This window comes from Paenibacillus sp. AGC31, assembly GCF_057334655.1.
In genome coordinates this window covers 1-57,671 of record NZ_JBHFJH010000050.1, presented here as the reverse complement: position 1 = coordinate 57,671, position 57,671 = coordinate 1, and the positions used below count along the sequence as shown (strand labels likewise).

Genomic DNA, 57,671 nt, shown 5'->3' with positions numbered 1-57,671 from the left:
CCATCATCACCTTGTTACGACATCTCCTTTGGGCACATCAAATAAAATATCGGTTCCTTGTTCCAGCCTAGTAATGGTTACACCTTGTCCGTAAATAAGTTTGACCCGGCGATGCACATTATATAGCCCGATCTGGTTACCAGGCATACGGTCGTGGTAGACACGTTCAATAATATCTGCACTGATGCCTGCTCCTGTATCACTGACACTGATTCGTACAAACTCCGGATAATCCTGTACCCGAATTCGAACAGTCCCGGGTCCTTTCACCTTGAGAATGCCATGAATAATTGCATTTTCGACGAGCGGTTGGATAACAAGACTCGGAATATGCACCACGACCTCATCAATCTCATAGATCACATTCAGTCGGCTGCCGAAGCGGGCTTTCTCAATCTCTACATAATTGCGGACCTGCTCCAGTTCCTTATGAATATCAATTAACTCATCCGACAGCTCCAGATTGTAACGCATGTACCCGGATAGATTCACAATCAACTCGCGCGCTCGATCCGGTTTGGTTCGGATGGACGATGCAATCGCATTTAGCGCATTAAATAGAAAATGAGGATGTATGGTCGTCTGCAATGCACGCAGCTCTGCTTTGTTGGCAGCAGTCTTGATCTCTTCTACCCGCGATACCTCCATCTGGGTCGAGATGATCTGCGATAGACCTACAGCCATCGTTTGTAATGGATACGTAATTTTGTACGCTTTGCGATAATAGATTTTGAGCGCACCTGTAATGTCTCCTCGTTCTTTGAGCGGAATGATTAACAGCGAGTGGATATCGGGTGTTTTTTCATCAATGACATCATTACTGATCGTAATCTCCCCGCTGGATATCGTCTTCTTGGTCATCTCACTAATAATTTCATTACCGATATGATATCGTTCCTCACCAAATCCTACATAAGCCAGTACATTCCGGGTATCCGTAATTGCAACCGCATCAGCCTGAATATCCTCCTGAATAATCCGGCAGATCTTGCGCAGAGAATCCTCATCAATCGAACGGAAATACGGCAAGGTTTTGTTTGCAATCTCCAGCGCGAGCTTCGCCTGACGAGCTGCAATCATTTCCTTTTCCCCTTCAACACTCTGCACCAAGAGCACAATAAGCCCAATGTTGACTTCACCCAGAATCATAGGCAGCGCAATCTGCGAGACAATATCGGCACCCAATGGATCGGGATAGGAAAATAGCAGGATTAATAACATCGTCAGCGCTTCACAGATCATTCCAGCACCAATACCGATGATCCATCGCTTAGGCTTGGGCGTGTACTTATGTATATATCCAGAAACCAGACCTGCCAGGATACTTGTGATTAGACACGGTATAGCTGTGACTCCATCCATATCGATCAAATACCGATGCACCCCGGAGACAATCCCCGTAATAATACCCACAGGCGCTCCGAACAAAATACCACCCGATAACACGGCGATGATCCGTACGTTTACCAATGAACCTTCAACATTAATGCCCGTATATGTCCCGAAAATGGCAAAAGCACAGAATAACAAGGTAACCGCAATAGACTCCTGCCACCTTAATTTCCCTTTTTGCAGAATCTGCCTAAACCTTGGCACCCTCGACAGAAAGAATAAAAATATAATCAACAGCGCCGCCCGTTCAAATAAACCCAGCAGCATCGTAAACATCTCCAATCGTACTTCCTCCACATCTATCTGAAAATAAAATGCATACCGACATAGCCACGCCTTTTTGACGTAAAATCCAGGACATTAATCCATAAGGCTCGTATGCAACAGTTTACCGCTCCACCTGAAGGAAAGCAAAGTCCATCCTGTGAAAATACATCAACTATATTGCACCATTCACACCATAGTTCATCCCTTAACTTCTATGAAAATGTCCGAGTTCAGAAAAACCTATGTTATAATTAGTTGTCATGTTATTCCAATTATTAATGAATTTAATCACAGAAAGGTGTTCATGCATGCTTGCCATTCTACTCCTGGGTTCACTTCTACTTTTTAGCCTAATATGGCTTACCCTGTATGTTGTCTCCAGACGATCCAATAACCCTGATCGCTCAACAAGACTTGTCCTGCAAATTATTTTATTTATCTCAATCCTGACTTTAATTGTACAGGACTACATCCTGAAAGAAGATCCTTATAACAGCACTATAATTGTAGTTCTACTCATAACTTTAATATTCATCAGCTCTTTCCAAGATAAAAGTAAAAGTGCAGCGGATGAAAATACATAAACACTATTTAAAGTCCAACTAAAACGATCTTCATCCCTACCTCCACCAAAAAAAGGGTGTTCCATTAGTCAGATGACTTAATGGAACACCCTTCTTTACATTACCACACCAACTTGAGTGTAATTTGGCTTTTCTAAAGTACTTTCGTTTACACAACAACGGAGAGGGCAGAACCAATCTGAAGAAGCGAAGCGTGCGCCTTTATCCCCGGATTTTACCCTTTAGAAAAGGGAATCAAAAAAATCCGGGGATAACAGCGATCGAAAGATGGTACTGCACTCGTAGTGCCCCCGTGTAAACAAAGCTCTTTAACCCACCCAACATTACACCAAATCCCTACCTAAACATCCCCCACAGCTTAATCAAATGAAACGTATTGTTCGGATCAATCTTCTGCGCGAGCACAAACGCAACAAACTGTTCCTCCTGCGCCGGAGAGAAGTTCTCATTCATAATGACAGCGGAAGACTTGACCAACCTTCTGACCTTGGCCTTATCTTGCAGATCAGACTTGGTTACGCCATCAATCAACTTTTTGATACGCTCTTTGACAGCGGGATTTTTCATCTTTAATTTGATCCGCTCCACCAGCTGCGGACTAATTCCATATTGTTGATAACCCAAAACGTATAGCACCTCCCAAAAGAATGAACTCACTTCTTATTCATATGTCGGGAGGGCTTGTACACTTGTCTTTTTTTACAAAGGTAATATGAAAAACTCGCTATTATGGCATACATTAGTCAATTAGATCACCCTTGAATACTTGCTGTTGCTGTAGGAAATCACGCAGAGGTGCATAGTCCATAGAGGTCCAGAAGGTCGCATCCTCAATTAAGTGGGTCACGTCATCTCTGGCTTGTTCGAGCACAGCAAAATCGGCAACCATATCGGCAAGACGGAACTCAGGCAATCCGCTTTGTTTGGTACCAAAGAAATCACCCGGACCCCGGAGATCGAGGTCACGCCGGGATACCTCGAATCCATCCTCCGTTTCCGTCATAACCTTCATACGTTCCTGTCCGACCTCCGTCTTGGGATCAGCAATGAGTACACAATAGGAAGCATGCGCACCACGACCGACCCGACCACGAAGCTGATGCAGCTGGGAGAGACCGAAGCGGTCCGCGTCCATAATGACCATCAACGTGGCATTTGGCACATCGACCCCGACCTCGACAACGGTGGTGGAGACAAGCAACTGAATATCATTGCTGTAGAAGTCTCGCATCATCTCTTCTTTTTCCGCGGCTGTCATCCGTCCATGCAGCAGACCTACACGATATTTTGGAAAGTTCTGCTGCATCTGCACATGCAGATCAATGGCATTCTGCACATCCAACTTCTCCGACTCTTCAATGAGCGGACAGATTAGATAGGCCTGCCGGCCCTGATCCACTTCTCTGGAGATAAAACCGAGCACCCGCTCCATCATATCGTGTTTAACCCAATACGTGGAGATGGGAATCCGTCCTTTCGGACGTTCCGAGATCGTGGATACCTCAATATCCCCAAAAGCCGTAATCGCAAGTGTCCGTGGAATAGGCGTTGCCGTCATTGTTAACACATCCGGATTATATCCTTTGCGTCGTAAAACGCTGCGCTGATTCACCCCGAAGCGATGCTGCTCGTCCGTCACCACAAGACCCAGATCACGGAAGAAAACATCTTCCTGAATCAGGGCGTGTGTACCCACCACGATATCAATCATGCCCATTTGCAACGAGGCGATCAGATCTTTACGTTTACGTCCATTTACACTGCCCGTTAACAGCCCTACAGTTACCCCAAACGGTTCAAACAGCTTTTGCAGTGAGCGCATATGCTGTTCCGCCAGAATCTCCGTAGGCACCATCAGAGCCCCTTGGAACCCAGATCGAACAGTCGTGTATAGCGCAATTGCCGCAATAACCGTTTTACCCGATCCCACATCACCCTGCAATAAACGATTCATCGCATAGGGCGAACGCATATCATGCAGAATTTCAAGCTCCACCTTTTTCTGTGCATCTGTTAATTCAAAAGGTAAACTTCGTACAAACTCACGAATCGTCGTATTGTCCGTGGTATGCACTACACCATCCATGCGATTTCGGTTCAACGCACGATACGCCTGCATTTTCAACTGGAACAGAAACAGCTCTTCATACACCATCCGCTGTCTGGCCTGTTGACCTTCCCGGTTGTCCTGTGGACGATGAATTCCAGCAATCGCTTGTTTACGAGGCATCAAGCTGTATTTCTTCATCAAGGACTGAGGCAGAATCTCAGGAATCATATCTCCGAATTGGATTAATCCCTGATTGATCGTTTTCCTCATCCATTGTTGCGTCAGCTTGCCGGTTACCGAGTATACAGGTTGCAGTGTACCTGAACGCCCATCCCCTTTATCGGGGAACTCCGAGTCAGTCACGGTCATCTGCATACGTTTTTGTTCCCATTTTCCCGTAATCACAATCTCCCGATTGGGCGTAAGCTGCTCTTTGAGGAAATGGCGATTGAACCACGTTGCTGTAATCATCCACTCTTCCGTCATGATCTTACAGGTCAGACGGGACTTTTTACCGTATCGTTGTAATACAGGAATACCCATCACCTGTCCCTGGACCGTAATCTTGTCCCCATCCTTCACTTCACTAAGGGAACGCAGACGATAATCCTCGTAACGGAACGGATAATATTCAAGCAGGTCTTTAACAGTAGAGATGCCAAAGGCGTGAAGCTCTCCCTCTTTGAGAGCACTCACGCCGTTAATTTGCTTAACTGATATTTCTTCCAATTTCATGTCTAATCCCTCATTCCGGAACAGGCCACATAAAGATCGCAATGACACCAGGTCCAACATGACTGCCTATTACGGCTCCAATATTGGTATAGATCACTTCATTCAGTGTAAAATGACCCCGCAGCTGTTCTGCACAAGCGATCGCTGATCCCGGGTCAGCGGTATGACCTACCGCCAGGTTAACCCGTTTGCCTGCAAGATCCTTCTGGAACAGCTCAATAATGCGTGCCATTGCTTTTTTATGACCTCTGACTTTCTCAACTGCGTAGATAACGCCTTCTTCATCAATAGACAGGATCGGCTTAATGTTAAGCAACGTTCCCAAAATGGCTGAAGCTTTGCCAATCCGACCGCCTTTTTGCAGATACTCAAGGGTATCCACGAGAAAGAACAATTGGCGAGATTGTTGCATCCCTTCAATGGCAGTAGTGATTTCGACTGCTGACTTGCCCTGTTCGGCAAGTTCAGCAGCCTGTACTACCATTAGACCGTATCCATACGATGCTGACTTCGAATCCAGCACGGTGATGTCACCCTCACGCTCCAGCAAAGACTTGCCAAGCATGGCCGATTGGTAGGTACCACTCATGCCGGATGACAGGTGGATCGATACAATCGGGCGTTCCGGGTTCTCATCAAGCAATGCTTGGTACACATTCATGAAGTCAGTTGGAGATGGCTGTGAAGTTGTAGGCAACACAGATACCTTCTTCAATTTTTCGTAGAACTGTTCAGAAGTCAGATCAACGCCATCTGCATAGGTCTCTTCACCGAAAAGAACACGCAGCGGAACAATGTGAATTCCGTATTTGCGAATGAGTTCTTCGGGAATATCTGCCGTACTGTCTGTTACTATCGCAACCTTGTGGCTCATGACTCTCCTCCTCTTCGCTAGAGTGCTATTAGGACTCTACGGAGAACAAATAATAATATACAGGCTGTCCTCCAAGATGTACCTCTACCTCAGCATCAGGATACTGTTCTTCAAGCCATGCAGCGAGGGCAGCAGTAACCTCAGGGTCCGCTTCTTCCCCTTCAAGGATCGTCACCACTTCATCTCCACTCTCCATCATCTGTTTGAGCAGACCTTCACATGCTTGAAGCATGGTTTCATCCGTCGCTACAATTTTGGAGTTATGAATACCGATATAGTGCCCCACCTTAATATCTAATTCATCATATTGCGTATCACGAACCGCATGAGTCACTTGACCGGACTGTACCCGGCTAATGGCCTCCAACATTTGATCACGGTTTGTTTCCGCAGACTCATCTTCCTGGAAAGCAAAGGCAGCAGCCATCCCCTGTGGAATGGTTTTGCTTGGAATAACCGTAACCCGGCGCTCATCTTCAAGCAGTTCACGAGCCTGCTCCGCAGCCAGTACAATATTCGAGTTATTCGGGAGTATAAACACCTGCTCCGCAGAAATGGAACGAACGGCTTTTACAAAATCCTCAGTACTCGGATTCATCGTCTGTCCACCGGACAGAACGACATCAACGCCAAGACTTTGGAAGATCTCTGCTATACCGTCACCGGAGGATACCGCAATAAAACCATACGGTGCCATCTCATCTGCAGGAAGCACAGCCTCTTCCATACTGCGCGCCGCCTCAGGTGGAATCTCTGCAAACAATTCAGGTGATGGAGCGATGTCCATGCCTGCTGTGAGGAGATCCCGATGCTGTTCACGCATATTAAGAATATGAATCTGTGTAATCTCCCCATAATGCAGCGCCAGGTTTAATACATCGCCTGGTGTCTTGGAATGGACATGAACTTTAATGACTTCATCATCGGCAATAATAATGATCGAATCTCCATTAACTGACAACGCTTTCCGGAATGCTTCGTCATCAAATGCCACTCCTGCGTTCTCTCCAAGCTCACGGTTAATGAAAAATTCCATATCATAAAGGAACTCAATATCTTCCGTTTCCAATCTCGCCTGAGCAGACAATGGCATCTCTGGTGCAATCACCTGCTGCTGTGCAGGCTTCTTGATATCCACTTCTGTCGGTGCAGCCGGTTTCAAAGCAAATGCTGCCAAGGATGGGGTTACTTCTTTGTTCAACGAAGTATGATTCCCTCCGTCACTTTGCAGCAATACTTCCATAAAGCCCTCGTAGATATATACAAGCCCCTGACCACCTGAATCCACAACACCAACCTGTTTCAGTACAGGCAGTAATTCCGGAGTCATTGCCAGTGCTTCTTTTGCTTTTAACAAAACTTCATTCATTAATTCAGTAATATCATTCGTCCGTCTTGCGTAGTAGTTGGCATGTTTCGCCGCTTCCTTGGCTACGGTAAGAATGGTCCCTTCAACGGGCTTTACGACTGCTTTGTAAGCTGCGTCAACACCGTTCTGCAGGGCTGCTGCAAATTGGAGCGTATTCAGTTCCTCATAGGGAGCAGCTGAACGACTAAAACCACGGAACAATTGCGACAGAATAACACCTGAATTCCCCCGTGCGCCCATAAGCAGGCCTTTCGATAGAATACCGGCAGCTTCGCCGATGGAGGCAGAACTTTTTCTTTTAATCTCTGCGACTCCTGCACTCATTGTCAAATTCATGTTCGTTCCCGTGTCACCATCCGGCACAGGGAAAACATTCAGGGAATTGACGTGCTCTGCATGCTGTCCAAGTTGTTCCGCTCCGGCAAGTACCATTGCGGTGAAATCTGTTCCATTTAAAGAACGTATACTCAAGTGAGAATTCCCCTTCCTAGCTTGATACACGAACACCTTGCACCAAGATGTGTCTGGTCTGTTCATGCGCTAACGCGGACTGCGTTATTCTTCGTCCATACCTTGTCCGGCACAGGCATACAATACAACATGTCAGCCGGATTAACGGTCTGGGCGGCCGGACTACCAATATCCTGCACTCTCTGCACCCCTAACTTCGGGGCATACGGATATGCACCGGTATCAAGAGCCGGCATGAATGCCGCATGGAGACTGGTGCCAATGATGGAATGCCGCAGCTCACAGCGTTGCCAAAAAGCAGACCACCGACCTCTAAGTACGGTTTATTCTCCGACTTCCTCGCGGCAACAGCCTGTTCACCACTGTATTATGGACTACTCAACATTGTACTATATTAGACAGGAGAAATAAATAAAGTTTTTGGATCAGTTGACGAAGCTTTTTTAATTATGATATTATATTCAAGTATTGTTTTATGCAGGTTAAGTAATGGAAATGATCCGGTTCATGCCGGCTTAAACAACGCCATTAGCTACTGAAACCTGATCTTTATGATCAGGAAGAACAATTTAGCCCTTATGGAATGACTTTTCGTTTCTGAAGGCAACTGGTTATTTTAGGATAGGAGGTGTAATCTATGTCTCGCAAATGTTATGTGACAGGTAAGAAACCGGGCACCGGTAACCACGTATCCCACGCTAACAACCGTAACCGTCGTACTTGGGGCGTAAACGTTCAGAAGGTCCGCATTCTCGTTGACGGCAAACCAAAACGTGTATACGTAAGCACCCGTGCACTGAAAGCCGGTAAAGTGACTCGCGTATAATCACGCAAAGCTACTATAAATCGGGTAAGCAAAAAGCACCTTGTTCCTTGCAGGTGCTTTTTTGGTATTCAAAAAAAGGATTCTTGAATACGCTCATTAACATGTGAATGGCCGCCGCATGGCGCTTCGCAGGTACGAATTCCAGATAAGCCTGAGCCAAAGCGGCGGTATTCCCTGTTACCTTATCAATCGGATCAGTTCTTTTGAAACGTATTAAGTATCGCCTTTACAAACCCTCCCAAAAACTTCGGCAGTTTGAATGTGTAAAATTTCATAATTCACCCTCCCCATCATGCTCATGCGTCCGCCGTATCCTATGCTTCAGGCCTTCTTCACCTCAAACACGACAAAAAAGGCTACATGAGAAACCTGCTCATGTAACCATATTTATGCGGAACCTTCGATCCCTATTCCACAATGACAAGCCCGAAGATCAGTTCATTTACGTTTGGGAAGGAATATATTGATAGACAGCGATCATGAAAACACTCAGTACATAATACAGTATGCTGAATATGACAAAAGTAACCCGATGTCCGGTACGATCAAATTTGCGGAAATACATAATAACAACGCCTACCCCGATTAATGACGTAATGGCATTAAACGGGGATTGAATAACCGCAAACAAAGCAAGCACAAGTCCCGTCACGAGACTCGCAGCCATCGTCCACAGTGTCTCCTTGAAGGTCATAGATCAGCCTCCGTAGCTACGGCGAATTTCAGTAATCGCTGCAGCGCGATCCTCACGTCCAAATACGGCACTCCCGGCAACGAGCACATCTGCTCCAGCCTCCACTACAAGTGGAGCTGTATCGGCTGCAATCCCGCCATCTACTTCGATATGTACATCATGGCGTCCCTTTTCGTTCAACCAGGTACGAATCTGCTTGATTTTGTTCATGGTACCCGAGATAAATGCCTGTCCGCCAAAGCCAGGATTGACCGTCATAACAAGAACCATGTCCACATCATCCAGAACTTCGAGAATGGCAGACGCTGGCGTTCCTGGATTAAGGGCAACTCCTGCCTTCACTCCTTGCTCCTTAATGAGATGAATAACGCGGTGCAAATGCACACAAGCCTCAGCATGAACAGTAATTACCGCTGCACCCGCTTTGGCAAATTCCTCAACATAACGCTCCGGATTCTCAATCATCAAATGCACATCGAGCAGCAAGCTTGTATGTGGAGCAATTGCCTTCACAATAGCAGGTCCAAGTGTAATATTAGGGACGAAATGACCGTCCATAACGTCAACATGAATCCAGTCTCCTCCTGCAGCTTGGGCTTCTGCAACTTCCGCACCAAGGCGGGCAAAATCAGCTGATAATATCGATGGGGCAATTTTAATCATGTTAATACCTCCGCTTCTTATCTTTCATTTCGGTCAGGAACAGCACATAGTGCTGATATCGGCTTTCGGAGATCAGACCTTCCTCTTTGGCCGCAAGCACACGACAGCCTGGTTCATGTGTATGGGTACAACCTCGGAATTTGCACTGATCTGCAAACTGGGCGAATTCCCGGAAACAAGTGGAGAGTTCCTCCACACCGATCTCCAGAAAGTCCAGTTGGCTGAATCCTGGCGTATCCGCAACAAATCCACCATTATCCAACGGAATAAGCTCCACGTGCCTGGTGGTGTGTTTCCCTCGCCCCAGACGCATGCTGATTGCATTTGTCTCCAGCGTCAGGCCCGGCATCAATGCATTTAACATCGAAGACTTGCCTACACCGGATTGTCCGGAGAATACGCTGATCTTACCAGCCAGACGATCTCTGAGCAATTCACTTCCTTCACCGGTACGTGAACTTGTGGAAATCACTTCATAACCAACCTGTTCATACAATGCTTTCACTTCAGCAACAGTGTCTTTGGATGGATCAGCCAAATCCAGTTTGGTCAAAACAATGAGTGCATCCAGCCCCGCCTGCTCGATGTGAACAAGGAACTTGTCCAACAGGTTCAGGTTCATATCCGGTTCCTTCACAGAGAACACGAGAACAGCCAAACTTACATTCGCTACAGGAGGACGGATAAGTTCCGTCTCACGCTTCCGAATTTCATCAACCGTTCCTTCTCCGTTCTCAGTCAACATGTAGCTGACGCGATCACCTACAAGCGGTGACGTTCCCCGCTTTCTGAAGATACCTCTGGCTCGACATTGAACGGCGGAACCTTCAACCGAAGGAACCCCGTTGTCTTCCACTGGCATGACATAATAGTAACCGCTTAGCGCTTTAACGATGATACCTTCTGGCATAGCTCCGTCGCCCTCCTTTAGATGGTGGTACATTTACTCCAGACGCCAGCATAAGCCGCCCTTATGGACGGCTTGATGCGTTAATGACTTCCTTTTTCTTCTCTTTTTCCTTGCCGTGCCCCTTACCATTATTCATGGCAGAAGTGTCCTCATCTACACTGTCACCTTCACCGTCTGCCGGTGTGGACTCAGGTTCACCTTCCTGATTGGGATCAACACTTCCCTCATCAACGCTACCTTCACCTGGATCAGGCTCATTTTCTGGCGGCGTCTCGGTGCTTTGTTCCGGGTCAATGGAAGGTACGTTTACTGTTCCGTTTTTGGCTTCACTGTAGGAGACAAGATACGTATCCAGGAACTGTCCATCACGATATACGGACACAGCCCCATTTTCATTTGGAGCGAGCACAAGTGGAATGGTCAAGGTCTGGGTTGAGTTCACGGTGCGTGTTCCCCATTCCTGATTCTTGCCACGTGCGTCTTCATATGTGATACGGATTTTACTGTTTTTGCCCTCTTCTTTGGGTGATACATTAATATCAAAAGGATATTGCAGCGCTTCAGGTGGATACCCTGTACTAATAAAGATCGTAATCTTATCACCAGGATTCACCTCTGTGCCCGCTTCCACAGGCCATTGCTGCGTCACTTTGCCCTTTTCCATCGTATAACTTGGTTCTTCCTGCACCTGAGCAAGTTCCAGTCCAGCAGATTTAAGCTTTTCTTCAGCTTCACTGCGGGTAAGATTTTTCAGATCAGGCATTTTGACCGTTTCAGTGCCTTTACTTACGGTTAACTCAATCTGAACCGCCTCTGGATCGAATTCCTCATTAACGCCAGGTGTCTGGGAAATAACAGTACCTGAAGCCACATCATTGGAGAACTCATCTTTCCGCTGAATCTGATCTTCCTTAATACCAAGCTTAGTCAATTTCTTGACAGCCTCGTCATAAGTCTCTTGTTTGACATCAATCATCTTCACCAGTTCTTTTTTTGCACCAACACTGATCTGGACCTCGGAGCCTTCTTTGACAACATCGCCTTCTTTTCTGCTCTGTTCATAGACGATACCGGGTTCGACGCCTTCCTGGTACAGACGGATGACCTCATCACTTACGACGAGTCCTTTCTCCTCAAGCATTTCCCGAGCCTTTTCTTCTGTCTGGGTGATCACGTTAGGGACGGTTACTTCAGGTACAACCAGCATACCTTTGACATACCATACAACGCCCACCATGGCGATTAGAATAAGAACGGTTAATGAAATGAGTAGAGCTGGCTTCTTCCAGCTCTTGGATTTTGCCTTACCCTTGCCAGTTTCTTCATCAGACTCCATCACAGGCACTGCACCCGTCGATGTAACTCCACGAGGTTCAGGCTTGATCGCTGGCATAACGCGAGTCTGGTCTATATCGTCCTCATCCGGAAAATCAATCTTCGTTTCATTACGTCTCTCCGGCATCAGGCAAGTTTCCAGATCGGTCTGCATTTCTTTGGCCGACTGATAACGTTCCTGCGGATTTTTACGCATGGATTTTAAGATGACATTTTCCACACTTTGCGGAATCAATGGATTGAATTTGCGTGGTTCATCGAACTCTTCCTGCAAATGCTTCAATGCCACACTGATTGGACTTTCACCCAGAAACGGAAGTTGCCCGGTAAGCATTTGGTAAAGTACGATCCCAAGAGAATATAAGTCCGATTTTTCACCAGTAACGATGCCTTTGGCATGCTCTGGTGAGAAGTAATGTACAGAACCAACTACGGAACCGGTCTGCGTAATCGTTGTAGATGTAACCGCACGGGCAATCCCGAAATCTGTTACTTTCACACGGCCATTCCGGCCAATTAATATATTGTGGGGTTTGATATCCCGATGAATGATTTGATTATGATGTGCATGATCAAGAGCATCTGCAATCTGGGAAGCGATTCGCACCGATTCGTCCACCTGCAGAGGGGCGCGTTCTTTAATAATTTCATTCAAGTTTTTGCCTTCCACGTACTCCATGACAATATAATGAACGTCATCTTCCTGCCCCACGTCATAAATGCTAACTACATTCGGATGAGACAGCGATGCTGCCGACTGTGCTTCCCTGCGGAAACGGCGAATAAACTCTTCGTCATGCACAAACTGTTGTCTAAGGACTTTGATCGCTACATTCCGGTTCAAGAGAAGATCCTGGGCTTTGTACACAAGAGCCATGCCGCCACCGCCGACACGCTCAATCACTTCATAGCGTCCGCCTAGTTGGTGCCCAATCATGACTCACACCCCGTTTCCGTATCCACGGAACCTTCCCTCTGCAACTCGAACAAAGCAAGCGTGATGTTGTCGTCTCCCCCAGCAAGTAAAGCCAACTGAAGCAGTCGGTCTGCACGATCTTCCAATGCCAGTTCCAGATTGCCGGCAACCTGAATAATCTGCTCATTGCTGACCAGGTTACTGAGACCATCACTGCACAGGAGAAGAACTTCGCCTTCCTCCAGCTTGACGGTATCCAGATCTACCTTCACCTCGGCATCTGTTCCAAGCGCACGAGTTAGTACGTTGCGACGTGGATGATGGGACACATCCTCTTTGCTAATCTGACCATTTTTGAACAATTCATTCACCAGTGTATGGTCCTCGGTTAGCTGGATCACAGCTTTGTTCGCAATTTTGTAGGCTCTGCTATCACCGATGTGTCCAATAACACCTTCCGTATCGTTCAATAAAGCCGCAACTACCGTTGTTCCCATGTTGTGATACTTGTCATCTGTTGATGCCGTGCGGAAGATAACTTCGTTGGCATGCAAAATAGCATCGCTGAGAGCCGCAGACAGAGACGCATGTGACAGACCTGGTTCCAGTGTTCCCAGATCTTTCACCAACGTCTCTACTGCCAAGCGGCTTGCCGTATCCCCTGCAAGATGTCCACCCATGCCATCGGCAACAATACCCAGAATATATCCTGTATCGAGATTACGAATCCAGGCTGAATCTTCATTCACCGAACGCACTCGTCCGATATGGCTCACATGAACTGTTTTGATCAAAACGTTCTCACCTCAACTCCATATGCTTTGCACGAAGCTGACCGCAAGCGGCAGCAATATCATGTCCCTGTTCACGACGAATGGTTACATTAACACCCTGTTCCGAGAGTATCTTCTGAAAATTGAAAATGTCGCTTCTCGATGTTCTTACGTATTTGCGTTCAGGTACATGGTTAACCGGAATCAGATTCACGTGGCACAACATGTTCTTAAGCACACTTGCCAGTTCAGCTGCATGCTCTGGCTGGTCGTTTACCCCACCAATAAGTGCATACTCGAACGTAATTCTCCGACCTGTTTTGGCCAGATAATAACGAAGGGACTCCATCACGTCTTCAAAAGGAAAACGACGGTTAACCGGCATCAATTTCGAACGAAGTGCATCATTTGGTGCATGGATCGAAATGGCGAGGTTAATCTGTGTATCTTCATCCGCAAACTTGTAGATGTTCGGAACGATTCCACTCGTGGATACCGTGATGTGACGCTGACCGATGTTCAGCCCTTTTTCATGAATCATAATGCGCAGGAATGTCATCGTAGCTTCATAGTTTTCGAAAGGTTCACCCGAACCCATGATTACAATACTGCTGACACGCTCGTTGCGTTCATCCAGAATTTTCTGAGCCTGCACAACCTGGGCAACAATCTCCCCAGCCGTAAGGTTACGCTTGAGACCACCCAATGTGGATGCACAGAACGTACAGCCAATACGACAACCAACCTGTGTGGTTACACAGATGCTGTTCCCGTAGTTATGCTTCATGATTACCGTCTCAATGGCATGATCATCATGAAGACCAAAGAGGAATTTAACCGTTCCATCTTTGGATTCAAACTTGGTAATTTCCTTAAGCGTTACGAATTCAAATTGCTCTGTCAGTTTTTCACGTAATGGCTTGGACAGATTGGTCATTTCACTGAAATCATTCACGCGTTTTACATAAATCCAGTCAAAGATTTGGCCACCGCGAAACGCCGGCTCCCCATTCTCCACAGCCCATTGCTGCAGTTGTTCCAGAGAATAATCATATATAAAAGGTTTCATTTTGTTGTCAACACCTATTCCTTCTTTTCTTTTCGTTGGCTTCATTCTTTTCGTTCCATTCGTCCTATTCTATCACAAAGACCACGTTACATCCATGTATACCCTTGATATCTGTACTTCATGCATTATAACACCTCAATGCCACCATCGCACCCTGTCATCACTTTTCTCTGACAATTATATCGAAGTCCCATCACAAAGAAATCCGCCGAAGTTCCCCTCGGCGGTCATGCTTCCGTGCTCTATTAAACTGTTATTCCGCTGTTTTTGTCAACCGTGCGATGAAAAACCCGTCGCTGTGAGCGTATTGTGGCAAAATCTGAACGCCTCCGTTCACAACCTTAAAGTTCGCTGTCTCCGATTCAGACCAGACGGATGCTTCTGCTGGACTATATTCCGGATGTCGATTCAAGAAGTCTGCAACCATATCCTCATTCTCAGCAGGCTCAATGGTACACGTGCTATACACCAGAATACCACCTGGTTTTAACAACGGCGCAACCTGATCAAGCAATTCACGTTGCAAGCCTGCGATATCTTCGATATCTTTTACGGTTTTGGTCCATTTCACATCAGGCTTGCGGCGAATAACACCCAGACCTGAACATGGTGCATCCAGCAAAATGCGGTCAAACGACGCTTCCGGGTACCGTTCATTCAGATCTAGCGCATCTCCAGTTACAGCATCGATGCAACTCAGACCGAGACGCTCCGCCTGATCCAGGATCAGCTGGCGCTTGTGAGCATGTACATCATTCGCGACAATACGACCGCGATCCTGCATTTTCTCAGCCATGTGAGCTGTTTTACCACCTGGAGCTGCGCAGCAATCCAATACAAGTTGGTCTACTTCTGGCGCAACCGCTTCAGCGACGAGCATGGAACTTTCGTCCTGTACAGAGAACAACCCGTCCCGATACCAGGACGTTAGAGCCATGTTTCCACCACTACGTACAAGAATTCCATCGGGACTCAGCTGAGAAGCTTCAACGACTGCACCTGTACTGGTCATCTCATGCATCAGTTTCTCCCGTGTGGTCATTGTTGTGTTGACCCGGACACTCACCGCTGGCGGCTCATTATTCGCACGACAGATCGCTTCTGCCGTCTCCTCGCCGTACTGGGCAATCCAGCGTTCAACCATCCATAACGGGTGGGAATGCTCCAGTGAAATACGTTCGGCAACGGGTAGATGTTCTGGAATACGAAGTTCATCCCGATTACGGATCATATTGCGAAGTACACCATTCACCATGCCCGAGATTCCCTGATGGCCCAGTTTCTTCGCCAGATTAACCGCTTCGCTCACCACGGCATGCTCCGGAATACGATCAAGGTATATCATCTGATATACACTGATTCGCAGCAGGCTACGAACCCATGGTTGCAGTTTGGCTACTCCTTTGGCGACGTAACGTTCCAGAAAATAATCAAGTGTATTCAATCTGGCAATTGTTCCATACACCAGTTCGGTAGCTAGTCCAGCATCTGCGGGGCTTAGATCCGCCTCTTTCAGACGACGGTTCAACTCCAGATTACTGTATGCTCCATCTTGCTCAACTGCACTCAGAACCTTGACTGCCAATGTACGAGCAGATGTTTTGGGTTGCTGGGAGCGCGATGCACCACCCGATTTACCCGAATTCGGACGACGGTTTCCTTCACGTCCGGATGAATTTCCAGTAGGTTTCTGGCCTTTTCCTGACGAACGACCTGGTATGTTACCACTCATCGCAGCACCGTTCCAGGTTTCAGTGTACCACCGCGAGCAAAGTCAGCGGCCTGCATCACCTTTTTACCTGCCGGCTGCACTTCAGTCAACCACAGAGACCCATTGCCTGTGCGGACTTCAATCCCTGCCTTGTTCAATTGCAGCACCGTTCCCGGCTCTGCTTGTCCAGCATCCGAAGAAGTTGCCAGATCCACCTGATCGGGGTTAGCCGTTGCCCAGACTTTGAAGACCTGATCATCCCACATCGTAAATGCACCGGAGAACGGCACAAGACCACGAATCTGATTGAACAGTTCACGTGAAGTACGACTCCAGTCCATTTTCTCGTCATCCCGAGTCAGATTGCGAGCATATGAAGCCTCGGCATCATCCTGAGGGACCGCCGTTGTCTCGCCTGCAATCAATCGTGGCATTTCTGCCTGAAGCAGTTTGGAACCAGCCTCACTTAATTTATCGAACATCGATCCTGATGTATCTTCATCCGTAATTGGCAGTTCCACACGCGAGATCATATCTCCGGTGTCCAGGCCTTCAGCCATATACATCAATGTGACTCCTGTCACGGATTCCCCGTTAATAATGGAACGTTGAATCGGTGCTCCTCCCCGATATTTCGGTAAAAGAGAGCCGTGCACGTTCACACAGCCGCGAACAGGCATATCGAGCACAGCTTTGGGCAGAATCTGTCCAAAGGCCGCGGTCACGATCAGATCCGGCTTCCATTCAGCCAAGCGGGCTACGGCTTCCGGATCACGCAATTTAACAGGTTGAAACACCGGCAGACCGTGGCGTTCTGCCGCGGCCTTAACCGGTGTTGGCGTAAGTACTTTTTTGCGTCCTTGTGGTTTATCAGGCTGAGTCACCACACCCACCACATTGTATCCCTCTGCCATCAGCATATCGAGAGAAGGAACTGCAAATTCAGGTGTTCCCATAAAAACAATATTCAAATCGATCACTCCTTAATTACGACGCGGTCCCGTTTGATCGGCTGCAATTTCGTACACTTTCTCGGCGACATCCGTAAAGAGTACACCATCCAGATGATCAATCTCATGCTGGAATGCACGGGACAGCAAGCCACTACCCGTAATAATCAGCTCTTTGCCTTCACGATCCAGACCTTTAACCGTAACGGTCTCGAAACGGCGAACATCACCATTAATTCCAGGGATACTCAGACAACCTTCCGGTCCAAATTGTTCTCCCTCACTTGCAATGATCTCCGGGTTAATCATCTTGATCAGCCCTTGCTCATCACCTGCGTCGATAACAATCAGACGTTTCAGAATACCAACCTGTGGCGCAGCAAGACCTACACCTTCTGCATCGTACATGGTATCAGCCATATCATCCAGCAATTTTTGTACATTTGGTGTAATTTTGGTTACTTCTTTGGCTCTCTTGTGGAGCACCTCATCTGGTTCTTGCACGATAATGCGAATAGACATGTTGTAAGCACCTTCCTAATCCTCATCATAATTTCAGGACGATATCTGTATTTTGGGGTATTCAATTTAATCTATGTTTATACCGCTTGTTTACATCCGCATTGCTGCAAAATGCTTACATTAACATTTGCGGGTCTACATCCAGACTAATGAGCAATTTTTGCGCCTGAACATCATCGTCCATGCGCCGGGCCGTAGCCAGAGCAAGTCCTATGGCGTCTACATCCCCCCGCCATTTTATCATACATTGGAATCTGTATCTATTCTTGATCCGAGGAATCGGAGACGCTACCGGCCCCAGCACATCAAAGGCATCATTGCTGAATCGATCCAGACTGCCGAGCCATCCGGCCGCATTAGCCTTCTCTTTCAGTATTCGCGTGTAATTCTCGGCAAGACGAATCAATACCGGAAGCTGCTCATGCGAAAAGGTCACCAGAATCAGGCGACAGTATGGCGGATATTGCAAATTGCGACGGTGCAGCAATTCCTCACGTACAAACGACACGTAGTCATGCTGACTCGCATGACCAATGGAGTAGTGCTCCGGCGTATAGGACTGAACAAACACTTCACCAGGCAATTGGTGCCGACCCGCTCGGCCAGCTACCTGTGTTAGTAACTGAAACGTTTTTTCCGCAGCACGGAAATCAGGTAAATTCAACGCTGAATCCGCTGTTATCACACCAACCAGGGTTACATCCGGGAAATCAAGTCCCTTTGCCACCATCTGGGTGCCCAGCAATACATCCGCCTTTTTCTCACGAAACTGTTTCAACAGCTTCTCGTGCGCCCCTTTTTCCGTTGTTGTATCCACATCCATCCGAATGACCCGAATACCCGGAAAGAGCTTGGCAAGCTCTTCCTCGACTCGCTGTGTACCTGTACCAAAGTATCGAATATGCTCGCTTCCACAATCCGGACACACTTCCGGAGCCGCTTCCGCATACCCGCAGTAATGACAACGGAGATTATTTGAGCGCTGATGGTACGTTAATGAAATATCACATTCAGGACAACCTGCCACATATCCACAGCTTCGGCACATAACAAAGGTCGAATATCCACGGCGATTCAGCAGAAGCACCGTCTGTTCACCACGTTCCAAGCGTTCCTCCAACCCTTTGTGCAAAGCCCTGCTGAACATGGAGCGGTTGCCATCCTTCAACTCTTCACGCATGTCAACGATTCGCACTTCAGGCAACTTGTTACCCAGCGCCCGTGTTGGCATCTCCAGCAAGAGTGGTGCAAAATCATCATTACTTTGCGAGCGTGCTGCATAATAACTTTCCAGCGAAGGTGTGGCTGAACCCAGAACAACCACGGCCTGATGCTGCTGTGCTCTTTTTACCGCTACATCACGAGCATGATATTTCGGAGTTTCCTCCTGTTTGTAGGAAGTCTCGTGTTCTTCATCCATAATGATCAACCCAAGCCGACTGAAAGGAGCAAATACAGCTGAACGCGCCCCAATTGCAACCTTCACCTGACCCTCACGAATCTTGCGCCATTCATCATAACGTTCACCACCAGACAGACGACTGTGCATAACAGCAACTTGGTCTCCAAATCGCCCTTTAAAACGTTCTACCATCTGTGGTGTGAGTGCAATCTCGGGCACCAGTACGATAGCCTGCCGATCCTGTTCGATGCATTGTTGAATGGTTTGAAGATAGACTTCCGTCTTGCCACTTCCCGTAACACCATGTAGCAAAAATACCCCATGGCGTTGTTCCTGCAATCGGCCATTGATATTGTCGTAGACAAGTTTTTGCTCATCGGTCAGAACCAGCGGTTCAGTCGCTTTGAACGTCCTGCCCTGATAAGGGTCACGGAAGACCTCAACGTCCTCGGTGACGATCAGTCCCTTTTCCTCAAGACCTTTAATCGTTGCGGCCGATACCTGTAGTGTAGATAACACTTCTTTCATCGGCATGGGTAGCAGTTCTTTCATTTCCAGCAAAAAAGCCAGAATCTCCTTCTGCCGCTGTGCTTTCGCCGGGAATGAAGCAAGTGCTTCCTGAGCAGCAGCAATATCTACAGCCAGATCAACGGACTTCATCGTTTTTTTATTTAACTTGTCCTTGATGGCCTGACTTTCCAGCAGCACGCCACCAAGCAATAATTTTTTAATTAGTGCAGCATGATTGGGATACTTTCGACTCAGTTGTTGCAGCGGTACCTGACCCCGACTTTTGACAAAACGGATGATATCCTGCTGTACTTTCTCGGTCGTAGACTCTTCTCCCCATACAAATAACACCTCATCATCCGGTTGTGCACCCGCCATCTGTCCATCAAGTGCATCTCCCAGCGAGATGTATCGCTCTGCTTTCCCTTTCAATGCCGTCGGCACCATGACCTGTAATGACAAAATCCGGTTACTGGCGTAACGTCCACTCATCCATTCGGCCAACTCAACCAAATCCTTTGACAACGGGGGAACAATGTCCAGCAACTCCTGAATCTGCTTAAGCTTGAATGATTCCTCACCGGTACGCGGCACAAGATCAATCACGAATCCCTGCACCGTCCGATGACCAAAAGGTACACCCACCCGGCTGCCAATCTCGATCCATTCCCTCATCGATTCAGGTACCAGGTAATCAAACGGCCGGTCTGTTTCCTTCACGGGAACATCGACTATGACCTTGGCAATCTCCATATCCTAATTCCTCCCGGCAATGCGCTCCGCCGCAATCCGGAGCAACCGATGAGCCACATCGTCCTTGGCCATCACTGGAAGCTCCTCCACCAAACCTTCCCGGTCATAGATATGTACCGCGTTGGTGTCTGTTCCAAATCCTGCACCCGTGCGGGTTACATCATTGGCTACGATCAGATCACAGTTTTTCCGTTCCAATTTTTCACGTGCATACATCTCAACCGACTGAGTCTCCGCAGCAAAACCAATCAAAAACTGATGGGTCTTCTGTTTGCCCAGCGTTTCAAGAATATCTATATTTTTAACAAGTTCGAGCGACAATGTGTCGCCTTTCTTCTTGATCTTCTCCGTATAAACTTCCTTTGGACGATAATCGGCAACTGCAGCCGCCTTAACCACGATATCAGCATCGTCCCACTCGCGTGTTACGGCTTCATACATATCCTGTGCAGACTGTACAGGGATCAACTCAACGTTCTCCGGTGGCTTGGCTTGGGTATTGCCCATAACCAATTTCACATCTGCCCCCAGATCACGCGCAGCTGCAGCTATGGCAAATCCCATTTTGCCAGATGAATCATTCGTAATGTATCGTACTGGGTCAATGCGCTCAATCGTACCGCCAGCCGTAACAACAACCTTCTTGCCTTTTAACAATGAAGCTTGTCCCTGCCCACTAATGTCTGCAGAATCGCGCTGTTCGAAGAAACGTTCCACCACATCCACAATGCTCTCCGGTTCTTCCAGACGTCCCTTGCCCACATATCCACACGCAAGCAGACCTTCACCCGGTTCAATCATCATGGCTCCCCGTTCAACAAGCAGGTTCATATTATGCTTTACAGCTGGATGATCATACATATGTACATTCATCGCTGGAGCAATCATGACAGGGGCTGTCGTCGCAAGAAGAGTTGTTGAGAGCATGTCGTCTGCCATGCCATGTGCCATCTTGGCAATCACATTCGCAGTAGCCGGGGCAACCAGAACAAGATCCGCCAGATCGGCCAGATGAATATGAGATACGACTGCGGGTTCACGTTCATCAAATGTATCGGTATATACGGTGTTTCGGGTCAACGTTTGCAGCGTCAATTCGGTAATAAACTGTGTAGCGGAAGCTGTCATGATCACATGAACATCCGCTCCCTTTTGCACCAGTCTGCTGCATAATGTTGCCGCTTTGTAAGCGGCTATGCCGCCAGTCACACCAAGCACGATTTTTTTACCGTTCAACATGTTTATTTCCCCCGATATTTATACGACGTCTAAAGAAGATTCCGTTAAAATATGCTTATTCGTAAAAAAATAACAACCTCGCGGTTGTCAATTAATCCGGCTTACGCCGTATGCAGTTGAAGAGTAGCCGCAAGCGGCTTACTCTTCTTCTTCGTCCTGTCCTTTGATGACAACGAGCAGGTCTCCATAGATTTCTTCCAGTGCAACGCCAACTTGTTTATGCGATCTCGCACCTCTTAAATCCGTTTTTTCACCTTCACGTAGCTGTCTAGCCCGGCGGGAAGCAGCAACAACAAGGGAATACTTGCTGTCGACTTTGTTCATCATTTCATCAATAGAAGGATACAGCATATTAACAAACACCTCTTCGCATTAGTATAATCGCAAGTTGCCGCCTGACAGAACTGATGTGGCATGTCTTCACACCCGGGCATTCCGAGAAGGAGTGCTTCAGTATATGATATGACAACTGCCCCACTTATATCGCATTCTGCAGCGGCAAAAGGGATTATTTATTGATCTTACAATGTTCGGCGATTATGATGCTTTCTATTCTCTTGCACGCCAAATCAATTTCATCATTAACAACAGCGTAATCATACTGCTCCAGCAGACTGATCTCATCAACCGCCACGGACATCCGGTGATCAATGGTCGCTTGGCTTTCGGTACCACGACCCTGAATGCGATCTTTCAGCTCGTCCAATGAAGGAGGAAGCAGGAAAACAAAGATGCCTTCTGGGAATTTCTCTTTCACTTTTAACGCGCCTTGAACCTCAATCTCCAGAATGATGTCGCGGCCTTCGTTAATCGTTTTCTCCACAAAATCACGCGGTGTTCCGTAATAATTACCAACATACTCCGCATGTTCCAACAATTGATCTTCAGCAATCATGTTCAGGAACTCTTCATGACTTCTGAAGAAATAGTTCACACCATGTTCTTCACCAAGACGAGGCTGACGGGTTGTTGCCGATACGGAATAGATCAATTCCGGCACCCGTTTGCGCAAAGCGCTGCATACAGTACCCTTCCCGACCCCAGATGGGCCGGACAACACTACCAGTAATCCCTTAGACATATTACACTCCATTTTATTCGTCGTTATCATCATCTTTCGAAGAAAGACGATGGGCGACCGTCTCAGGCTGAACTGCAGACAAAATGACATGATCGCTATCCGTAATAATTACGGCACGAGTACGTCTTCCGTACGTTGCATCAATCAGCATGTGACGATCTCTTGCCTCTTGTATAATTCTCTTGATCGGCGCCGATTCCGGACTCACGATGGATATAATCCGGTTCGCCGATACGATGTTACCGAATCCAATGTTAATGAGTTTGATTGCCATAATCAGGTTCTTCCCCCTATACATGCGACTCTTTTGCCGAAATGTGGCCGTTCATTCGATATTCGCAGCTTGCTCACGAATCTTCTCCAGCTCCGCCTTCATCTCGACAACACGATTCACCAGAGCCAAATGGTTGGCTTTTGATCCAATCGTATTGACTTCCCGATTCATCTCTTGAATTAGAAAGTCCAACTTACGACCTACGGGCTCATCACTCTTCAGCAGTTCCCTGCTCTGTCCAAAGTGACTCTGTAGACGCGTAAGCTCCTCTTCTATGTTAGAACGATCGGCAAACATTGCAATTTCCATACCCAATTTATGCTCATCAAAAGGGAAAGAGCCTTCTTCCTGCATTTCCGTAAGCCTTTGTCTTAGCTTGTTGCGATAATCACTTACCACAGTCGGTGCAAGATCAAGCATTTCGGTATGCAGTGACTCCAGACGGGTAATCCGCCGTTCCAGATCACTGGCCAGATGAAGACCCTCGCGAGCGCGCATCTGTTCAAGGCTGGACAGAGCCTCTTTCAATCCTTCCTGCAGAACTCGCTCCCATTCGTCCTTCTGCTCTTCGGGAATGGAACTTGTCCCATCCGAATGAACCATGACGTCCGGCAGCCCAAGCATATCCACAATACTTGGTTTGCCCTGCAATCCATATTGGGTCTCCAGTTGCTCTGCAGCCTGCAGATAGGCCCTGACCGTCTGTTCATTCAGAACAGCGGGAAGAGCCTGGTCTTCCTCTTTTTCTTTCATTACATAAACATCAATCCGCCCGCGTTTCAAACGACTCTGTACGATCTTCCTCAAACCGTCTTCATAATACGTCCACTCTCTTGGCAGACGCATCATCACTTCGCAATAACGATGATTAACAGATTTGATCTCTAATTGTACCTTATAGCCGCCAAAATGAAAGGCGGATTGACCGTATCCGGTCATACTGAATGACATCGGCATCACATCCGTTTTACTATTGTAATTGATTATTAGGGTTGAAACAAGTAGGACATTGATGCTCCGACTTCTCCCATACGTATTGAGTCAGTTCGGCCGTCATGCCATAGAACATAAACGGTGTCATAAGATAGATGCCTTTGAAATGCGCTGTTGCTACGTCCAGCAATTCCTTGGCAATTTTCACCCCCATCGCACGGCCTTCTTCGCCTTCCAGTCCGGCCATACGGGAACGCACTTCATCCGAAAGCTGAATTCCGGGAACCTCGTTGTGCAGATACTCTGCATTCCGTCCACTCGCCAGCGGCATCACACCTACAAAAATGGGCACATCCAGATGTTTGGTCGCTTCGTGCATTGCTACAATCAACTCAGGATCATAGATCGGTTGTGTCATGATGTAATCTGCGCCAGAGGCAATTTTCTTCTCCAGACGTTGTACAGCTTTCTCCAAATATTTCACATTGGGATTAAATGCTGCTCCGATGACAAAACCCGCTTTTTGCTTCAGCGGTTTACCTGAGAAAGCCACTCCATCGTTCAACTGTTTGATCATGCGTATGATTTCAAAAGAAGTCAGATCGTATACCGAGCTTGAACCCGGCAGATCACCAAATCTTGCAGGATCTCCTGTTACAGCTAATACATGATTAATGCCCAGAGCATCAAAACCCATCATGTGGGACTGTGTTCCAATCAGATTCCGGTCACGGCAGGCAATGTGCACAAGTGGACGAAGGCCCGTGCGATCCTGAACGAGGTGACCCAGCGCCATGTTGCTCATCCGTGTAACTGCGAGTGAATTATCGGCCAGTGTCAGGGCATCGGCTCCTGCTGCTTTTAATGTCTCGGCACCTTTCATGAACTTGGCAATGTCCAAGTCACGCGGCGGGTCAAGTTCAACAATAACGGTGTGACGCTGCTTGACCAGATCAACGATCGTAGGCTGTCCGCCACGTCCGGAACGCTCATCCACATGTTCATGCAATACAATACGCGGTTTGGATTCTGACGGATCAGGCTCCAAAATAGGCGAAGGCACATAGTCAGCAAGCGCCTCCTTCATAGCGGTAATATGATCAGGTGTCGTACCACAGCAACCGCCGATAATACGAGCGCCCAGTTCAGCAAATTGCACTGCCGTCTGACCAAAGTACTCCGGAGTCGCACCATAACGGAACTGACCATCTACATAATCTGCTGCACCCGCGTTCGGGTAGACGGACATTGGAATACCAATACGTCCGGAGACGGTTTCCATGGCACGCATAATCCCGTTTGGACCTGAGCGACAGTTAAAACCAATGACGTCCGCACCCTGCTCCCGCATGATCCGGAAGGCTTCAGGCATTGTATATCCGTCCAGTGTATGCCCTACATCCTCTACCGCGAACTGTCCAATCACCGGCAGATCACTCAGCTTGCGCGCTTGCAAAAGGGCAATATCCATCTCCTCGATATCATAGAAGGTTTCAAGCAAAATGCCATCCACGCCTTCATCAAGCAGTGCAGAGATCTGTTGTTGATAAAAGCGTTTCAGTTCACTCGTTGACACGTTTGTCCGCTTGCCACCTCGAATGGAACCAACTGCACCAAGCACATAACCGGTATCCCCAGCTACCTCTTTGGCAATGCGAACGCCGGCACGGTTCACGTCCTCCACCTTGGACTCCAGACCGAACTTGGACAACTTATCGTAATTGGCAGAATACGTATTTGTTTCAAATATATCTGTACCTGCATCCCGATAACGGCGATGTACATCCGCCACCACTTCAGGTGAAATCAAGTTTAATTCTTCATATGAAATCCCTACCGGGAACCCCATTTGGTACAGAAATGTTCCCATGGCCCCATCTCCAACGAGAACCCGTTCCTGCATAACTTTGCGCAAATCCGCCTTCATCCCTTTTCCCCCCGCCTAGCTGTGATCATTTTCATACTAATGTAACACAAAAAACGCTAAAAAACGAAGAAAAACACAGGTTTTTGATGAGTATCCAGCTCATATGGACTTTCTTGCCATACAGCCCCCAATATGTCTCTGTACAGGAGACACGTCCTTTCCTTTTTGACAAAAAAAGAGGCCCGCAGGCCTCTTTGGTTAAACCTTCCACTTTTTATGAAGTGATTCCCTTAAAAACAACTTCAGCAGGTCCAGTCATGTACACATGATTGTCAGCTTCATTCCACTCAATGTGGAGATCCCCACCCTTGAGGCTGATGACGGCTGTACGATCTGTATGTCCATTCAGGACAGAGGATACCAGTGTCGCACAAGCTCCGGTTCCACAAGCAAGTGTTGGACCCGCTCCGCGTTCCCATACACGCATGTCCACATATCCACGGTCACGGACTGTGGCGAATTCCACATTGATTTTTTTCGGGAACATCGGATGTACTTCAAGAAGTGGGCCCCAAGTTGTGAGGTCAAAATTCACAGCGTCATCGACATAGATAACCGCATGCGGGTTACCCATGGATACGGCAGTGAATTTGAACGCATGTCCATTTGCTTCAATGTAGTGATCAACCACTGGGTTGGCATCCACCGTTGTAGGCACTTGAAGACCGTTCAGGATCGGCTCACCCATGTCGACACGTACCGTTTCCACTTTACCATCACGAATGTTGAGACTCACAGGTTGTACCCCTGCACCAATCGTTTCAATGGTGATCTGCTCCTGGTTCACGTGACCGTGATCGTATACATATTTGGATACACAGCGAATGGCATTACCGCACTGCTCTGCTTCCGAACCGTCCGAATTCATGATACGCATCTGAAAGTCCGCCTTCTCCGAAGGCAGTATATAAACCAGGCCGTCCGCACCGATGCCAAAGAAACGGTTGCACCATTTCACAGCCAATTCTGCTGCATCTGCCGGAAGCTCCTTTTCACCAAATACAACGATAAAATCGTTACCAAGTCCATGCATTTTCGTAAATTCCATAATCTTGCCCACTCCTTTTGGCAGTCTGCTGCCAAAGCTATATTCTTGCTCTTCTACAGGATTACCATAGAAATTCATATTCAACATTTACACAAAAAAAGCTATCCTGCAAAAATGCCAAAGCTTCCGCTTTGAATCATTTTGAGGATAGCATAACGAAATAGGTCAGGAAAAGGTATTGATTTTATGCCGAAAACTTTGTACTTTTCGGTACGAAGCGGCCAGAACCACCCATACGGCGGCGGTTACGACGACCACCCCACACGCTGCCTGCGCCCATAAGGAACGTTGGAATGCCCGCAGCAACGATACAGATCGCCCATTCACGCAATCCCAAAGGTACGGTTTTGAAGATCGGCTGCAGCGGCTCAACGTACATGACAATTAACATCAGTACAACCGATGAAATAACGGCAAGAACCAGATATTTGTTCTGTAGTGGATTGCGGTGGAAGATGGACCGTGAACTACGGCAATCAAAAACATGGATAAGTTGCGCCAAAACGAGTGTAGCAAAAGCTACAGACTGTGCCTTGATGAGTTGACCCGGATTATCCGGTGCAGCCTGTAAGGTAAGCCAGAACGCTCCGAGTGTGCATAATCCAATCAACACACCCCTGCTGACGATTTTCCAACCCAGTCTGCGGGCAAAAATGTTTTCCTTGGCTCCACGGGGTTTGTGTTCCATCAAATCTTTCTCCGGCTGGTCTACCCCGAGCGCCATTGCAGGCAAACCATCTGTTACGAGGTTAACCCACAGAATCTGAATAGGTACGAGTGGTAGCGGCAGGCCCATCATCATTGCAAAGAACATTGTCAATATTTCGCCCACGTTCGATGCCAGCAAATAACGGATAAACTTGCGAATGTTCTCATAAATATTACGGCCTTCTTCAATGGCAGCCACAATGGTTGAGAAGTTATCATCACTCAGAATGAGCGCCGAAGCTTCCTTCGTGACATCTGTACCCGTAATACCCATCGCGATCCCGATGTCTGCTGCTTTAATGGCTGGAGCATCATTGACTCCATCACCCGTCATCGCGACGACATGCCCTTTGCGCTGCAACGATTTTACGATGCGAAGCTTGTGTTCAGGACTTACCCTTGAGAACACATATATGCCCTCTACCTGTTTATCCAGTTGCTCGTCTGTCATGCCTGCCAGCTGCTGACCACTTAACGAGGCACCTCCACGTGGAAGAATCCCGAGTTGATGAGCAATGGCTTCTGCCGTTGTTCCATGATCACCTGTGATCATGACGGTACGAATACCCGCTTTGCGGCATGTGGCAATCGCATCTCTCACTTCACGACGCGGTGGATCAATCATACCTGCAAGTCCTACGAAGACAAGTTGACTTTCGGCAGCGTGTTCGTCAGCCACTTTTTCTTCCGGCCGTACTTCACGATAGGCCATTCCGAGGACACGCAGTGCCGCTCCAGCCATGCTCTCGTTGGCTGCCATGACTTTCTGTCGCAGTGTTCCAGTGAAAGGCACGACCTTTCCTTCCCACAAAATATAACTGCAGTGTCCGATCAACACATCCGGTGCACCTTTAGTGTAGATCATTCGGCCTCCCTGATGATGAACCAGGACCGACATGCGTTTTCGCTCCGAATCAAACGGGAATTCCTGCTGGCGGGCATACAACTCTTTGAGTCCGGCAGGAGTAAGCCCCATTTTGGAGGCCAGTGTGACGAGTGCCCCTTCCGTCGGATCACCTTTCAGCTCCCAGAGTACATTATCTCGTTGAACGGTTTCTTCTTGAAGATCACCCTTTTTCGTGTTTTTCTTGCTGTCCTTTTTGTTATCCTTGCCCTTTTTCTTGCTCCCCACCTCGCTTGCAACACTTTCCACAATACTCGCATTGTTGCAAAGCGCACTAATCTGAAGCATTCTGCGCAGGGACTGGTCACTCTTCAGTTCCACCATGCGACCGTTCTCCAGCATCTGTCCTTCAGGTGTGTAACCATCCCCGGTAACCTTGATGTTACGTCCCTCCAGCCACACATCCGTTACTGTCATCTTGTTCTGGGTGAGCGTACCTGTCTTATCCGAACAGATTACAGATGCACAGCCCAGAGTTTCGACGGAAGGCAGTTTGCGTACAATGGCCTTACGTTTGATCATACGCTGTACGCCTAGTGCGAGTGCAATGGTTACAATGGCCGGCAGACCCTCCGGTATGGCAGCCACCGCGAGGCTGACCCCAGCCAGAAACATGCCAACGGCTGGTTGTCCGTGCAATATCCCTGCGACGACAACCATTATGGTTAATCCCAATGCAACAAAAATCAGAATTTTGCCCAATTGCTCCAGCCTGTGCTGCAAAGGTGTTTCTTGCTCCTCCGTATTTTGGATCAGATCGGCGATTTTGCCCATCTCCGTCTCCATCCCTGTACGAATGACCACACCTTTGGCTGTGCCACGAGTGACCATGGTACCCATAAAACCAATATTCTTCTGATCACCCAGCGGAACGTCCTCGTCCGCAATCGGCAAGCAATGTTTGCTTACAGGAACAGATTCCCCGGTAAGTGCCGACTCCTCGACATCCAGACTGTTCGTTTGCAGCCAGCGCACATCGGCGGGTATACGATCCCCACTCTCCACCATGACAATATCCCCCGGGACAAGCTGTTTGGCGGCAAGGTGTACTTCCTGGCCTGAACGAAGCACTTTGGCAAGAGGTGCAGACAACTGTTTCAATGCACGAAGAGATCGTTCAGCCCTGAATTCCTGTACAAACCCCAGAATTGCATTCAGTACGATAATAGCCACAATCGTTACTGCATCCAGATACTCACCCAGTAATCCGGATACCAACGTTGCTCCCATCAACACCAGCACCATAAAATCCTTGAACTGATTCAAGAGCAATGTAATTGGAGAAATGCGTTTCCCCTCGCTCAGTTCATTCGAACCGACCACTTTCCTCTTCTCTGCTACAGCTTCATCCGTCAATCCTTCCTGCGGGCTGACGCCAAGAGTGTTACGAAGCTCTTCATCACTAAGTTGATGCCACTTGGTATGTTCCATGCTTCAAGTTTCCCTCCCAGTCTGTATTTCATCTGCAAAATAAGCTCACATGACTCACCGGCGCGCTGGTCGACAGGCTGTACACTATGCCGGACAAACTACCTGCTCTATATGTATTCGGACAGGTCTGTGATTAGCACCCGGAAGGTGAATCCTTTCCCTGATGGACAGAATAGGCTAAAATAAAAGTCTGCGATGTTCTGCGCAGTACCAATTCAAGCGTTCAACAGGCAAGCAACGAAGAATCTGTAGCCAGTCCTTGTTTTTTTACATACCTGGTTGCACGGTTTCAGTTATATAGATGAAGCATTTGGCATGATAAATGCAGATGCTCGATAGAGAGAGGAAGTGGAAAAAATGGCATTGGACGGCATTGTAACACGGGCCATTGTTCATGAACTGCAAGGCTGCATTGGTGGACGTATCAGCAAGATCCATCAGCCGAATGGCCATGACGTAGTTCTCACCCTGCGTGCTCAGCGCGGAAATAGTAAATTGCTTGTTTCGGCAAGCCCGACATATCCCCGTGTGCATTATACGGAAAAGACATTCCTTAACCCTACGGAAGCACCCATGTTCTGCATGTTGCTCCGTAAGCACTGTGAAGGTGCAATCATTGAGGAGATCCGTCAGATTGGCATGGAGCGTATTATCCACATCAATGTGCGCCAGCGCGACGAACTGGGAGATGTTTCGGTTAAACGGATCATCATTGAATTGATGGGGCGTCACAGTAACATTATTTTGCTTGATCCCGTTACAGAAACGATTCTGGATGGCATTCATCATGTGACTCCTTCCATCAGCAGCTACCGGGTAATCATGCCCGGATTCGCGTATACCGCCCCACCCGAGCAACATAAAAGTAATCCGCTCGAAGTGAGTCGTACAGCATTCGAGGACAGCTATCATGCGGCTGAGGAAGAGGCATCACGCTGGCTTGTGAATTCCTTTAGCGGTCTTAGCCCGTTAATTGCGGGAGAGATTGCTGCTCGTGGGATTGCTGCTGAAGGCATCGTGAGCACTCCAGATGTGGTTGAGGGTGAGAGCCGAGTTGAGTCTGGTGCACTCTGGGACGCTTTTGAAGCCGTGATGGGACCTGTCAGAGATCATGTCTACACGCCTGTAACCGGAATGAACGCCAAAGGCAAAATGATTTTCTCGGCCGTTCATCTTCAGAGCATTCAGGACTTGGAGAAAACCTATGACACGATGAGCAAGTGCATGGAAGATTATTACGGAGACAAGGCTGAACGGGACACGGTTAAACAGAGAGTAAGTGATCTGCTCCGTTTTCTACAGAATGAGCGAAGCAAGAACATCAAAAAGCTGGATAACCTGAACAAGGATCTGCTCGAAGCCGACGATGCGGACAAGTTCAGACTATGGGGTGAGTTGCTGTTCGCCTCCCTGCATCAGGTCCACAAAGGGGACAAGAGCGTGGAGCTTGTGAACTTCTATGATGAAGACCAAGCCAACATTACCATTCAACTTGATCCGCTGCTTACACCGTCTGACAACGCACAACGTTATTTCAAGCGTTATAACAAATACAAGAACAGTCTGGCTGTCATTCATGAGCAGCTTGGCAAAACCAAAGACGAGATTGACTATCTCGATAACCTGTTGCAGCAGCTGTCCATTGCATCGATGAACGATATTGAGGAAATACGCGATGAGCTTGTGCAACAGGGATACCTTCGTGACCGTAACAAGAAGGGTAAAAAGAAGAAGAAAAGCGACCGTCCGACCGTACACCAATTCACCTCCTCCGAGGGGATTGATATTCTTGTGGGCAAAAACAACCTGCAAAATGAGTATGTGACCAACCGTCTCGCTTCTTCCAACGACACTTGGCTGCATACCAAAGACATTCCAGGTTCACATGTGGTCATTCGCAGTACTGACTTTGGTGAAGCTACATTGGAAGAAGCGGCACAGCTTGCTGCGTATTTCAGCCAAGCCAAGGAATCAAGCAGTGTGCCTGTGGATTACACGTTTATCCGTCATGTACGCAAACCAAGTGGTGCGAAGCCGGGTTTTGTCATCTATGATCACCAGAAGACCTTGTTTGTCACGCCAAATGATGAATTGATCAAGAGTCTGCCATCCACCATTAAAAATGGATAGTATATATAAGTTGAACTAAAGATTATTTACACTGACACTACGATGACAGAACAACCTTCCAATCGCTGTAATCCTCCGTTATCGTGTAAATGATTAGTTCAACTTATATAGATGTAAAAGTAACAAAGACAGAATCCCCTGACCATTAACGGTTCAGGGGATTTTTGCGGTTGCAGTACTTGTTTGAATGATATGTGAAGCTCAGCTTATTTAGCTTTCTTTTTGAATGTTAATTCATTTATATGTATAATAATTCAATTGATGAATAAAATTTGTCGTTAAAGGAAGTGTATCATGACCATACATATTCGAGAAACTCAACCTGATGATCTGAAACCCCTGATGGCATTAATGCATGACTATGTAGTGGGATTCTACAACAACCCCTGGCCTGGTGATCAATCCATCCAGCTTTTGATCAACAACCTGCTTAATCAGCAGATCGGTGCGCAATTCGTGGCAGAAGAAGACGGGAAGCTTATCGGATTTTCCACCCTGTTCTTTACCTACAGCACGATGAAAGCAGAGCGTGTTGCCATTATGAATGACCTATTCGTTACGGAAACATTCAGAGAAGGCGAAGCAGAAGCCAAATTATTTGCACACTGTCAGCAATATACGCGTGATCATGGATGTGCATATATGTCTTGGATCACAGCAGTGACCAATGGGCGAGCACAGCAATTATTCGAACGTCTCGGGGCTACACGTGGCGATTGGGTAAACTATTCGATCACGTAGACTTTTTTTAACAAAAAAAGGACATGAATACATGTAGGTTCAGCCCTATCATGCTTGCATGTCCTTTACTCCTTCGATCTTAAATGTATCCAGTAATACAGAATTTATTATAGTCAGATAAAGCGTTGCAACGTCTCGCTTACTCTCCCTTTTGCTGTGAAGCAGCTGCCTTCAGCCTTTCCAACACATCAACCGTTACGGTCTTGCTACCAAGATCCCCGTGGAAAACAACACCTTGCCGTTTACCATGATAATCAGATCCACCTGTTTCAATGAGTTCGTATTCCTTGGCCAGCTCACCATACCTGCGTTCCTCTTCCGGGCCATGGTCCGAATGAAACACCTCAATGCCATCTGGACGAGAGTCTTCGATGATACGTCGCACCAATTCATCATCATTATATAGACCCGGATGGGCAATTACAGCGGCTCCACCTGCGGCTCTGATCCACTTGCACGCATCCTCTGGTGCAACGCGGGGTACAGATACAAAACCTGGCTTGCCTTCAGCAAGATACTGATCAAATGCATCCCGCATGTCGACCGCATATCCCTTCTTCACCAGCACATCGGCCATATGAGGTCTGCCAATACTCTCATCCGGCTCTAACGAGCGTCCCAGCTCATCCAGTACCTCCTGCCAGCTTATATCAAGCCCGAGTTCTTGGAGCTTTGCGATAATCAGATGATTCCGCTCATCTCGCGCTTCTCGTAATCCGCGCAACCGTTGCAGGAACTGCTCATCCTCTGTATTCACATAATACCCGAGCACATGAATATCTTTCCCACCAGCCCGAGTGCTAATCTCCACTCCGGCAACAACATCAATATCGTACTCTTTTCCCGCTTGTTGCGCTTCCGCTACACCGGCTACTGTATCATGGTCTGTTAGGGCAACCGCAGATAGCCCTTTTTGTTTGGCAAGCTTCACATTATCAGCAGGTGGCTGCATTCCATCTGAAGCCTGACTATGCGTATGAAGATCACAGCGTCCTTGGCGTTGATCCATGTACAACAGCTCCTTTGTGTAAGTCATTTGGATTAAATCTCATCTATCATTGAGTTTCCGGCTATTATGCCTTCCCTGTCTTGTGTACCGACTTAGGCTGCTCCTGCTGGCGCAGATAATTCAGGAAAGCGACTGCTGACAGGGGCAACAAGGACGATTTTAGATGGATGGCATAGAACTGCCTTTTGAATTCTAGTCCGCGGATATCCACAATATGAACAAGTCCCAGAGCCAGTTCATGCTGCACCGAAGAAGGAGATAACATCGTAATGCCTACCCCTGCCTCCACGGCCGATTTTACCGCTCCTGTACTGCCAAGTTCCATCACCACATTCATATCCTGTGGATCAATCTTTTTCTTTTGCAATTGGTCTTCCATCACCTGACGAGTACCCGAGCCCTTCTCACGCAACACAAAAGGATAATTCATTACATCCTCAATATTTACTTTGCTGCGCTTAGCCAAATCATGCCCGGCAGGTACAATCAGTTTCAGCTCGTCCTGCATGACAGGCTCTACAATCATGTCCGGGTGGTTCACTGGCGCTTCAATCAGACCAAAATTAAGCTGGTGCTTCAATATATCATCCATAATTTGCGTTGTATTCATCACTTTCATGACGATGGAAATATCCGGATATTGAAGTGCAAATGGTCCGAGCATGCGTGGAAGCACATATTCCCCGATCGTTAAACTGGCTCCCAACTGGAGTCGGCCCTGTAACATCTGGGTAAACGCCGACATCGCTTCGTCCGTCTGTCTGACCAGCTCTACACTCCGTTTCGCATGAGGTAATAACGTCCGGCCCGCCTCGGATAATTCTATTTTTTTGGTGGAACGATGCAGTAACTTGGTGCCAAAATAGTCTTCCAATGATTGAATCTGCATCGTTACTGCCGGTTGAGTCATATGTAATGCTTGTGCAGCAGCCGAGAAACTCCCCTTCTCTGCTACCGTATAAAAAATATGCAATTGGTGAAAATTCATATCTTCGCCCCTCTTCGATTACACTCTCTACATTGTAGCCGATTTCCCGCTTGGCAACAAAAAAAGCATGCAGCTTGTCTGCATGCGATAATACTTGAATCTATGAGTTCAACATATTGAATCTACTCCAACTTACTTATGCTTACGGCTATTTTTGACCAGCGTCATTCTTCTTGAATGTCTTAACCATGAATAATATGACTTCAGGTCCCTTAATTCAATGGTCTCCGACATACGTCCCAGAAACGTAACTACAATCATTTTGTGCAGCGGGTTGCCCGCAATATCATATTCTCCTTCAAGTTCGGAAAATTCGGCGACCACCACCAGATCCTCATCAATCAGGTAGACGTCCTGTTCATTACGGTAGTATGGTGTTATTCGGTCCTGCTTCAGACACTCCCATAACCACGCCGCAATATGGTCATCATCACTACGTGCAGGCTCAATACGGTCTGCATACCGCATCTTGGCATGATGGGTAATGACGATGTCGGCCACTTTCTTGTCTCCAAGAGCCACGAAAAACGGCTCGTAGGTGCTCCAACGTTGCATCACCTTATCACGCATGGGAATCACTCTCCACCAGATAGGACTTTCTATCTATTTATTACCAAATATATTACAACATTAGTCCCGCAACCTCAAGGCGTAAGTTTAACTTTTTTTCACAATAGCCAATTTGTGTATAATTCAAGAAAAGAGCGACCCCAAAGGGTCCCTCCAGTTTCTCGTCTATATTCCGTAAAAGCTCGTTTTGTCCATCGTTTTGCTGGCATACTCGGTTTTGATCTCATTACGATACGAGCGTTCGATCTTGCGCACATAGGAAAGTCGCTTCACATTTTTCATCGTATCATCAGCCCGTTCTGCATTAACATACATGACTACATAATGCATACGGCGGGAGATATAATGCACGGTGCCATATTTTTCGAGATTACGGGCAGCCTTCAAATCACTGACCCAAATAATGAATCCTGTCCTTTCCGCAAACATCATCGTTCCCCGCCCTTCTATAATGATTACTTAACTGCAACCACACTTGCCGCCACTACCGCAGCCGCCCTTCGGATTCGGATCATTGCTCGGTACCTTAATGGTCGTTGACACTGCAAATGCAATGGTCTCTGACATCTGGAATAACATATCATCCAGGGACTTCTCTGCCTGTTTGAAGCGGATTACCGCCTCGAAATTTTCCAACTCCTGTTCCAGAGCCTTCACCTGGTCTTTTGCTGCATGATAATCCGGGTGAAAATGACCGAAACGCTGTGTTTCTTCAAACAATTCCTTCTTGGCATTCAGCTTCCGAATCCCCATCTGAATCTCAGGGGTAGTCTCGACTTGCTGCTTCCAATATAAATAATCCGATACTTCGGCAGATTGGTTAATCATGTCGCCCAGTTCATATGCGCCCGTTAACACTTGGGCCATATCGACCGTGTTCATTTCCGCTACGCTCATGAAATATTCATCCTATCTATATATAAAGTTCTACTTAACGTAGACTACCTCATCATAGCATATCCATGAATAGTTAAGAAGAGTTTTTCCTGCAATTAGAAATACGGGGAACTCGAAAATTCGCCTTTCAACCTGATATTCACGTGAAATAGTCAGGTTATGACATCATCTGGCAGGATAAGACGCATTGTATCCCACTCTGACGGGGAGAATGTACGCCATTCCGTCTCTGATGTATTTTCACTTGAATCCAGCATACACCAACCGCTTAAAGTCCATTGTTCATGACCCTCTACCTGATGTGGAATGAGGTATTGCGTACGATTTTCCTGTTGTATACCCAGCTTGGTCTGCCACTCAATGGCTTTGGCAGCAATCTGTCGTGCGGTTGAACTATGATATCGACGCCACTCCCTGTACCAGGTCTCCGGTATCTCCTCAAATCCCAACAGAGAGAACTTCTTCTCAATGACAGAATGATCACGCTCCAACCCATGCAGAGAAGCAGGAACATCAACCAGACCTTGATTATCGGGTGTGTAGAAAGAAGAATATACACCGCTCAACATATCTTTTTCTGATAATTTCGGATCATCTGTGGGGCCTGTACTTGCCTCCATGACCTTCATACTCCGATTTACAGTCAACGGTGCAGCATCCGTCTCCTTTCCCCAATCTGCTAACGCAATACGTACATTCTCCGGTATACCTGTCAGAGCATATTGATCCAGAAACTCTATCACTTCATGTAATTCATACCCTCTGGTTAAGGCCGAAATGAATCGTTCTCTTGTCATACGGTAGATGGACATTCGATCACGTGTCACCCGTTCTGCGTATTGCTCAAGCATCCAGATCACATCAGGCCCTGCTTCCGGCGGCACCAACATTTCAAAATCAGGCTGCATGTAAAATCCAGACGGCTCCGTCTCACTTACCATCTCTTGTTCCCGATTTAACAGGCTCTGCGGTTCGATCAGCCAGCGGAATGCCAGCTCTCCCGACTGATCTTCTCCTACTTCACCATAACCCCAGCCAGCCAGTGCGCAGAGCCAGCCCCTGACTCGTGGTTTCAATTCCGAATTCTCTATATGGCACCATATGTTTTTTTCTGGAGCAAGCACTGCCAATTGATAACGGAAATGCTGCAACGCGGGTTCAGCTTCACCGTATCTTTCCATACACGCTTGATATATTTCCCGATGCATCTGTCTCCACGAAAGCTTCAACCATTTTTGTAATCGATGATCTACAATTTGAATTTGGCCACCTGACTTCTGAACGAGATTCAGACTGAGCAGTAGATCAAGAAGGATTGCTACGTGGGTCGGATACAAATCCGAATGTTCATATCGGATACCCAGACCTTCAAAGTCTGTCGAAGATAATACCGTGATCACACTTAATTTTTGAACACTTTTTTTATGTATAGTGCCTTTACCTGTCAAAGGAAGTCCTTCTCTTTCGATCCACGCGATCAGATGAAGCAGCTCTGCAGCAATATCCGGCTTTCCTTCCTGTAATACATAAGCATGCTGTGCCATCTGTTTAACGGTTATGCCCACTTTTTGTGCGTAAGCAAGCGTCAATGTGTCCATCAACGAAGCAGGAATATAGAATAGTCGCTCTCCCCAACTCTTATATACAGATTCAATCCATCTTTGCTGCCTAAGGTTGACGAATGAAGATTTGGCTTCTGCGACACTTAGTCCTTCGATGGCCCACTGTTCTCGGGGCAGGAGGGAGGAAAAAGGCTGACCGGCATTTTTGTGAAAAATTGCACCAAGCACTTTTTGCTCCACCAAAGTAAGCTTTGACCATGAATCAAGGTTCAGTACCACAGGCTCATCTATTGGTTGAAATGAAGACATCTCCCAATCCCTCCTCTTTTCGCGAGTATAAATGAACTATTCGTTCTCATGCACGATGGCATATTCATATCCCTGCTCCACCAAGAACATCTGACGATTTAATGCAAACTCCTGTTCCTTACTGTCCTCTGATACCAGTGCATAGAAATATGCTTTGTTTTCTCCAGCTTTTGGTCTCAGAATTCTCCCCAAACGCTGTGCCTCTTCCTGTCTTGACCCGAAACTTCCGGATATCTCAAGTGCAACAGCAGCATCGGGCAGATCCACAGCAAAATTGGCAACTTTGGATACAACAATCGTTTTAATCTCCCCTCGTCGAAAAGCGGCAAACCATTTGATTCGCTCTTGCTGTGACATGGTTCCCGAGATCAGAGGTGCTTCAATTTCCCGGGCAATCAACTCTAACTGATCCAGATATTGTCCAATCACTAGTGCAGGCAAATCCCGATGACGTTCCAACAGACGCTTGACTACACGTACTTTCGCCGGATTCTCGGCAGCCAATCGAAATTGGTGCTTAACCTCAGCTTGCAGATAATTCGATCTTAGTTCCGGGGAAAACGGGATACGTATCTCCTGACATTGTACATCAGCGATCCACCCTTGCTGCTCCAGTTGTTTCCACGGCATATCATAGAGCTTCGGACCAATCAGCGAGAAAACATCTTGTTCACAGCCATCCTCTCTAACCAATGTAGCCGTTAATCCCAGTCTTCGCGTAGCTTGAATATCCGCAGTTGCACGAAACACTGGTGCTGGCAGCAAATGTACTTCATCATATATGATCAGCCCCCATTGCCGCTCACTGAGCAGTTTAATGTGGGTAAAATCAGCATCCTTTGATTTCCGGTGTGTAAGAATCTGATATGTAGCTACAGTCACAGGTTTTACCTGTTTTTTCTGACCTGAATACTCACCAATCTGTTCGCTGGTAATCGTGGTTTTGTCTTGAATTTCCTGAATCCACTGTCGCACAGACGTTGTATTGGACGTCAAAATAAGGCATTCACATTGAAGCCGCTCCAGCACAGCCATGCCAATGACCGTTTTGCCTGCCCCGCAAGGAAGTACGAGTAAACCACTTCCTCCCATGCCCTCACTGCCTTCGAATGCATCCACAGCCTCTCTCTGGTAAGAACGTAGCGCAAATCGCTCAGAGTGGTCCCCTGGATCATTGGTTCGCCATTGGAATGAAAGCTTGGTTCCCTCCCGATACCCCACGTAATCAAGTACGGGGTAACCTAACCTTGTTAATTCCCTTTTTAATAACCCTCGCTGTTCTCCTGGGAGCAGAAGTTCATGAGCGTCCTTGCGTTCCATGCGAAAGGCAGCTATCGTTTTCAATCCACTTAATTCATCCAGCAACCGCTCATCCTCACTGTAAAGACGCATTCTTGTGTGATCTGCTTCGGAATGCAGCTTTAATTTGCCATACTGATCCATGATTCTCCGAACATCCTGTATGAGTGCAGCAGGCACGTTCCAGCGGGATACCAGCTCCAGACTTGCGATGACCTGATCTGCATTCCATCCCAGCGCAGCCGCATTCCAGAGCGATAACGGAGTGATTCGGTAAGTATGGAACGCTGCCGGTGTCTTAACCAGTTCTGAATACATCCCAATCTGCTCTCTTGCTCTTTCGAATCCGGGGTGTCCAACCTCCAGCAAAACCGTAAAATCCCGTTGAACGATACAAGCATCTGTCCTTACCTTATGTTCTGTTCCTTCCATTTGGAGCCTTCCTCCTATCACAAAAAAAGTCCAGTTCCGGCAGCTTCCGAAAATGAACCTCTATAATTGCGAGTTCAAAAAGTCTGGTTTTCAGTACCGAGAAGATGGACTTTTTGAACAACATCTATAAAAATCCACAAAAAAACATCCTGCCCATACCTCGGTATGAACAGGATGCCCAACTGGCTATAAAGTCATTCTGCTGTGTAACCCTTAGCCATGGCGATAAATAATCTCACGGCTGTCTGCATCGCGTCTTCATCAAAATCAAACATCGGATGATGATGCGGATAGATCGCATTTTTATCCGGGTTGCCTGCTCCAACAAACATAAAGCACCCTGGAACCTTCTGCAGATAATACGCAAAATCTTCCGCTGGCATCAGCATTGGGGAAGCTTGCACTCGTTCTGCTCCAAATAATTCTGTAGCTTCTCTGAAGAAACGTGCTGTCTCCTGTTCATCGTTCACCACAGGCGGATATCCCATAATATATTTCACTTGCGTCTCTGCCCCATAAGCTGCCCCTGTCTGGGCTACCATGGTAAGCACGCGCTCTTTCATCCCGTTTCGGGTCTCTTCATCAAACGTTCTTACCGTACCGCTCATTTTGCATTGCTCTGCAATTACATTCTGAGCCGAGCCCGCCTGCATTGTACCAATGGTCAGCACCGCGGGTTGCAATGGATCAACCGAACGACTGACAACGGTCTGAAGCTGCATCACAAGCGCAGAACCCGCGATAAGACTATCTATCGTGGATTGTGGCATCCCGCCATGTCCACCTTTGCCTTTGATCTCAATGTAAAAATCGTCCGCCGCCGCCATCATCGGTCCTGCCTTACTGGCAACAACACCTACAGGCAGCGGGGTCCACAGATGAATGCCATATATGACATCCACGCCTTCAAGCGCACCATCCGCAATGACCTGAACTGCACCGCCCGGCAGCAGTTCTTCTGCTGGCTGGAACAAAAAGCGAATCTCGCCTTGGATCTCCTGCTTGTGACGGCTAAAATACAAAGCCGTACCGAGCAAGATCGAGATATGACCATCGTGGCCGCATGCATGCATCGCTCCTGCTTGTTGTGACGCATACTCGATATTCTTCTCATCCTGAATTGGCAGTGCGTCCATGTCAGCTCGCAGCATGACGACAGGACCCGGCTTGTCCCCACGAATAGTACCGATGACCCCGTGACCACCAACATGACGCCTTACGTCCACGCCAAAACTCTCCAACATATCCGCTACAAAAGAGGATGTCTTCTCCTCATGAAAGGAAACCTCTGGATTGCGATGAAGGTGACGCCGCCATTCCACCATGTGGATCTGCAGATCTTCCCACCATATATTATTAGTCATGTCTCTCCACCCTTTCAATCTTAAACGGGACTTGGATCAAGCCCGAACCTTCCTCTTCAAACCTATTGCTATATATTGTAGCAGAATTGGAAGAAAACCGATACGAAACGCCTTGGGAAAGCTTGCACGGGAAGGGGAAACATACTATCATGAACTAGAGAAATACTCGAGAATTTATACTCGGAAGCTTATGAGGAGGATCAAACGCTTATGATTTTTGAGAATACAGGCTTGGATGGCTTGAAGAGCGACTTGGCATACCTGGATGAGAGCGCCGAGAAAGTCGGATTTGTCCGGTGGCAATGGGAATATTACCGTGCTACATATGACTACAAAATTGAAGATGAACAAACCAACTCAGAATACTTTGTACGCATTAATACCCGCGCAGTGGAAGGAAAATTGGAAAAACCGGATACCGTTCTTGCTGTTGAAGCAGTGTACCTTGGCAAAGCCACCTTCCCTCACGGCCTGGATTATGACTCTTCCGTTCCGCAACCAGTCGTGAAGCTGGCAGCCGAAAAATTACAGCAGCTTAAAGAACTGCTGGAAGCATAGGCTGGGCCAAACGATGAAACAACAAACGGCCCAAACGAAAACGAAGAGAGGCACGCCGGATTTTCAACTGCTAATCCTCACTTTATTGTTGGTGGGCTTTGGACTGGTGATGGTATTCAGCTCCAGTTCCAGCATTGCAATCGCAAGCGAAAGATTTAACAATGATGCCCTTTACTTCACGAAAAAACAACTTATGTGGGCGATTATCGGTCTATTTGGCATGTTTTTTGCCATGAATATCCGCTTCAACAAGTACAAAAAGCTCTATGCGCCCTTTTTCCTGCTTACTACGGTCATGCTGGTGATTGTTTTGATCTCAGGTGCAGTATTAAACGGTGCACGAAGCTGGATTCACATTTTTGGTTTCAGTCTTCAGCCCGCAGAGTTCGCGAAAATTGCTATCATTCTATACCTCTCTGCACTGATCACCAAAAAAGGTGAAGGCTTCAGGGTTTTCAAGACAGGGTATTTTCCCGTCCTGTTTATCGTTGGATTCATCGCAGGGCTGATTATGCTGCAACCAGACTTCGGTACCACCTTCATTCTGGTGTCCACCTGTGGTCTCTTGATCTATGCCGGTGGAGCCAGTATGAAACATATCCTGGGTTCGATTCTCCTGGTTGTACTCGGTGGGGCACTGGCGTTTGGAGCGAATTCCCTGTTTTCTTCCATGTCTCCTTCAGATAGCTCAAGTTCAACTGTCTCTGTTACAGAAGTCAAGCAGAACTATAAAATCGGACGAATTCAAGCTTTTTTGGACCCTTTATCAGATCCCACGGACGGAAGTCTTAACCTTTACCGTTCCCTTGTTGCCATTGGTGATGGCGGCATAACAGGTTCCGGGATTGGACAAGGTACGATGAAGCTGCATTATTTGCCAAATGCGTATAATGACTTTATTTTCTCCGTAATTGGGGAAGAACTCGGATTCATCGGAAGTGCATTATTCCTGCTTGTTTACCTGTACTTCATCTGGCGCGGAATTATTGTCTCTCTCCGCTGTCCCGATCCATTCGGAACATTGGTCGGCATAGGTATCATGGGACTAATCGCGATTCAGGCATTTATCAACATCGGTGGTGTAACTCAGACCATTCCGGTGACGGGGGTTACGCTTCCGTTTATCAGTTATGGGGGTACCTCACTCTTTGTAATGATGGTTGCCATGGGCATTCTGCTCAGTATCTCACGTACTAACAATCTGGACGTGATCAAGGAAGAGAAAACGAAGTCCGTGACTGTACAGACACAGACTCGTACCTCTCCTGCTCTTCGTTCACGGGAGTCCATCCGTCGGATTCGATAAAAAACAACTCAAAAAAGGCTGTGCACCCAATGGATGCGCAGCCTTTTCTGTGTACTGAATAAACTCTGTCTATCAAGATGAAGAACAGGTCAATATCGTTCTGTCCTCCATTGCGGATTGCGATTTCTACAGATCGTCGCCTTTGAAAGATACGCCTTCTACCTTTACATTGACTTCAACCACGCGTAATCCGGTCATGGTCTCTACCGCTTCTCTTACATTCTGCTGAAGCATACGGGAAACTTCATGAATCGGGGTTTCGTACAGGACGATGATGCGCAGGTCAATGGCTGCTTCCAGCTGGCCGACCTCAACGCTCACGCCTTTCTGTACGTTTTTACCGCTGAGTCGCTTCGCCCAGCCCTCTGACAATCCTCCAGACATTGCGGCAATTCCGGGCGTTTCCATTGCAGCCATTCCGGCAATTTTTGCAACCACGTCATCGGCAATCCGGATGTTTCCGCTCTCCAGTTGAAGTTGTTCTGCCATGCCACATCCTCCTTCACTTCGTTACTCGTATTTTAAATCCTTTCCACCCCAAAAAGCAAATTAAACTCAAAAAGATGCGTTTACAACCTACCACCATTTGGTTATATTGAAATATGAAAATAATCTCATAAGCGATTTACAGTGTAATTCAAAACAAAATAATTTATAACCGAGGTGTTTGTTGTGAGAAACCGGATTTCATCCATTTTGCTGATTGCATTCTTTGCACTCAGTGCCATCGCCCACTACTTGAAATGGGATTCGATTCTACAGTTCGTGATATCAGCCATTTCGGTTATTTTTGTGGCCGGTTTTTTAGGCAAAGCCACCGAAAATGTGGCCCACTACGCCGGACAGCGGCTGGGTGGATTCTTGAATGCAACCTTCGGCAATGCCGCCGAATTGATCATCGCCATTTTCCTCGTCAAAGAGGGACTGTTCGACATGGTCAAAGCAAGTCTGACAGGTTCCATCATCGGAAATCTGCTGTTAGTGCTCGGGTTAAGTATTTTTGCCGGGGGACTCAAGTTCAAAATTCAGAATTATAATGTTTCACTTGCAGGTCTGAATGGTTCTCTGATGATTGTTGCCATCATTGCCCTGTTTATTCCAGCAGTCTTTCTCAATACACATTCCATTACACAGAAAGACACCAATACACTTAGTCTCATCGTGGCCGGATTGCTCATTCTCGCGTATATTGCGTGGTTGCTATTCTCCATGGTTACGCATAAGAACTACCTTGCAGACGTCACTGAGGATCGCGATGAAGAGCTACCTCATGAGCATGCTCCGGCATGGTCCAAGAAAAAATCTATTCTCTACCTGGTGCTCGCAACAGTCATGGTTGCCTTCGTCAGTGAATGGCTGGTGGGCACGCTTGAAGTCTTCACTTCGGAATTTGGACTTAGCGAACTGTTTGTCGGTGCATTCCTTGTCGCCATCATCGGTAATGCGGCCGAACACAGTGCAGCCATCATGCTTGCCATGAAAAATAAAATTGGAGCCGCCGTTGAGATTGCGGTTGGAAGCAGTTTGCAGATCGCACTCTTCGTTGCTCCTGTTCTGATTTTTGTCAGCTACTTCACAGGCAGAACCATGGATATCGTATTTACAACGATTGAGTTGGTCGCCATCGGCGTATCCGTATTTATTGCAAAGTCCATTACCCAAGATGGTTCAACGAATTGGTACGAAGGTTTACTCCTGCTCGTGGTATATATCATACTCGGTGTATCCTTCTTCCTGGTGTAACCAGGCCCTCACGTAGCGATATAAGTTGAACTAAAGAATATTTACACTGAACACTCCGATGACAGAACAACCTTCCGATCTAAACTATAAGAGGCAGCCCGAATATATATTCGGTGCTGTCTCTTTGTTTGTATACGCCTTCCGCCTGGCTATATCTCCATCCCCGTTCAGACGCACAAAAAAAGCATGCATAAACGCCTGCATGCCTTCTATTCTGACCCGCGCATTTGCAGGCTATTGCTCATTCTTCTTGTTCAAGGCTTCATATAGAATTGCCAAATTCCGCTCAAGCGCGCTAACCAGCTGCTTACCTGCACCTTCTGGAAGGAGCCCTGCACGAACAGCAAAATCAACTTCCTTGGAGAACCCATACATCTGTGTATCCAATACTTCCTCATAGAGAGGGCAGTAGCGGGTAGCCAGATTCTCCATCTGTACTTCAATAAGCTTCTGTATTTTATCTGCATCTTCTTGAAGAAGACTGATCGCTTTCAAATTCAGCTGGTCCTGCAGATCAGATGAAGTCATGCATTTTTCCCCCCTATGTCCCAAAAATCGCGTAAAGACGTTCTACCTCTAATATTAGACGAAATGAAGAGCTAATACAAGAACCTGACCAAAATAAGCCCGCAAAGTTAAGCCTTTTGTTGAAGCTTAATCCACCTGTTCCAGTCACGTCCAGACGAGTATTCAGATCATTTCATGCCAAAAAACACCCCTGCCTAAAAAGGCAAAGGTGCTTCTTGAGAGCTATTACTCAGATGCGATGCTTACATTCAGTCCATGCTTGGCAAATACTTCTGACATGGCTGCTTTTGCTTCAACTGCATCTGGACCATGAACATGCAGTTCATAGCTGTGCGTGCTGATCAGCGTTGTAAACAATCCGAGAATACTTTTTACATCGATATACTTGTTCTCCGAATGAAGCACGATTGAAGAAGTAAACTTGCCTGCTGTTTGAGCAATTTCCACTACAGCCGCGTTATTACTCGACATAGGAATCCCTCCGTCTTTTTACTATTGGTATCATCTATTAATTACCACTACATGATACCGTGAATCCGCTTTCCTAGCAACAGCAAAATCCTGCTCCTACTTCAAACGGTCCGGATTCAGGCATTCCAGCTCAGGAATAACAAAGATACCGTCTTTGCGAATCAGCACATCGTCAAAATAAATCTCCCCGCCGCCGTAATCCGGACGCTGGATCAATACCAGATCCCAGTGGATGGACGAGCGGTTGCCATTGTCCGTTTCTTCGTATGCCTGACCCGGTGTAAAGTGCAAGCTGCCTGCGATTTTCTCATCGAACAGGATATCTTTCATCGGATGAAGAATATGCGGGTTAAATCCAATCGCGAATTCACCGATATGACGAGCACCCTCATCCGAATTCAGGATTTCATTCAAACGCTCTGTATCGTTACTTGTGGCTTCAATGATTTTTCCATTCTCGAACGTGAACTTGATATTTTCAAATGTCACTCCGTTATACAGCGTTGGTGTGTTATAACTAATCGTTCCGTTCACGGAATTGCGCACAGGGGCACTGTACACTTCGCCATCCGGGATATTTTTTTGGCCAGAACATTTCTCTGCACCGATATCTTTAATGGAGAAGCTCAGCTCTGTTCCTGGTCCGGTGATACGAACTTTGTCCGTCCGCTTCATCAGGTTAGCGAGCGAGTCCTGCGCTTTGTCCATTTTGGCGTAATCCAGGTTACATACGTCAAAGTAGAAATCTTCGAACGCTTCTGTACTTGTATTGGCGAGTTGCGCCATACTTGCGTTAGGGTAACGAAGTACAACCCATTTCGTATGTTTGACACGTTGTTCGCTATGTACCGGGTGGGAGTACAATGAATTGTACATTTTCATTTTTTCTTCCGGCACATCGGACAGATCATTCACATTTTCTCCCGCGCGAATACCGATGTAACAATCCATCTGTTTCATACGGTTCAGATCAATCTCTGCCCATGTTTTCATCATTTCTTCTGTGGCATTTTTCAGCATCGCACGCTGTACGGTTTTATCAGTCAACTGTACAAAGACGTTACCACCTTTTTTGCCTACCTCTTCAATAATGGCGTTAATCAGATCACGTTCCGATCCAATCATCTCAACCAATACATTTTCACCAGGCTGTACATCTACTGAATAGCCCACCAGATTTGCTGCAAGCTTTTGAATTCTTGGGTCTTTCATCTTGGTAAAATCCTCCTGTCATCTGCCATACTTGAATTGAACAACGGTAAATTACGATACTATTGTAGCACGCGAACAGTCATCCCGTCAGCAGGCAGTCCCTCACTTCGTTTATTGATATGACTTGAAGTTAACATCGGTGACAAGGGCTTCTTTGTTACTTTTACGGTTGTTGTCCGTATAACTCATCTGACTTTCAGAGGATAAGCGAAGAGGCAGACTGCTCTTCCGATCTACCGTGAGATGATATACCGTCTGCACGCTCGCTTGTTTCATCATCTGTTGCATCGTTGTTTCACCCTGTTTCCAAACTTTCTCCAGATCCTTCTCAAGCTTCTCCTTACGCGCCCCTTTCACCGAAGCTGCCTTATGCATATATTCTGACCGAATGGCGTTCATCTCGTCGTTTAGCTGGGTTACAGCCCATGATTTGGCGTCTTCCGGTGCAAGTTCAATCCGTAATGTTCTGGTTCGACGACCAGCACCATACTCGGATTGAATGGTTTTGTGCATCCCATCGATCTTCTCCAATTGGGCAATTGGGTTAAAACGAGAAAGAGACCCTCGCAGTGGCTCATGCTGCGCTGACAATGCCATCCATTGCCCTTGTTTCCGCTCGAAAGAGGCGCTAAACCCACTGGGCTGTCCATTATTTTTTACGGCAGTTGTTTGAATGGCTGTACCCACAGCGGTCACTTCTCCTGGTAACCGGGTCTGAAGGGTCAGACGATCATGATTCTCCAGCTTGCCTTCAAATTTGAACTGATTTTCGAACAGCCCGCTGTTCTCCCGTCGAAGTCCTGCCTCTCCTTCAAAACTCAACGTTTCTTTTCCCGCTATCCCCGATAAGGCCAAGGAAAAAACCTCTTCAGGCGTTTGATCTCGCTGGATTAATCCACAACCCGGAACACCAATAATCACAATGCTCACAAATAACCATAATGTACGTACCGAATGGCGGTTAAACATGTCTATCTTCACCCTTCCGTGAACTTTCTCCATAGATTGCCCCGCCCGTATATGCTTATACTTCCTTCTATACACAACTTGATTCTCCCATGCACAAAAAAAAGAGAACGACTCCGCAATTGGAATTGTTCTCTTAACGTGTTACATTCTGTTCCTCTACAACGATTCTGTTCCGACCACCATTCTTGGCGCTGTACAAAGCCATATCAGCCCGATAAAACAAGGACTCTACACTGACCTTTTCATCCATCCAATTCCACTCTGCGATGCCACTGGATACTGTAACGGGCGGTCTGGTCTCTTCTTCGACTCTCTTTCGAATCACTTCCGCATAATCTAACGCCTGCCTTACACTCACCTGTGGCATATAGATCGCCAGTTCTTCTCCACCCCATCTGGCACAGACATCCTCTGAGCGAACAGAGCTGGTGACGATCTCACTCACTTGCTTCAATACTTGATCCCCCGTCTGGTGTCCGAATGTGTCATTCACCTGTTTGAACTGATCAATATCCACCACAATGAGGGAGCCACAGAATTCATGAGCCTGTCGCTCGTGAATCACACTGTCCAGATAATGCCTCACATACAGACCTGTCAACATATCCAGATTAGCCAAGCGCCGAACCTCGGCATGCAGCGTGGCATTTGACAGAGCAAGTCCGATATGAATGGATAACATCTGCAAGAGCCGATAGTTATCATATGAAAAGTAGTGCTCTCTACTGTGTCCCAGCAAAATGGCACCCTTCACTTCACCATTGACTCTGATCGGTGATGCAATCAGTGACATGGATCCCGTATCTTCCATGAAAAAGGAGGACACTTTATCATAGTGTGCATAATTGACTATAATAAGTGGTTCCTCTGTTCGGTACACCAAACCTGCGATACCGTAGTCTACAGAAAAGGATTGGTGAAAAACATCTTTCACGTTAGATGACATGACTTCGAAGTCATTTGTACTGTCATTGAGTTGAAGAATGCAACACGTTTCAGCCTGGAATATTTCCTTTAACTCTTGCTCGGATAATTGATAGATCTCCGAAAGATGCAGGCTTTTGTTCAACCGCTGTGTAAGATCATTAATTAAACGAAGTTCCTGAATTAACATATTGGATTGTTCATGTAGCTTGGCGTTCTCAAAGGCCGTTCCTGCAGTGTCTACCATCATCGTAATCAATTGCAAGTCCGATTCTTCCATAATCTCTTCATTCATTTCGATATGGAACACACCGTATATGCCTTGTTTGCCTTTGAGCGGAATCCCTATATCTACAATGCGGTTCTCTGCATCATCTGAGCGAGCAACGATCAGCTTACCTTCCATAAATGAACGCACACAAATATCTTCTCCTCGCTCGTGGACAAGCAACGGTTTAATCCGTGGATCAGAATTGCTCTGATCCTGAGACATATACAATTTGATATAAGTGGCCGGGTACAAGTAGTCCATACTGTCAAATACCTCATCCAATATGGCCTCGACATCCATTTTGTCATGCATTCGCTGAACAATCTGAAAGAGGATGGACCTCCGGTGTTCCTCACGGGCTGTTTGTTCATGAGCATGTAACAGGTCCGTCATAAATATGTATTCAAATCTTCGGTAAAAGCAGGTGCGATAATGCAATGCCTCAGATTGAACCACAGCTTCAGACGTTTCATATCCATTGGATTCATAGATCACAGCAGTAAATACGGCAAACATATCCTTGTTTGTTCTGGAGAATAAGGGATGTGTTATTATAAGATATTCTCCGTGTTCGCTTGTCCCTTTAAGGGACAGGACCTGTCTCTTATCCAAACATTCCAATACCAGCCTGCGTGCATCTACACCCGGATCAGCTTCATGATCGCTATCGTATCCTATGCAATCACCTTCCGTGTTCCACACGCTGTAAAAGGTTGATGTTCTGGTCAGCCTTGAACCCACTCTGGAGTTCCAGTCACTGTATGCCTGCTCTAGCAAGCTGCCCAAATATGAAAAATCAAAAGGTGTGATATCCATTTTTTGCATCCACAACACATGCTCTTCATGAGAACGAGGAGCGGCAAAAGATGCGGAATCGCCCGAACTTCGTGAATTCAAGCTGGCAGGTAAACTTCTTAGATGTTCTAACATGTCAGGCGCTCCTTTGCACCGTTTTTGCATCCACCAGGATGCATTAATCTGCAGACGTTATCGCAAACCTGCAAATTCGTTGCGATAACCTTGTTACATAAAGATGATTTAAAGTTAAGATACAATCTATTTTACTCTGTTTATAGCTTTTTTGCATCCATATTTCAGAAAATTGTCCCATTATTTTAGGCCCAATGACCTATCGACAAATTTAGACGTTTTTTTGCTTTTATTCTATGCTTGACTTTGTTTCTCTTAAACTGTAATATAAATTGTTGATGAAGACTACTAATGGGTCTTTAAATTTGGGCATTACCGGTTGTGTCACCCTCATTCTTTTTGTTGCTTTCAGGACAGCGGCTGAACTTTCCTGATCGTTCTATGCGAGGCCAAGCCCGCATCAACAAATTGGAGCGCAAACAGAGCCCTAATATGAACTTTAACTAAAAAGGAGCTACTTTAAACATGGCACGTTACACTGGTCCTAAATTTAAATTGAGCCGTCGCCTCGGCATTTCCCTTAGCGGAACAGGCAAAGAATTGAAACGCCCTTTCCCTCCAGGTCAGCACGGAGCTAACCAACGCAGAAAAATGAGCAACTACGGTATGCAATTGCAAGAAAAACAAAAATTGCGCCACATGTACGGTTTGGGCGAGAAGCAATTCCGCACACTGTTCTCTAAAGCTCAAAAAATGCAAGGTATTGCCGGTGAGAACTTCATGTTCTTGCTTGAGTGCCGCCTTGACAACCTCGTTTACCGCCTTGGGTTCGCTAACTCCCGCGCTGGAGCGCGTCAGTTGGTAGCACACGGTCACGTAACTGTAAACGGTAAAAAAGTCGATATCGCTTCTTACCAAGTAAGCACTGGTGATGTAATCGGCTTGCGTGAGAAGAGCCGCGCTCTTTCTTCCGTTAAAGAAGCTTTGGAAGGCCGTTCGCATCTTCCAGCATACGTTGAATACAACGAAGCAGCTGTAGAAGGTAAATTCATCCGCTTGCCTGAGCGTGCTGAATTGTCCCAAGACATCGATGAAAAACAAATCGTCGAGTTCTACAACCGTTAATCGTTGCAATCACATTAAAGTTTCAATCCAAACAGCTGTCGAGATTTTCTCGGCAGCTGTTTTTCTATGCTTTTTTTTAATTATCTTCATTATAGGAACGTAAATAACGATATAAAATATAGACTCCCTTCAGGAGAAGCACACATCCATATATACATCACAAGAATGACATCGAGGGGGATTAAAACATGCATTTTTTTCGCAATCGCAAGCTCGCTGTTAAGCTTGGACTTTTACTCGGGATCGTATTACTCTGTTGTATTGGAGCCCTGATTGCATTTAATACCAAATCCATTTACGACAAAAGCCTCCAGTACGGCGAAACTGTTGCTGGACAAGCAGCAAACCGGGCTACGAATGAGTTTATGACAGACATTAATCAGGTCAAAAACACATTGGACACCATGAGCACCACGTTATTGGATGCCGCTCAGAACGGGTCTCTCAACCGCGAAGAAGTCGTTAGACTCCTTGAACAGTATCTGAAAAAGGACGAGAAAGTTTTTGGCTTTTATACGGGCTGGGAACCAAATGCCTTTGATGGAAACGATGCGGATCACGTGAATAAAAATGACTATGATGATGCTACAGGCCGCTTCATCCCCTACGCCATACGGGACGGTAACTCCCTGCATTTTGAGCCTCTGACTACCTATGAGGGAAACAGTGAAACCAGTACATACTATCAACAGCCGAAGAAAACCAAATCCATCTATTGGTCCGAGCCAGTTACCTATACAGTTGGCGGAAAAGAAACACTACTCGTTTCGATTGTCCTCCCTCTATTAGATGAAAACAAAACTTTTCTGGGCATTGTTGGGGCCGACTTTACCATTGATCGTTTTCAGCAAAATATAGCATCACTTAATCCGGATCAGGGTTATGCCATGCTGATTACTAGTGGAGGACAGATTGCTGCACACGGCTCCAAACCGGAACTGGCTAATGAAGGAGCCGTAATTCCATCTGAAATGAAGACAATTATTCAGCGTATACAATCTGGCGAGTCTCAGTTTTACGCCACTGACCCTGAAGTAGGGGAAGAACTATTTATTGCCGAGCCCGCCAGGTTACAAGGAACGGATTCAAACTGGTACCTTGTATCGGCGCTGCCAAAGAGCCATATCCTTCAACCCTTCTATGACAGCTTGAACTGGTCCATTCTGATTGCCGCACTGGCTGTCCTTCTGCTTGCAAGTGTGGTTACCTACACTATCGTCTCCATTGTAAGGCAGTTGAATCAAGTTAATATCGTCGCTGGACAGCTGGCTGGCGGGGATTTGACACAAAAGTTACCTGTACGATCCAAAGATGAATTTGGCGTCATGGCGGGTCATATGAATCAGATGATGGATACACTGCGGCATACCATATCAGTTATATCCGAACATGCTTTATCTGTCGGCTCTACTTCTCAACAATTGACCGCAGGTGCCGAAGAAACAGGTAAAGCAGCCGAACTGATTGCATTAACAGGAGTCGAAGTTGCAGATAAAGCAGGTAAACAGGTGCAGGAGCTGCAAGAGTCCTCCCGTTCCATGAATGAAATATCTGCAGGGATCGGAAGAATTGCAAAGGCCGCCTCCGATGTATCGGATTCATCGCGAGCTGTGGCTGAGCGAACAACTGTCGGAACCGATAAGATTCAGTCCGCCATGCGTATGGTCGATAGTGCCACCTCTTCTGTGCAGACGTCCATGACCGCACTGGAGAATTTCCGTCAACGTTCGGAAGAGATTGGCCATATTACAGGCATGATCACAGAAGTTAGCCGACAAACCAATCTTCTTGCCCTTAACGCTTCCATTGAAGCATCACGAGCAGGTGAACATGGGCGCGGCTTTGGTGTTGTTGCTTCCGAGATTCGTAATCTGGCTGAACAATCCAGAATATCGGCAGCGCAGATTGCAGCATTAATTCATAGTGTTCAGCAAGAGGTCCTTTCTCTCGTTGAAAATATGGAACAGGGGAATGCCGAGGTTAGCCATATAGCGGAAGTGATTCATGAAAGTGGTGAACTATTCCTCTCCATTTCATCACAGATCACAGATGTTAATGAGCAGATTGAGCATGTATCAGCCATTGCGCAGCAGATGTCAGCTGGATCACAGCAGGTGGATGCCACGTTAGTGAAACTCAAAACCATTGGTCATGAGACGGCAGATCATGCAACTCGTGTTGCCTCCGCCTCTGAGGAACAACTCGCATCCATGGAAGAGATTACGGCGGCATCTGCCTCACTGGCTAATCTTACCCAGGAACTATTAGAACTGATTCAACGATTCAAAACCTAATGTAGAAGACCTCCAATACGACAAATCATTCAGGTCACCCTATGCACCTCAGCATGGAGGTGGCCTGCTTATTTTGGCTTACAACTCATGAAATGTGCTTCAATATCGCATGATATATAGCATAATGCATGGCAGAATGGCAAATTTCGACCATTACTTGTATTTCTCAGGCATGCAAACCCGCCTTTTTATGCTATAATAAGTGCTGTTAAAAGGAGGAAGACACTGAATGGTTGATGTTAATAAGAAAAAGCCCGATGAACAGCCTGTACGCAAACGCAGCTTTGCCCGCAGACTGGGAAGTTTCGTCAAATGGATGGTTGTCCTAGGATTTATGGGGGCACTATTTGTAGGCGGTGCTTTGATGGGATACGTCAGTTCCATTGTGAAAGACGAGCCTGTCCGTTCAAGGGCCCTGATTGAACAAAAAGTCAGCGAAAACTCCATCACAGGCTTTGCTTACTTTGCCGACGGCAGTCCGATCGGTCAATTACGTACGGAAGAAGACAGGCGTCCGGTCACTTCGGACCAGATCCCACAGAAGGTTATTGATGCTGTCATTTCGATTGAAGACAATCATTTTTACGAACATAAAGGTGTAGACATGAGCGGAACACTACGTGCCGTGAAACAGAAAGTGCTGAAAGAATCAGTACAAACCGGCGGTAGTACACTGACTCAGCAATTGGCGCGTCGTGTGTTTTTGAATCTGGATCGCACGGAAGATCGGAAAGTGAAAGAAATTTTGCTCTCACTCCGACTCGAACGTTTCCTGACCAAAGACGAGATCATGACAGCCTATCTGAACAAAGTTCCTTTTGGTAATGGTTCCAGCGGATACAACGTTTACGGAATCAAAGCGGCCGCCAAAGGATTGTTCAATATTAACGATCTAGAAAAAATCAACATCGCTCAAGCTGCTTATCTTGCTGGATTGCCACAACTCCCCTCCTCTTACTCCGCTTTTAACGGTAAAGGTGATTTTGTAGAGGAGAATTTTGACCGCGCAATCAACCGTCAGCATCTGGTACTGCGCCGTATGCTTGAACTGGGCAAAATCAATCAGTCCGAGTATGACAAAGCTCTTGCTTTTGATATCAAAAGCTCTCTAGCTCCGAAGACCATCAAGGCTTACAACACTTATCCATATCTTATGATGGAAACGGAACGACAAGCTGCACAGATTTTGATGAAACAGTTGAATTCCGACACAGCTGAATCTACAGACAAAGCTACGGATGCAGCCACACCTCAGAAGGAAAGCAGTGCACTATTAGAGGATGCTCAGACGCAACTGCGGACAGGTGGATATCGTATATACACGACCATCAACAAAAGTATCTACAAAACGATGCGTACCATTGCGGAAGATGACAGCAATTTCTCAGCAGATGATCCTGTCAAAGGAAAAGAACAAACTGCTGCCATGCTGATTAATCACAAAACCGGTGCTATTCTAGGTATGATTGAGGGACGGAATTTCCAGGACGAACAGATGAACTATGCAACGCAGATGATACGTCAGCCAGGTTCAACGATGAAACCTATAGCCGCTTATCTTCCTGCGCTAGATGAAGGTCTTGTCCAACCTGCTTCTATTATTGATGACTCACCGATCATTCTCAAAAATGGTCCGAGCGGATACCACATTGCCAAGAATGCCAACAACCGGTATCAGGGACTGGTCACTGCCCGCAGAGCACTGAATTATTCTCTTAATATACCGGCTCTGAAGTTGTTTAATGAAGAAGTAGGGATCGAGAAGGCTTGGACCTTCGCCAAGAAACTGGGGATTACCACCATCCAGAAGGAAGACTATCAGGCTCAGACCGGTGTTCTCGGAGGTCTCCAATACGGTGTAACCGTTGAAGAATTAACCAGTGCCTATGGTGCTATCGCCAATATGGGTGTATATAACGATTCTTACATGATTAGCAAAATTGTAGATTCCAAAGGAAACATCGTTTATAAACATGATACTGAACCTGTCCAAGCCTTCTCGGAGCAGACAGCATACCTGATGACCGATATGCTGCGGACCGTTATTACAGAAGGAACGGCAGATAAAGTACGTGAAAATTACAAATATTCCAAGAGTGTGCCAATCGTAGGTAAAACGGGTTCCACTCAAAACTACGCAGATGTCTGGTTTGAAGGTTATACACCAGATGTCACACTTGGCGTGTGGGTTGGATACAAACAGCCCGTGAATACGCTGGAAAGTAAATCACAGAGAAAACGTGCGCAGCAACTATGGTCGAAAATCCTGAACGAAGTGATCGATACGCAAAAAGATCTGTTCGTTACGGATTCGTTCAAAAAACCGTCTGGCATCGAAACGCGCACGGTGTCTGCATACAGTGGCAAGTTGCCAACATCCATGACTGACAAATTTGTTACGGATATTTTCAACAGCAAGTTTGTTCCGAAGGATAGCGATGACGGTGTAGCCAAAGCCAAGTACATTACTTACAATGGTGTAAACTATATTCCGCGTGACGGAACACCTTCGGACATGTTGAAGGAAAAAACAGTCATCAAGCGTAAAAAACCAATCTCGGATCTCATCAAAGAATTGCAAAATGCATTCTCACGTATGAGTCGACATGAGTCACTTGCTTATTATCTTCCTGAAGATGCTGGTGCAGACATGCCAACACAGATTGATCCAAGGACGGATAACGGCAAAGCTCCTGATGCACCAGGCAACGTACGCATCTCAACCTCAGGTGACACAGCTGTCATTACATTTAATGCCACACCTGAAAATGATGTCGTGGGTTATCGTTTGTACCGTTCTGTAAACGGCGGAGGATTCCAGAACCAGGGTCAGGTTGTCCTGACTGGTGATTCCAGATCATTCTCTGCATATGCAGCGCAAGGCGGTAACTTCGCCTTCTATGTAACGGCAGTGGATGTTGCCGGCAGAGAATCTGCTCCTAGCGCTACAGTAAATAGTGCTGGTGTAGCTCCTCCTGTGGAAGAAGAGATTAATGAGCCAATTGAAGTTCCAGGTACAGTCATTACACCAGGAGAAACGCAGACCGATAATACAACAACGACAGCCCCAGGCACACCTGGTCAAGTCAGCGTATCTGCCCTCTCTCAAGGACTGCGTATTCAATGGGCATCCAGTCCAAACGCAGATAGTTATGCTGTATATTACAGTGAAACAGGCTCAGCTCCTTACACCAAAATTGGAACAACAGCGGGAAATACCATGGATTATGGAGTACCCGCATCGACCAGTGGATGGTTCAAGGTATCTGCCAGCAACAGTGCGGGTGAATCCGAACCTTCTGCAGCCATACATTTTCAACCCTGAATCAGGCATAACGTTCCAAAACAAGCCGCATCCTCAGACTGTATCTGAGTGTGCGGCTTTTTATTTGTATTTACAGTAAGCCAAAAAGCCTGCTTCATGGTCTTACCCCTGTCAAGTAGACAGATGGAAAAAAGCTATGCTGCCAGTGCGCATCGATATTCAATCGGTGCGCGCTGTTTGAGTTTGGCTTGAAAACGTCGGTAGTTGTAATGGTACATATAATCTTCCACGGCTTGTCGAATCTCTGCTTCTGAATTACACTGGTTAAGGTACAGCTTCTCTGTCTTGAGATGCGAAAAGAAGGATTCGATGCATGCGTTATCCAGGCAGGTTGCTTTGCGAGAGTGGCTGCCCTTCACGCCGAATGCTTCTAATCGTGTGTTGTACGCCTGAGACGTGTATTGGAAGCCTTGATCCGAATGGAGCACGGCTTCCGAAACGTCTCTTTTTTGT

General features: G+C 46.8%; 48 protein-coding genes. 9 read left to right on the top strand and 39 right to left on the bottom strand.

Translation table 11 applies throughout. From position 1 onward, the window contains the following. Nucleotides 1-6: 6 nt before the first annotated feature. The 5 genes from ACE04G_RS30215 to ACE04G_RS30195 all read right to left on the bottom strand — a co-directional run bounded on the left by ACE04G_RS30215 (nucleotide 7) and on the right by ACE04G_RS30195 (nucleotide 7,742). Complete coding sequence (locus ACE04G_RS30215) at nucleotides 7-1,659, bottom strand: LytS/YhcK type 5TM receptor domain-containing protein (protein WP_221825436.1); 1,653 nt, start codon at nucleotides 1,657-1,659, stop codon at nucleotides 7-9. A 920-nt stretch (nucleotides 1,660-2,579) separates the two neighbouring features. After that, nucleotides 2,580-2,867, bottom strand: a complete 288-nt coding sequence (locus tag ACE04G_RS30210; protein ID WP_036614589.1) for a stage VI sporulation protein F — start codon at nucleotides 2,865-2,867, stop codon at nucleotides 2,580-2,582. A 115-nt stretch (nucleotides 2,868-2,982) separates the two neighbouring features. Further along, on the bottom strand, nucleotides 2,983-5,028 hold the full coding sequence (gene recG / locus ACE04G_RS30205; RefSeq protein WP_076250891.1) for an ATP-dependent DNA helicase RecG: 2,046 nt from the start codon (nucleotides 5,026-5,028) through the stop codon (nucleotides 2,983-2,985). A gap of 10 nt (nucleotides 5,029-5,038) precedes the next feature. Next, nucleotides 5,039-5,902, bottom strand: coding sequence for a DegV family protein (locus ACE04G_RS30200; RefSeq protein WP_449005369.1), 864 nt, complete (start codon nucleotides 5,900-5,902; stop codon nucleotides 5,039-5,041). A 28-nt stretch (nucleotides 5,903-5,930) separates the two neighbouring features. After that, on the bottom strand, nucleotides 5,931-7,742 hold the full coding sequence (locus ACE04G_RS30195) for a DAK2 domain-containing protein (protein WP_449005368.1): 1,812 nt from the start codon (nucleotides 7,740-7,742) through the stop codon (nucleotides 5,931-5,933). A 637-nt stretch (nucleotides 7,743-8,379) separates the two neighbouring features. On the opposite strand from ACE04G_RS30195, the gene rpmB reads away from it, so the two are divergent. Then, the gene (rpmB, locus tag ACE04G_RS30190; protein WP_017687459.1) at nucleotides 8,380-8,568 is read left to right on the top strand and encodes a 50S ribosomal protein L28; all 189 of its coding nucleotides are present in this window, start codon (nucleotides 8,380-8,382) and stop codon (nucleotides 8,566-8,568) included. Between the two features lie 194 nt (nucleotides 8,569-8,762). On the opposite strand, the gene spoVM is transcribed toward rpmB, so the two are convergent. From spoVM to ACE04G_RS30095, 19 genes are all read right to left on the bottom strand, one after another. Beyond that, nucleotides 8,763-8,843, bottom strand: coding sequence for a stage V sporulation protein SpoVM (spoVM, locus tag ACE04G_RS30185; protein ID WP_019424875.1), 81 nt, complete (start codon nucleotides 8,841-8,843; stop codon nucleotides 8,763-8,765). Nucleotides 8,844-9,010: 167 nt separating this feature from the next. Next, nucleotides 9,011-9,262 carry a hypothetical protein gene (locus ACE04G_RS30180; protein ID WP_221825304.1) on the bottom strand — a complete coding sequence of 84 codons (252 nt, stop codon included), beginning with the start codon at nucleotides 9,260-9,262 and terminating at the stop codon, nucleotides 9,011-9,013. Between the two features lie 3 nt (nucleotides 9,263-9,265). Next, entirely contained in the window at nucleotides 9,266-9,925 is a 660-nt protein-coding gene (rpe, locus tag ACE04G_RS30175) for a ribulose-phosphate 3-epimerase (RefSeq protein WP_449005367.1), read from the bottom strand. A gap of 1 nt (nucleotide 9,926) precedes the next feature. Further along, the gene (rsgA, locus tag ACE04G_RS30170) at nucleotides 9,927-10,835 is read right to left on the bottom strand and encodes a ribosome small subunit-dependent GTPase A (protein WP_047843681.1); all 909 of its coding nucleotides are present in this window, start codon (nucleotides 10,833-10,835) and stop codon (nucleotides 9,927-9,929) included. Between the two features lie 61 nt (nucleotides 10,836-10,896). Then, the gene (gene pknB, locus ACE04G_RS30165) at nucleotides 10,897-13,107 is read right to left on the bottom strand and encodes a Stk1 family PASTA domain-containing Ser/Thr kinase (RefSeq protein ID WP_221825307.1); all 2,211 of its coding nucleotides are present in this window, start codon (nucleotides 13,105-13,107) and stop codon (nucleotides 10,897-10,899) included. Further along, nucleotides 13,104-13,880, bottom strand: a complete 777-nt coding sequence (locus tag ACE04G_RS30160) for a Stp1/IreP family PP2C-type Ser/Thr phosphatase (RefSeq protein WP_017687453.1) — start codon at nucleotides 13,878-13,880, stop codon at nucleotides 13,104-13,106. Before ACE04G_RS30160 ends, pknB begins: the two co-directional genes overlap by 4 nt. A 7-nt stretch (nucleotides 13,881-13,887) precedes the next feature. Further along, nucleotides 13,888-14,928, bottom strand: a complete 1,041-nt coding sequence (rlmN, locus tag ACE04G_RS30155; protein ID WP_017687452.1) for a dual-specificity RNA methyltransferase RlmN — start codon at nucleotides 14,926-14,928, stop codon at nucleotides 13,888-13,890. A gap of 253 nt (nucleotides 14,929-15,181) precedes the next feature. Further along, the gene (gene rsmB, locus ACE04G_RS30150) at nucleotides 15,182-16,660 is read right to left on the bottom strand and encodes a 16S rRNA (cytosine(967)-C(5))-methyltransferase RsmB (RefSeq protein ID WP_449005366.1); all 1,479 of its coding nucleotides are present in this window, start codon (nucleotides 16,658-16,660) and stop codon (nucleotides 15,182-15,184) included. After that, a complete protein-coding gene (fmt, locus tag ACE04G_RS30145; protein WP_449005365.1) occupies nucleotides 16,657-17,610 on the bottom strand; it encodes a methionyl-tRNA formyltransferase in 954 nt (317 codons plus the stop codon). Before fmt ends, rsmB begins: the two co-directional genes overlap by 4 nt. A gap of 12 nt (nucleotides 17,611-17,622) precedes the next feature. Next, nucleotides 17,623-18,111, bottom strand: coding sequence for a peptide deformylase (def, locus tag ACE04G_RS30140; protein ID WP_017687449.1), 489 nt, complete (start codon nucleotides 18,109-18,111; stop codon nucleotides 17,623-17,625). Nucleotides 18,112-18,226: 115 nt separating this feature from the next. After that, nucleotides 18,227-20,776, bottom strand: coding sequence for a primosomal protein N' (gene priA / locus ACE04G_RS30135; protein ID WP_047843685.1), 2,550 nt, complete (start codon nucleotides 20,774-20,776; stop codon nucleotides 18,227-18,229). Between the two features lie 3 nt (nucleotides 20,777-20,779). Then, the gene (coaBC, locus tag ACE04G_RS30130; protein ID WP_221825318.1) at nucleotides 20,780-22,015 is read right to left on the bottom strand and encodes a bifunctional phosphopantothenoylcysteine decarboxylase/phosphopantothenate--cysteine ligase CoaBC; all 1,236 of its coding nucleotides are present in this window, start codon (nucleotides 22,013-22,015) and stop codon (nucleotides 20,780-20,782) included. Nucleotides 22,016-22,153: 138 nt separating this feature from the next. After that, entirely contained in the window at nucleotides 22,154-22,366 is a 213-nt protein-coding gene (gene rpoZ, locus ACE04G_RS30125; protein WP_036614619.1) for a DNA-directed RNA polymerase subunit omega, read from the bottom strand. Nucleotides 22,367-22,523: 157 nt separating this feature from the next. Continuing rightward, the gene (gene gmk / locus ACE04G_RS30120; RefSeq protein WP_024631121.1) at nucleotides 22,524-23,096 is read right to left on the bottom strand and encodes a guanylate kinase; all 573 of its coding nucleotides are present in this window, start codon (nucleotides 23,094-23,096) and stop codon (nucleotides 22,524-22,526) included. Between the two features lie 13 nt (nucleotides 23,097-23,109). Beyond that, nucleotides 23,110-23,370, bottom strand: a complete 261-nt coding sequence (remA, locus tag ACE04G_RS30115) for an extracellular matrix/biofilm regulator RemA (protein WP_006209218.1) — start codon at nucleotides 23,368-23,370, stop codon at nucleotides 23,110-23,112. Nucleotides 23,371-23,421: 51 nt separating this feature from the next. Further along, entirely contained in the window at nucleotides 23,422-24,321 is a 900-nt protein-coding gene (locus ACE04G_RS30110; RefSeq protein ID WP_036614623.1) for a YicC/YloC family endoribonuclease, read from the bottom strand. A 19-nt stretch (nucleotides 24,322-24,340) separates the two neighbouring features. Continuing rightward, the gene (locus ACE04G_RS30105; RefSeq protein ID WP_221825319.1) at nucleotides 24,341-26,230 is read right to left on the bottom strand and encodes a bifunctional homocysteine S-methyltransferase/methylenetetrahydrofolate reductase; all 1,890 of its coding nucleotides are present in this window, start codon (nucleotides 26,228-26,230) and stop codon (nucleotides 24,341-24,343) included. Between the two features lie 214 nt (nucleotides 26,231-26,444). Beyond that, nucleotides 26,445-27,278, bottom strand: a complete 834-nt coding sequence (dapF, locus tag ACE04G_RS30100; RefSeq protein ID WP_036614947.1) for a diaminopimelate epimerase — start codon at nucleotides 27,276-27,278, stop codon at nucleotides 26,445-26,447. A 184-nt stretch (nucleotides 27,279-27,462) separates the two neighbouring features. Continuing rightward, nucleotides 27,463-30,321 carry a calcium-translocating P-type ATPase, SERCA-type gene (locus ACE04G_RS30095; RefSeq protein ID WP_221825321.1) on the bottom strand — a complete coding sequence of 953 codons (2,859 nt, stop codon included), beginning with the start codon at nucleotides 30,319-30,321 and terminating at the stop codon, nucleotides 27,463-27,465. Nucleotides 30,322-30,678: 357 nt separating this feature from the next. Between ACE04G_RS30095 and ACE04G_RS30090 the strand changes: the two genes are divergently transcribed. Together ACE04G_RS30090 and ACE04G_RS30085 are read left to right on the top strand one after the other, a co-directional pair. After that, nucleotides 30,679-32,451: an Rqc2 family fibronectin-binding protein gene (locus ACE04G_RS30090; protein ID WP_449005364.1), complete on the top strand. Its 1,773-nt coding sequence runs from the start codon at nucleotides 30,679-30,681 to the stop codon at nucleotides 32,449-32,451. 294 nt (nucleotides 32,452-32,745) lie between these two features. Beyond that, complete coding sequence (locus ACE04G_RS30085) at nucleotides 32,746-33,192, top strand: GNAT family N-acetyltransferase (protein ID WP_449005363.1); 447 nt, start codon at nucleotides 32,746-32,748, stop codon at nucleotides 33,190-33,192. A gap of 139 nt (nucleotides 33,193-33,331) precedes the next feature. Here ACE04G_RS30085 and ACE04G_RS30080 read toward each other — a convergent pair whose 3' ends face one another. The 8 genes from ACE04G_RS30080 to ACE04G_RS30045 form a co-directional block, all read right to left on the bottom strand. Beyond that, nucleotides 33,332-34,201: a PHP domain-containing protein gene (locus ACE04G_RS30080; RefSeq protein WP_339304956.1), complete on the bottom strand. Its 870-nt coding sequence runs from the start codon at nucleotides 34,199-34,201 to the stop codon at nucleotides 33,332-33,334. 64 nt (nucleotides 34,202-34,265) lie between these two features. Beyond that, nucleotides 34,266-35,189: a selenium metabolism-associated LysR family transcriptional regulator gene (locus ACE04G_RS30075; protein WP_221825328.1), complete on the bottom strand. Its 924-nt coding sequence runs from the start codon at nucleotides 35,187-35,189 to the stop codon at nucleotides 34,266-34,268. 132 nt (nucleotides 35,190-35,321) lie between these two features. After that, nucleotides 35,322-35,759, bottom strand: coding sequence for a hypothetical protein (locus tag ACE04G_RS30070; RefSeq protein WP_017687436.1), 438 nt, complete (start codon nucleotides 35,757-35,759; stop codon nucleotides 35,322-35,324). Between the two features lie 165 nt (nucleotides 35,760-35,924). Next, complete coding sequence (locus ACE04G_RS30065; protein ID WP_026080981.1) at nucleotides 35,925-36,188, bottom strand: YlbG family protein; 264 nt, start codon at nucleotides 36,186-36,188, stop codon at nucleotides 35,925-35,927. 30 nt (nucleotides 36,189-36,218) lie between these two features. Continuing rightward, on the bottom strand, nucleotides 36,219-36,656 hold the full coding sequence (locus tag ACE04G_RS30060; RefSeq protein WP_036614642.1) for a YlbF/YmcA family competence regulator: 438 nt from the start codon (nucleotides 36,654-36,656) through the stop codon (nucleotides 36,219-36,221). A 152-nt stretch (nucleotides 36,657-36,808) separates the two neighbouring features. Next, nucleotides 36,809-38,527: a helicase-associated domain-containing protein gene (locus ACE04G_RS30055; protein WP_449005362.1), complete on the bottom strand. Its 1,719-nt coding sequence runs from the start codon at nucleotides 38,525-38,527 to the stop codon at nucleotides 36,809-36,811. 36 nt (nucleotides 38,528-38,563) lie between these two features. Next, the gene (locus ACE04G_RS30050) at nucleotides 38,564-40,258 is read right to left on the bottom strand and encodes a DNA repair helicase XPB (RefSeq protein WP_449005361.1); all 1,695 of its coding nucleotides are present in this window, start codon (nucleotides 40,256-40,258) and stop codon (nucleotides 38,564-38,566) included. Between the two features lie 194 nt (nucleotides 40,259-40,452). Continuing rightward, entirely contained in the window at nucleotides 40,453-41,622 is a 1,170-nt protein-coding gene (locus tag ACE04G_RS30045; RefSeq protein WP_449005360.1) for a M20 family metallopeptidase, read from the bottom strand. Nucleotides 41,623-41,832: 210 nt separating this feature from the next. Here ACE04G_RS30045 and ACE04G_RS30040 point away from each other — a divergent pair, with 210 nt between their 5' ends. Next, nucleotides 41,833-42,180, top strand: a complete 348-nt coding sequence (locus ACE04G_RS30040) for a YugN family protein (protein WP_074095774.1) — start codon at nucleotides 41,833-41,835, stop codon at nucleotides 42,178-42,180. A 13-nt stretch (nucleotides 42,181-42,193) separates the two neighbouring features. Then, nucleotides 42,194-43,486 carry a putative lipid II flippase FtsW gene (gene ftsW / locus ACE04G_RS30035; RefSeq protein ID WP_449005359.1) on the top strand — a complete coding sequence of 431 codons (1,293 nt, stop codon included), beginning with the start codon at nucleotides 42,194-42,196 and terminating at the stop codon, nucleotides 43,484-43,486. Nucleotides 43,487-43,612: 126 nt separating this feature from the next. Here the strand turns inward: ftsW and ACE04G_RS30030 are convergent, their stop codons facing one another. Then, nucleotides 43,613-43,975, bottom strand: a complete 363-nt coding sequence (locus ACE04G_RS30030; RefSeq protein ID WP_017687428.1) for an Asp23/Gls24 family envelope stress response protein — start codon at nucleotides 43,973-43,975, stop codon at nucleotides 43,613-43,615. Between the two features lie 183 nt (nucleotides 43,976-44,158). Here ACE04G_RS30030 and cax point away from each other — a divergent pair, with 183 nt between their 5' ends. Beyond that, nucleotides 44,159-45,229: a calcium/proton exchanger gene (gene cax / locus ACE04G_RS30025; protein WP_036674882.1), complete on the top strand. Its 1,071-nt coding sequence runs from the start codon at nucleotides 44,159-44,161 to the stop codon at nucleotides 45,227-45,229. A gap of 234 nt (nucleotides 45,230-45,463) precedes the next feature. Here the strand turns inward: cax and ACE04G_RS30020 are convergent, their stop codons facing one another. The 5 genes from ACE04G_RS30020 to ACE04G_RS30000 form a co-directional block, all read right to left on the bottom strand. Further along, complete coding sequence (locus tag ACE04G_RS30020) at nucleotides 45,464-45,757, bottom strand: Fpa/YlaN family protein (protein WP_017687426.1); 294 nt, start codon at nucleotides 45,755-45,757, stop codon at nucleotides 45,464-45,466. A 225-nt stretch (nucleotides 45,758-45,982) separates the two neighbouring features. Then, entirely contained in the window at nucleotides 45,983-46,228 is a 246-nt protein-coding gene (locus ACE04G_RS30015; protein ID WP_036614658.1) for an HPr family phosphocarrier protein, read from the bottom strand. A 96-nt stretch (nucleotides 46,229-46,324) separates the two neighbouring features. Further along, nucleotides 46,325-47,440: an aminopeptidase gene (locus ACE04G_RS30010; protein WP_076211404.1), complete on the bottom strand. Its 1,116-nt coding sequence runs from the start codon at nucleotides 47,438-47,440 to the stop codon at nucleotides 46,325-46,327. Nucleotides 47,441-47,551: 111 nt separating this feature from the next. Then, nucleotides 47,552-48,442, bottom strand: coding sequence for a hypothetical protein (locus tag ACE04G_RS30005; protein WP_449005358.1), 891 nt, complete (start codon nucleotides 48,440-48,442; stop codon nucleotides 47,552-47,554). A gap of 100 nt (nucleotides 48,443-48,542) precedes the next feature. Next, nucleotides 48,543-50,534, bottom strand: a complete 1,992-nt coding sequence (locus tag ACE04G_RS30000) for a sensor domain-containing diguanylate cyclase (protein ID WP_449005357.1) — start codon at nucleotides 50,532-50,534, stop codon at nucleotides 48,543-48,545. A 465-nt stretch (nucleotides 50,535-50,999) separates the two neighbouring features. Between ACE04G_RS30000 and rpsD the strand changes: the two genes are divergently transcribed. From rpsD to ACE04G_RS29985, 3 genes are all read left to right on the top strand, one after another. Beyond that, entirely contained in the window at nucleotides 51,000-51,599 is a 600-nt protein-coding gene (gene rpsD / locus ACE04G_RS29995; protein WP_062835377.1) for a 30S ribosomal protein S4, read from the top strand. 188 nt (nucleotides 51,600-51,787) lie between these two features. Beyond that, nucleotides 51,788-53,893, top strand: a complete 2,106-nt coding sequence (locus ACE04G_RS29990) for a methyl-accepting chemotaxis protein (protein ID WP_449005356.1) — start codon at nucleotides 51,788-51,790, stop codon at nucleotides 53,891-53,893. A 229-nt stretch (nucleotides 53,894-54,122) separates the two neighbouring features. After that, entirely contained in the window at nucleotides 54,123-57,218 is a 3,096-nt protein-coding gene (locus ACE04G_RS29985) for a transglycosylase domain-containing protein (protein ID WP_449005355.1), read from the top strand. 134 nt (nucleotides 57,219-57,352) lie between these two features. On the opposite strand, the gene ACE04G_RS29980 is transcribed toward ACE04G_RS29985, so the two are convergent. Then, the coding region (locus ACE04G_RS29980) for a transposase (RefSeq protein ID WP_486094560.1) at nucleotides 57,353-57,671 on the bottom strand (319 nt) is incomplete at its 5' end.

Bases quoted from the DNA above. Each gene is read 5' to 3' on its own strand.
- ACE04G_RS30065 (WP_026080981.1), bottom strand. From the start codon at position 36,188: ATGTTTGCGGAAAGGACAGGATTCATTATTTGGGTCAGTGATTTGAAG.
- def (WP_017687449.1), bottom strand. From the start codon at position 18,111: ATGTCTATTCGCATTATCGTGCAAGAACCAGATGAGGTGCTCCACAAG.
- ACE04G_RS29985 (WP_449005355.1), top strand. From the start codon at position 54,123: ATGGTTGATGTTAATAAGAAAAAGCCCGATGAACAGCCTGTACGCAAA.
- ACE04G_RS30090 (WP_449005364.1), top strand. From the start codon at position 30,679: ATGGCATTGGACGGCATTGTAACACGGGCCATTGTTCATGAACTGCAA.
- ACE04G_RS30070 (WP_017687436.1), bottom strand. From the start codon at position 35,759: ATGCGTGATAAGGTGATGCAACGTTGGAGCACCTACGAGCCGTTTTTC.
- ACE04G_RS30015 (WP_036614658.1), bottom strand. From the start codon at position 46,228: ATGTCGAGTAATAACGCGGCTGTAGTGGAAATTGCTCAAACAGCAGGC.
- ACE04G_RS29990 (WP_449005356.1), top strand. From the start codon at position 51,788: ATGCATTTTTTTCGCAATCGCAAGCTCGCTGTTAAGCTTGGACTTTTA.
- coaBC (WP_221825318.1), bottom strand. From the start codon at position 22,015: ATGTTGAACGGTAAAAAAATCGTGCTTGGTGTGACTGGCGGCATAGCC.
- ACE04G_RS30050 (WP_449005361.1), bottom strand. From the start codon at position 40,258: ATGGAAGGAACAGAACATAAGGTAAGGACAGATGCTTGTATCGTTCAA.
- ACE04G_RS30010 (WP_076211404.1), bottom strand. From the start codon at position 47,440: ATGAAAGACCCAAGAATTCAAAAGCTTGCAGCAAATCTGGTGGGCTAT.
- recG (WP_076250891.1), bottom strand. From the start codon at position 5,028: ATGAAATTGGAAGAAATATCAGTTAAGCAAATTAACGGCGTGAGTGCT.
- rsgA (WP_047843681.1), bottom strand. From the start codon at position 10,835: ATGCCAGAAGGTATCATCGTTAAAGCGCTAAGCGGTTACTATTATGTC.
- spoVM (WP_019424875.1), bottom strand. From the start codon at position 8,843: ATGAAATTTTACACATTCAAACTGCCGAAGTTTTTGGGAGGGTTTGTA.
- rpmB (WP_017687459.1), top strand. From the start codon at position 8,380: ATGTCTCGCAAATGTTATGTGACAGGTAAGAAACCGGGCACCGGTAAC.
- ACE04G_RS30075 (WP_221825328.1), bottom strand. From the start codon at position 35,189: ATGAATTTTCACCAATTGCATATTTTTTATACGGTAGCAGAGAAGGGG.
- ACE04G_RS30045 (WP_449005360.1), bottom strand. From the start codon at position 41,622: ATGACTAATAATATATGGTGGGAAGATCTGCAGATCCACATGGTGGAA.
- rpoZ (WP_036614619.1), bottom strand. From the start codon at position 22,366: ATGCTGTATCCTTCTATTGATGAAATGATGAACAAAGTCGACAGCAAG.
- pknB (WP_221825307.1), bottom strand. From the start codon at position 13,107: ATGATTGGGCACCAACTAGGCGGACGCTATGAAGTGATTGAGCGTGTC.
- rsmB (WP_449005366.1), bottom strand. From the start codon at position 16,660: ATGAGTGGTAACATACCAGGTCGTTCGTCAGGAAAAGGCCAGAAACCT.
- ACE04G_RS30005 (WP_449005358.1), bottom strand. From the start codon at position 48,442: ATGGAGAAAGTTCACGGAAGGGTGAAGATAGACATGTTTAACCGCCAT.
- priA (WP_047843685.1), bottom strand. From the start codon at position 20,776: ATGGAGATTGCCAAGGTCATAGTCGATGTTCCCGTGAAGGAAACAGAC.
- rpsD (WP_062835377.1), top strand. From the start codon at position 51,000: ATGGCACGTTACACTGGTCCTAAATTTAAATTGAGCCGTCGCCTCGGC.
- dapF (WP_036614947.1), bottom strand. From the start codon at position 27,278: ATGGAATTTACGAAAATGCATGGACTTGGTAACGATTTTATCGTTGTA.
- ACE04G_RS30105 (WP_221825319.1), bottom strand. From the start codon at position 26,230: ATGAAGGCGGATTTGCGCAAAGTTATGCAGGAACGGGTTCTCGTTGGA.
- remA (WP_006209218.1), bottom strand. From the start codon at position 23,370: ATGGCAATCAAACTCATTAACATTGGATTCGGTAACATCGTATCGGCG.
- ACE04G_RS30060 (WP_036614642.1), bottom strand. From the start codon at position 36,656: ATGAGCGTAGCGGAAATGAACACGGTCGATATGGCCCAAGTGTTAACG.
- ACE04G_RS30020 (WP_017687426.1), bottom strand. From the start codon at position 45,757: ATGACTTCATCTGATCTGCAGGACCAGCTGAATTTGAAAGCGATCAGT.
- ACE04G_RS30030 (WP_017687428.1), bottom strand. From the start codon at position 43,975: ATGGCAGAACAACTTCAACTGGAGAGCGGAAACATCCGGATTGCCGAT.
- ACE04G_RS30110 (WP_036614623.1), bottom strand. From the start codon at position 24,321: ATGTCATTCAGTATGACCGGATACGGTCAATCCGCCTTTCATTTTGGC.
- ACE04G_RS30055 (WP_449005362.1), bottom strand. From the start codon at position 38,527: ATGTCTTCATTTCAACCAATAGATGAGCCTGTGGTACTGAACCTTGAT.
- ACE04G_RS30200 (WP_449005369.1), bottom strand. From the start codon at position 5,902: ATGAGCCACAAGGTTGCGATAGTAACAGACAGTACGGCAGATATTCCC.
- ACE04G_RS30040 (WP_074095774.1), top strand. From the start codon at position 41,833: ATGATTTTTGAGAATACAGGCTTGGATGGCTTGAAGAGCGACTTGGCA.
- ACE04G_RS30000 (WP_449005357.1), bottom strand. From the start codon at position 50,534: ATGTTAGAACATCTAAGAAGTTTACCTGCCAGCTTGAATTCACGAAGT.
- gmk (WP_024631121.1), bottom strand. From the start codon at position 23,096: ATGTCTAAGGGATTACTGGTAGTGTTGTCCGGCCCATCTGGGGTCGGG.
- ftsW (WP_449005359.1), top strand. From the start codon at position 42,194: ATGAAACAACAAACGGCCCAAACGAAAACGAAGAGAGGCACGCCGGAT.
- ACE04G_RS30215 (WP_221825436.1), bottom strand. From the start codon at position 1,659: ATGCTGCTGGGTTTATTTGAACGGGCGGCGCTGTTGATTATATTTTTA.
- ACE04G_RS30085 (WP_449005363.1), top strand. From the start codon at position 32,746: ATGACCATACATATTCGAGAAACTCAACCTGATGATCTGAAACCCCTG.
- ACE04G_RS30095 (WP_221825321.1), bottom strand. From the start codon at position 30,321: ATGGAACATACCAAGTGGCATCAACTTAGTGATGAAGAGCTTCGTAAC.
- ACE04G_RS30180 (WP_221825304.1), bottom strand. From the start codon at position 9,262: ATGACCTTCAAGGAGACACTGTGGACGATGGCTGCGAGTCTCGTGACG.
- ACE04G_RS30080 (WP_339304956.1), bottom strand. From the start codon at position 34,201: ATGGATCAACGCCAAGGACGCTGTGATCTTCATACGCATAGTCAGGCT.
- rlmN (WP_017687452.1), bottom strand. From the start codon at position 14,928: ATGAAACCTTTTATATATGATTATTCTCTGGAACAACTGCAGCAATGG.
- rpe (WP_449005367.1), bottom strand. From the start codon at position 9,925: ATGATTAAAATTGCCCCATCGATATTATCAGCTGATTTTGCCCGCCTT.